Consider the following 57671-nt stretch of genomic DNA (forward strand, 5'->3'; position numbering starts at 1 on the left):
CAGGGCGGTGGAGGATGCGGAATTCTTCTCCGTCGGCCAATGCATCTTCCAGACAGGATAGATTAGCCGGGATGAGTTGGAGCGTGTTTTTGGTAATCCGGATATTCAGCAGGTTGTTGCGCAGGCTTAAATCCAGCAACCGTCTTTCCCATAACAGTTGTTTGGTGATTACGGTCTGGGTTTCATTGCCCGATAAATCATACGGATTGATACTTTGCGGAGTGGCATGAACGGCACTTTTTTGAATGTCGGTCTCCTTTTCTTCTACTTCCCATACCTGTCCATGCAAAATGCGTTGGGGGATGGGGCGGATGCCCGAATGTCTCGCTCTTTTCACATCTATGGCAAGAATGAAACTGTTTCCATCCGTCAACTTTCCGTTCGCTTTCTTCACAGCATCGTCGAAATCGGACGAATGGCCCATGTTCATGCAGGTCGTTTCAACTAAGGTAATGTCGTAGATTCCTTCGGCTGTCCGTTTGGTTAACAGGGAAACATCGTCAATGGTAGGATCCGGAAAAGTCTCCGGCACTAGCCAGGCTCCCGCAAAAGCATGCCCTTGAGTGATGATAATGAGTGCATTCAGACCGATTGCTTCCAGGCAGGAAGCATAGAGCAAGGCCATATCCAGACAGGTTCCCAGTTTTTGTGCCATTACGGAGTCGGCTAGCCGTACACGTTGCCCATATTCCTCGAAGCTGGCGGGGATGGTGCTGTATATAATCTGTTGTTCCGTGATAGCCGTGTAGATGGCGGCCATCTGTTTCCTTACCCGGTCCGGAGTGCGGCTTTGATATTCGTCGAGGGACGGATTATCAGTCCATTGTCCCAGGATGGAAGCGGCTCTCTTAATGATCGGCACAATAGCTGTATGATTGGGGGTGATGAAAGCGGCCAGCATTTCGGGCAATACATTGAGCCCTCCCCATTGGTCGTATGCCAGAATGTCGATAGGGTAGGTTTGGCAGAATACGGATTCTACTTCGGAAGTAATTTCAATTTTCAGATTGCCGGATAAACGTTCGGTCAGCTGTGTGAAATAGTTGGCGGACAAAGTGAGATTGAATGACGACAGGCATATCGATTCATTGGGCGGAATCTGTGCCACAGCTATTGGAGCGGCGTTTCCGAAAGTCGGTTCTGTCGTGATTTGTACCTGAATGTCCTTCAGCGGGGCAGGCGTTGTATTCTCAATAGAAAGCTGATGAATGATTGATGCACCGTTTTGTTGTATCGCAAAATTAATAAGCGGTAAATAGTCGCATTGCACCTTGACTTTGTCCAATCTCTCGTCCATGGCAAAAACTGTATAAATTAAAGATTGCAATATTACAAAAAATACGGATATAATTCTCTTTTCTTCTGCCATTCTTTTGTCAATCAAGAAAATATTCCTACCTTTGCGCCCGATTTATAGATAATATAATGTCTTATTTAATTAAAGTATTAAACAATTTATTTATTAATGGAAAACTTAAAGAACGTAGCTCCTATTGAAGATTTCAACTGGGATGCTTATGAAAATGGCGAAACAGTAACCAACGTTAGCCACGATGAACTGGAAAAAGCTTACGACGGTACGCTTAACAAAGTGAATGACCGTGAGGTTGTTGACGGAACCGTAATCGCAATGAACAAGCGTGAAGTAGTTGTGAACATCGGTTACAAATCAGACGGTATCATCCCATTGAATGAGTTCCGTTACAATCCGGATCTGAAGATCGGTGATACAGTAGAAGTATACATCGAAAATCAGGAAGACAAAAAAGGACAGCTCGTTCTGTCACACAGAAAAGCTCGCGCTACTCGTTCTTGGGATCGCGTTAACGCTGCTCTGGAAAATGAAGAAATTATCAAGGGTTACATCAAGTGCCGCACTAAGGGTGGTATGATTGTAGACGTATTCGGAATCGAAGCATTCTTGCCGGGTTCTCAGATCGACGTTAAACCGATCCGCGACTATGATGTATTCGTTGGCAAAACAATGGAATTCAAAGTGGTTAAAATCAACCAGGAATTCAAAAACGTTGTTGTATCTCACAAGGCTCTTATCGAAGCTGAACTGGAACAACAGAAGAAAGAAATTATCGGTAAACTTGAAAAAGGACAAGTTCTTGAAGGAACTGTTAAAAATATCACCTCTTACGGTGTATTCATCGACCTTGGCGGCGTAGACGGTTTGATCCACATCACTGACCTTTCTTGGGGACGTGTTAGCGATCCGAAAGAAGTGGTTGAACTGGATCAGAAGCTCAACGTTGTTATCCTTGACTTCGATGATGAAAAGAAACGTATCGCTCTTGGCTTGAAACAACTGACTCCGCACCCATGGGATGCTCTTGACACTGACTTGAAGGTTGGTGACAAGGTGAAAGGTAAAGTGGTCGTTATGGCTGACTACGGTGCATTCATCGAAATCGCTCCGGGCGTAGAAGGTTTGATCCATGTTTCAGAAATGTCTTGGAGCCAACACCTGCGTTCTGCACAAGATTTCATGAAGGTAGGCGACGAAGTAGAAGCTGTTGTGCTGACACTTGATCGTGAAGAACGTAAGATGTCTTTGGGTATCAAACAACTGAAACAAGATCCATGGGAAACTATCGAAGAAAAGTATCCTGTAGGTTCTAAGCATACTGCAAAAGTTCGTAACTTCACTAACTTCGGTGTATTCGTAGAAATCGAAGAAGGTGTTGACGGCTTGATCCACATCTCTGACCTTTCTTGGACTAAGAAAGTAAAACACCCATCAGAATTTACTCAGATTGGTGCTGACATCGAAGTTCAGGTATTGGAAATCGACAAAGAAAACCGTCGTTTGAGCCTTGGCCACAAACAACTCGAAGAAAATCCTTGGGATGTATTCGAAACTGTGTTCACTGTAGGTTCTGTACACGAAGGTACAATCATCGAAATGTTGGATAAGGGTGCTGTTGTAGCTCTTCCTTACGGTGTAGAAGGTTTCGCAACTCCGAAACACCTTGTAAAAGAAGACGGTTCACAAGCACAGTTGGATGAGAAACTTGAATTCAAAGTGATCGAGTTCAACAAAGATGCTAAGAGAATCATCCTGTCTCACAGCCGTATCTTCGAAGATGTAGCTAAGGCTGAAGAAAGAGCAGAAAAGAAAGCTGCTTCTGGTGCTAAGAAGTCATCTTCTAGCAACAAGAGAGAAGATTCTCCGATGATCCAGAACCAGGCTGCTTCAACTACGCTGGGCGATATCGACGCTCTTGCTGCATTGAAAGAACAGTTGGAAGGAAAGAAATAATCTGAATAGAATATTTTCCAATGAAAGGCGCTCCCGTTTGGGGGCGCTTTTTTTATTCACCACAGATTTAAGAAATGAAGATAAGAGGGAATTTAATTCAGACATAAGAACAAAAGAATAAAAAATAAAATAGCAGTTCAATAAGCAACAGAAATAATTTTCAAAGCGCTGCCTTTATGTTCTTTTGTTCTTATGTCTAAAAATAAATTATCAAAATCTGTATTAATCTGTGTAACCCTGGGGTGAAATATTTCCTTTTCCTTTGCAAGATTAAATGTGAAATGTCCTATCTTTGCATACCATGGAAAAATTTGAGTTACATATATTGGGATGCGGTTCTGCTTTGCCTACTACGCGACATTTTGCGACCTCTCAAGTCGTAAACTTGCGTGAAAAACTATTTATGATTGATTGTGGCGAGGGAGCACAGATGCAATTACGCCGCTCGCGACTGAAATTTTCCCGATTAAATCATATCTTCATCTCTCATCTACATGGTGACCATTGTTTCGGATTGTTGGGACTGATCTCTACATTCGGATTATTAGGGAGAACTGCTGATTTACATATTCATTCTCCAAGAGGACTGGAAGAGTTGTTTGCGCCGATGCTTGCTTTCTTTTGCAAGACTTTGACTTATAAGGTGTTCTTCCATGAATTCGAAACGAAAGAACCGATGCTCATTTACGATGACCGTTCGGTGACTGTAACCACAATCCCTTTAAAACATCGAATTCCCTGTTGTGGTTTCCTTTTTGAAGAGAAACAGCGTCCTAATCATATCATCAGGGACATGGTAGACTTTTATAAAGTCCCGGTCTATGAACTGAACCGCATCAAGAACGGAGCGGATTTTGTAACTCCCGAGGGAGAAGTAATACCCAATTTACGTTTAACCCGCCCTTCGGCTCCGGCGCGTAAATATGCTTATTGTTCCGATACAATCTATCGTCCGTCCCTTGCTGAACAAATTAAAAATGTAGATTTGCTTTTCCATGAGGCCACCTTTGCACAGACCGAGCAGGCACGCGCTAAGGAAACTTATCATACCACTGCTGCGCAAGCTGCGCAGCTTGCTTTGGATGCCAATGTGAGACAACTGGTGATCGGACATTTTTCCGCCCGTTATGAAGATGAATCTGTCTTACTTCATGAAGCGTCCGCCATTTTTCCACAAACCATTTTAGCGAAAGAAAATTTGTGTATTGACGTTGATGGAGGGACTGTCTATGAAAAGTAGTCGACTGCTTTGGGGAGTAATCATCCTGCTCTTCGGTTGCTTGGCAGCCTGTAAAAAAGAGAAACCTCAATCTCCGATACCGGATTCTTTGTCTTCCCTCCAGGAACTGTTCCATCCTGCTTATCAAATAAATGCAGACAGCATTCATCAGATGATTCGTATTTGCCTGAACGAAAATCCGGTAACTCCCTGGGATTCGGTTTTGCTGGCACATTATCAGGAAAAGGATGAATTCTTTTGGCTGAACGATTCTCTCATATCCGATAAACCTGCCGTACAGGTGGCAGACTCGATGTTATTCTGGTTAGGAAACATTTCACAACATGGAGTTAATCCGAATCTGTATCCTGTCGATAGCATCCGTGAGGAATTGCAACAGATACGAACCTTGAAACTGCGTGAAGGGAAAACGATGAACCGTCTGCTGGCAGACGTGGAGTATCAGTTAACAGCCGCCTATCTTTCGTATGTGTGTCAATTGAAATTCGGATTCTTGCCTCCGGAGCGCAGATGGAATGATTCGATCGACCACATTCCTTTGAAACAATGTGATGTGAAGTTTGCGATGGCTGCTCTCGACTCTTTGCGTGCAAATCCTAACGCCGCTTTTCGTAGGGCGCAACCCTCTTCTCCGCTTTATCATAAGATGCAGGAAGAGCTGGTTCGTGTGAATGGCTGGGGAGTGACAGATACTACGGATTATTATCGCGACCGCCTATTGGTAAACATGGAGCGGGCACGTTGGCAATATGCATTGGATAAAGGACAGAAATATGTGATAGCCAATGTGGCGGCATTTATGTTGCAGGCTGTCAACGAAGAAACAGACTCTATTCTGGAGATGCGTATTTGTGTAGGGACTGTGAAGAATAAAACTCCTCTATTGTCAAGCAGGATTTATTATATGGAACTGAATCCTTACTGGAATGTGCCTCAAAGCATAATTCGGAAAGAGATCATTCCTACTTACCGCAGAGATACGACGTATTTTACCCGTAACCGCATGAAGGTATACGATAAGAATGGATTTCAGGTAGATCCCCACAGTATTAAATGGGCGAAGTATGCAGGAAGTGGCGTACCTTATACGGTGAAGCAGGACAATAAAACAGGGAACTCCTTGGGACGTATCATCTTCCGTTTTCCCAATCCTCATTCCGTATATCTGCATGACACTCCGTCACGGTGGGCTTTTACACGGAATAATCGTGCGGTGAGCCACGGTTGTGTCCGTCTTCAAAAAGCACTCGACTTCGCGTTCTTCCTGTTGAAAGAGCCGGATGAATTGTTGGAAGACCGTATTCGTATTGCAATGGATATCAAGCCGGTGAGTGAAGAGGGAAAGAAGCTGCCCATCAGTGCGGCTTATCGTGAATTGAAACATTATAGTTTGGAACAATATATACCTTTATTTATAGATTATCAGACGGTTTATCTGTCTGCCGATAATAATTTGAGGTATTGTGAGGACATTTATAAATATGATCCGTCCTTACTAGAGGCGATGAATAACCTGAATTTGAAACCATAAATAAACATACAGATACGAGAGATTATGATTCCTTATAACGAACGCGAAGTTCTGAAACTCCTTCAGGAGGAGAGTACACAGCGGAAAGGATTTGAAATGATTGTGGGGCAGTATAGCGAGCAATTGTATTGGCAAATCCGCCGGATGGTACTGTCGCATGAGGATGCGAACGATCTCCTGCAAAACACTTTCATCAAGGCATGGACGAATATCGATTATTTCCGTGCCGAGGCGAAGCTGTCGACCTGGCTCTATCGCATCGCGCTGAATGAGTGTCTTACCTTTCTGAATAAGCAGCGTGCCATGACTACCGTGGATATTGACGATCCCGAAGCAGTAGTTGTGCAAAAGCTGGAAAGTGACGCCTACTTTTCGGGCGACAAGATACAGATGTGCTTGCAAAAAGCCTTGCAGACTTTGCCCGAAAAGCAGCGTATGGTGTTCAACCTGAAATACTATCAGGAAATGAAGTACGAAGAGATGTCGGAGATCTTCGGCACGTCGGTCGGTGCACTGAAAGCATCTTATCATCATGCGGTGAAGAAAATTGAGAAGTTTTTAGAAGAAATAGATTAAACCTTTTAAATGAGACACTGTCTAATGAAAAGAGAGGAGAAAAACGTATGAAAGAAGAAGATATTTTATTGAAGAAGCTTGGAAAGGAAAATTCCTTCAAAGTGCCCGATGGTTACTTTGAGAACCTGACTTCGGAGGTAATGAATAAACTTCCTGAAAAAGAGAAAGTTGCTTTTAAGGAAGAGCCTGTCAGCACATGGACAAGACTGAAACCATTGCTCTATATGGCAGCTATGTTTGTAGGGGCGGCCTTGATTATCCGGGTGGCGTCAACAGACCATAAACCTGCTACAGCAGATGATGTAGCGGTGACAGAAGTGGATACTGAAGTAGTCGTATCTGACGAAATGATTGATGTAGCAGTGGATCGTGCCATGCTGGATGATTATTCGTTATATGTTTATTTGAGTGACGCAAGTGTAGAATGATTTATAAAAACTGATTGAATACAGAAAATGAGAAAACTTATCGCATTGGTCGTTTTGTTATGTGGCTTTATGCCTGTTCTTTGGGCTGCTGATGGATGTGATCAGCATTTATCCCGGGAGGAGTTCAGGGCAAAACAAAAAGCTTTCATTATCGAACAGGCTGGATTGAATAAAGAAGAAGCAGCCAAGTTCTTTCCCGTTTATTTTGAACTCCAGGATAAAAAGAAGAAACTGAATGATGAGTCATGGGATTTGATGCGCAAAGGCAAGGATGATAAAACGACGGAAGCTCAATATGCAGAAATCAATGAGAAGGTAGCCAACAACCGTATTGCTGCCGACCAGCTTGATAAAACTTATTTGGGTAAGTTTAAAAAGATTCTTTCAAGCAAGAAGATTTTTCTCGTGCAACGTGCAGAGATGCGTTTTCACCGCGAAATGATAAAAGGTATGAATCGTAGCAAAGACAAGGGAGACGATTCAAAGAAGAAATAAAGAAAACAGAGCGTCCGATTCGTATGAACAGACGCTCTGTTTGAGTAAAATGGAGGCTCTATCCGCTGGGAATAGAGCCTCTGTTTTTTTTATGCCGGTAAGGAAGTTACAGTCCTTTTTTCTTTGCTTCATTCCAAATGGCATCCATCTCTTCGAGAGACATATCTTTCAGACTTTTTCCTTCCTTGATGGTGTGCTCTTCCAGATAATTGAAACGGCGGATAAACTTCTGGTTGGTAAGTTCCAGTGCATTATCGGGATTGATTTTATAAAGGCGTGCCGCATTGATGAGGCTGAACATCACGTCGCCGAATTCAGCTTCTGCCTTCTCTTTATCCATGTTGGCCACTTCCTCCTGAAACTCACCTATTTCTTCTTTCACTTTATCCCAAACCTGTTCCCGTTCTTCCCAGTCGAAGCCTACATTGCGAGCTTTGTCCTGAATACGGTAAGCCTTGATAAGCGAGGGCAGGGCAGCGGGCACACCGCTTAATACACTTTTGTTTCCATCTTTCTCTTTGAGTTTCAACTGTTCCCAATTCTCGGAAACTTGTCCGGCTGTCTCTGCTTTCACCTCTCCAAACACATGCGGATGGCGGAAAATCAGCTTATCGCACAACTTGTCGCAAACATCTTTGATGTCAAAATCTCCTGTTTCCGAGCCTATCTTAGCATAGAAAGCGACGTGCAATAATACGTCTCCCAACTCTTTGCAGATTTCTTTCTTGTCATCCCTCATCAGGGCATCGCAAAGTTCGTAAGTCTCTTCTATGGTGTTGGGACGCAGACTTTCATTCGTCTGTTTACGGTCCCAGGGACATTTAACACGCAGTTCGTCGAGAATGTCCAGGAAGCGTCCAAAGGCTTCCATCTGTTCTTGTCTGGTATGTGACATAAATCTATCTATTTAATTCATTTTTTTCCATTCCTGGTAAGAAATCAATAACCCTACTACTTCCGAGTAGTTCTGGCGGCCACTTTCTATTTTGTTTCCTTTCAGGTAAAGATCGTATATCCAATCCTGTACGGCTCCCACTACCGGGCTATACTTGGCAGCCCAATAGGCTTGATTATTCTTGGCTAATTCAATAATTTCCGGTCGGATGCGTTGAAAGAGTTTTGCATATTCTTCTTCTGAAAGTAATCTTTTTGCATTCCCCAGTACATGCCCCAGTACAGAGAAATATCCGGAGAAACGGATACCCATTGCCTGTGAACGGGTACAAACCTGATAGGCATAGAAATTGGCTTCCGCTTCGCTGGTGATACCTAACAAGTGGGCTAGTTCATGAGCATAAGTGGCAGGATAGTTGGCGGGAAGTAAATCTCCGTTAAGGGTGAATTCGCAGAAGAAAGGCCCCATGCTACCGGTTACTCCTACCATGGAAATGAACGGAGTAAACAACATGGTCTTTACTCTCGGATGATCGTGCGGAGGTCGGTTTACGCCCAGGCTATCACTTAACTGATTATAGATTCGTACGGTTTCTTCTTGTATCAAATCCTGGTTGATACTATTTACAGGGGTGTACGAACGATTTAATTGGGTGATATAGTCGTCAACGAACTCCTGAAAATTTTCGGGAGTGTAGGCTGTATATGGGATTTCGGTTCGTTGGTAAAAGTTCTTTTGAGAATAATTCAGCCCCCAAGCCAGATAGAACCATACATAAATCCACAACAGATATTCGCCGTCGCGCAATAAAACTTTCTTCCAAGGCAACTTTTTGCGGAGACGGGCATAAATAGGATAAATAATCACACCCGCGATACTAAGGAAGATAAATAAGTCTCCTATCGCAAAAGGAAATAAATTGGAAAAAAACGACAAAACGTAAGAGATAAAAGGATAGATTGTTTGCGAATAGATTGTTGCCAGAGCAGGAATCCATTGTGTTAGCCACACTAGGATTAAGATTGCTCCTAAGGCTAAATATCTTACATTTGGCTTCTTTTTCATCATTTGTTTAATATCAGTCAACAAAAATATGCATTAAATAGACGTCGCGCGAAAAAATACCTCTATATTTGCAAAAAATCTGTTAACAATGGCTTTATAACTTGTATAATAGGGAAAGTCATTCAACATAAACCGGATAAAAGATGGCTACATCAGAAGAAATTGAAAAGTATTGCCGGAATTGCGTATCACGTGATTTCGTGAATGGTAAAGGTCTTGTTTGTAAGCGCACCAGAGAACTTCCTGCTTTTGAAGAAGAATGTGAAAGTTTTGAGAAAGATGAAGAGCTGGAAAGATTAGCCCCTCCCAAGCCGGAAGACTTCCCGGTATCTATGACAGAAGAAGAAATGCTTGCCGAAGAGAATCTCTCCAAAGGAGTACTGTACGCAGTCGCTGCCTGTATTGTGGGTGCGGTGGCATGGGGACTGATATCTGTTTCTACGGGTCGTCAGATTGGATTTATGCCCATTGCTATCGGATTTATGGTTGGCTTTGCCATGCGGAAAGGGAAAGGAATACGTCCCATTTTCGGAATTATCGGTGCGGCATTATCCCTGATTAGTTGTGTCCTGGGTGATTTCTTTTCCATTATCGGGTATATTTCCCAGGATTATGATATGTCCTATTTCGACGTTCTGGTAAGTGTGGACTATGGAGAAATATTCTCTATTATGCTGGAAAATGTGATGTCAATGACTGCTTTATTCTACGGATTCGCTCTTTATGAGGGGTATAAATTCTCTTTCCGTGCACAGAAACACCCCGAGGGTGGTAAGATTTGAATTTAAATTATTAATTTTGCACCCGTTATTTTTAGAATATACATTATCATATATACATAAAACAATATGGAATTAGCAAGTAAGTACAATCCCGCTGACGTGGAGGGAAAATGGTACCAGTATTGGCTGGACCATCATTTATTCAGTTCGAAACCCGATGGCCGTGAACCTTACACCATCGTCATTCCGCCCCCGAACGTCACCGGTGTGTTGCACATGGGACACATGCTTAATAATACCATTCAGGATATTTTAGTTCGTCGTGCCCGTATGGAAGGCAAGAATGCCTGCTGGGTACCGGGAACTGACCATGCTTCTATTGCTACTGAAGCTAAAATAGTAAACAAACTTGCTGCTCAAGGCATCAAGAAAACCGACCTGACTCGTGACGAATTCCTGAAACATGCTTGGGATTGGACAGACGAACACGGAGGTATCATCCTGAAACAACTTCGTAAACTCGGTGCATCCTGCGACTGGGATCGTACTGCTTTCACTATGGACGAGAAACGCAGTGAAAGTGTACTGAAAGTTTTCGTAGACCTGTTCAATAAAGGATTGATCTACCGTGGTGTCCGTATGGTAAACTGGGACCCGAAGGCATTGACCGCTCTTTCTGACGAGGAAGTGATCTACAAAGAAGAGCACGGAAAACTATATTACCTCCGCTATAAAGTAGAAGGTGATCCGGAAGGACGCTATGCCGTAGTGGCAACTACCCGCCCTGAAACAATCATGGGTGACACAGCGATGTGTATCAACCCGAACGACCCGAAAAACGAATGGCTGAAAGGTAAGAAAGTGATCGTTCCGCTGGTAAACCGCGCCATCCCTGTGATTGAAGATGATTATGTAGACATCGAATTTGGTACAGGTTGCCTGAAAGTGACTCCTGCTCATGACGTAAACGACTATATGCTGGGTGAAAAGTACAACCTGCCTAGCATTGATATCTTCAACGATAACGGTACATTGAGCGAAGCTGCCGGTATGTATATCGGCATGGATCGTTTCGATGTTCGTATACAGATAGAGAAAGACCTCGAAGCTGCCGGACTGCTGGACAAGACAGAAGCCTATACAAATAAGGTAGGTTACTCGGAACGTACCAACGTAGTGATCGAACCGAAACTATCTATGCAATGGTTCCTCAAGATGCAGCATTTTGCAGACATGGCATTGCCTCCGGTAATGAACGATGAACTGAAGTTCTATCCTGCAAAATACAAGAATACCTACCGTCACTGGATGGAGAACATCAAAGACTGGTGTATCAGTCGTCAGTTGTGGTGGGGACATCGCATTCCTGCTTACTTCCTCCCGGAGGGCGGTTATGTGGTAGCTGCTACAGCAGAAGAAGCATTGGCAAAAGCGAAAGAGAAAACCGGCAATGCCGCCTTGACAATCGAAGATCTCCGTCAGGACGAAGATTGTCTGGATACCTGGTTCTCTTCCTGGTTGTGGCCTATCTCTTTGTTCGACGGAATCAACAATCCGGGTAACGAAGAAATCAACTATTACTATCCGACCAGCGACCTTGTGACAGGACCGGATATTATCTTCTTCTGGGTAGCCCGTATGATTATGGCAGGCTACGAGTACGAAGGACAGATGCCGTTTAAGAACGTTTACTTCACAGGGATCGTTCGTGATAAACTGGGACGTAAAATGTCCAAGTCACTCGGTAATTCTCCCGATCCGTTGGAGTTGATCGAGAAATACGGAGCCGATGGAGTACGTATGGGTATGATGCTTTCTGCTCCTGCCGGAAACGATATTCTTTTCGATGACGCACTTTGCGAACAGGGACGTAACTTCTGCAACAAGATATGGAATGCTTTCCGTCTGATTAAGGGCTGGACAAATGCCAAAGGCACTATTGAAATTCCTACCGATGCACATCTGGCAGTTCAGTGGTTTGACCAAAGACTGGATGCGGCAGCTGTTGAAGTGGCCGATCTCTTCTCCAAATATCGTTTGAGCGAAGCGTTGATGCTGGTTTACAAACTATTCTGGGATGAATTCTCTTCCTGGCTGTTAGAAATAGTGAAACCGGCTTATGGACAGCCTGTCAATGGCTTTGTTTATGATATGGTTCTTAGTTCTTTCGAGCGTCTGCTTGAATTGCTGCATCCTTTTATGCCATTTATCACAGAAGAATTGTGGCAACAACTGCGTGAGCGTGAACCGGGTGAAAGTCTGATGGTTACTCAACTGTTTGAACCGGTCGGAGCAAATGAACAATTCCTGGCAGAGTTTGAAGTAGCTAAGGAAATCATCAGTAATGTCCGTAGCATCCGTTTACAGAAGAACATTGCTCTGAAAGAAGAACTCGAATTGCAGGTTGTAGGCACTCATCCGGTAGAGAAATTGAATCCGGTGATTATCAAGATGTGTAACCTGTCTTCCGTAACAGTGGTAGAAAGCAAATCAGAAGGTGCTTCTTCTTTCATGATAGGAACGACCGAATTTGCCGTGCCATTGGGTAATATGATTGACGTGGAAGCCGAAATCGCCCGTATGGAAGCCGAATTGAAGCATAAAGAAGGATTCTTGCAGGGAGTGATGAAGAAACTTAGCAACGAGAAATTCGTCAATAATGCTCCGGCTGCCGTTCTTGAACTGGAACGTAAGAAGCAAGCCGATGCAGAGAGCATCATTAATTCTTTGAAAGAAAGTATTGCGGCTTTGAAGAAATCATAATCCTTTGATACTTAATTTTATATAATAAAGGGCATCTCAATTCGTTTTGGGATGCCTTTTTTTTGCACTAAAGAAATTAATACTATCTTTGCTTCCGCTATTTATAGAATACCACAAATGAAACAATCGTTACGGATCATTCCATTCCTCTTTGGATTATTCCTTTTTATTGAAGGATTCTTATCACCTGCGTCAGCCCGAACCGAAAATACAAATAAAGAAGTACTGGTTTTAAACTCGATTAATTTCAATCTGCCTTGGGCTAAAAACTTTTATTGGTGTCTTCATGATGCTCTTCAGAAACAAGGAATTTCTGTGAAGGCGGAATCGCTTTCCGTACCTGCTCTGGTGAATGAGATGGAGGCGAATGCCGTAGTCACCCATTTGCGTCAGAAGTATCCGGAACCTCCCACTGCTATCGTGATGATTGGAGATCCGGGATGGATTGTTTGCCGCGAATTATTTGATGATGTATGGAAAGAAGTTCCGGTAATCGTGACAAATGCCCGCGACCATTTACCTGCTTCTCTTGAGGTCTTATTATCTCATGCCCCGTTGACGGAAGCCAATACAGTTTCCGGCGATGAATGGAGGCGGGGATATAATATAACTATCTTGAAGCAATATTATTATGTAAAGGAGACAATCGATTTAATTTATAAACTGATACCTGATATGGAACGTCTGGCGTTTATCTCCGACGATAGGTATATCAGTGAAGAAACTCGCGGAGATGTAAAGGAAGCTGTAGAAGAGAACTTCCCGGACTTGAATCTGGATTTACTTTCCACCACTCAATTATCTACAGAAATGTTGTTGGATACTTTACGTTGTTATAAACCGAATACGGGAATCATTTATTATTCTTGGTTTGAGTCGCATAACAAAAATGATAATAACTATCTTTTTGATCATATTCAGGAAGTGATTGTCAATTTTACTCCATCTCCATTGTTTTTACTTTCTCCCGAAGACTTGTCGAATAATACTTTTGCAGGAGGATATTACGTTTCGACGGAATCGTTCTGTAAATCTTTGCTGGAAATACTTGGTCGTGTCTTGGATGGAGAACAGGCACGTGATATTCCCGGTGGGGCGGGAGGAGAAGGAAGTGCCAATCTCTGCTATCAAGTGTTGAAATCCTACAATATACCTTCTTCCCGCTATCCAGACGATGCGGTTTATGTCAATGAGCCCAAGACTTTTTTTCAACAGTATTACATTCAAATACTTTCCTGTTCATTCTTTTTGTTGATTTTGATTGTTGCTATCATATATTATATCAGCATTCTTCGGAAAGCATATAGTCGCCTGCATGAAGCAATGGAAAAAGCGGAACAGGCCAATCAATTGAAATCCGCCTTTCTGGCTAATATGAGTCATGAGATACGTACCCCCTTGAATGCCATTGTAGGATTCTCCAATATGCTTCCTCATGTAGAAAACCGTGAAGAAATGTCCGAATATGTAGAACTCATTGGAACAAATACGGATTTGTTGCTCCAGTTGATTAATGATATTCTGGATTTGTCGAAGATTGAAGCCGGTACATTCGATTTCTATCCTGCCTTGATTGATGTGAACCAGACGCTTGAAGAAATCGAGCAAAGTATGCAGCTACGTCTTCGGCACAATAATGTGACTTTCACATTTGCGGAGAGACTGTCCCAATGTACATTGTATACGGATAAGAACCGTTTGATTCAGCTGCTTGCCAATTTTGCAGTTAACGCCATCAAATTTACAGAGGTGGGTACTATCCGTATGGGATATCGTTTGCTTGATCCTGAAACGATTTATTTTTATGTGTCGGATACAGGCTGTGGAATGTCTTCTGAACAGTGTATTCATGTCTTCGAACGGTTTGTGAAGTACAATTCCTTTGTGCAAGGTACCGGACTGGGACTTTCTATCTGCCATACGATTGTAGACCGCTTGGGAGGGAAAATAGGAGTGGAGTCGAAAGAGAACAAAGGATCTACTTTCTGGTTTACCTTACCTTATCGGCAGAATTAATGCTTTACTTCTTTCCAATCTATCAGTAGATAAGTTGCTATACTCTTATTGCAAACTTCCTTTCCCTTATTGGATAAGTTGTCTTTGACCAAGAAGAAACTATAAACGCAAGTTTTGATTGTATAATTGCAAGTTGCATTTATATAACCGGAACTTGCAGTTGTATAAATGAAGCTTGCAATTATAGTTTTCTCGTAGCCAAAAAGAAGTTTGGCAGCAGGGGAATGCAAGTTTGCCTCTAATACAACGGAAGTTATCTATTAGTACTTTAATAGACAGATAGTAATAGATAAGAAAATAGATGGTTGGTTTGTTTTAAGGAAATAGAATCGGTAGTAATAACGGCAGATAATCCTTTAAATCTACGCGTAGTTGCTTTAATGCTTGTTGAATACGGTAATCTACTGTTTTGGGAGATATTCCCAGAATTTCCGCTATTTCTTTATAACTCATATCCCGAAACCTATGCATCACAAAAGCTTCCCGATAACTTTCCGGCAATGTGGCGATGGCATCCTTGATGCGTTGTGTCAACTCTTCAACTTGATAAAGATCCGTATCTTGCAGCATCTCCTGCATCTCTTCATAAAATCGAGTGTCGGCACGTTGGGTGGCATCAATATGTGCAAGCTTGTTCAGAGCTTTGCGGTATATCATTTTAAAGAGGTATGAACTAAGTGAAGTTTCGATAATCAGATTTTCTCTGTTTTCCCAAATCCATAAAAGAGAGTCCTGCACAATTTCTTCCGCATCTTCCAGATCTACAAAACGATGACCATAAGCACACAGTGTCGGATAATACCTCCGAAACAGTGCGTCGAATGCCTTTTGGTCTCCCTGTTGTATGGCAGATAGTAAATAATTGTTTTCTAACAGGTGAATTTCTTTCATGTATTAGTTTGATATTTCACTGCAAATATAGCTTTTTTATAAGAAAACAAAGATTTTATGAAAAAAAATGAGATTTGGTTTAGGAAACCCACAAGTCTCCCTTGTCTTATAGTAAAAGGCAATAAAATAAGAATATGGATAAAACTGATTATAATAGAATAGAAGAACTGCTTCCCCGTTATTGTGAGGGACTGGCAACAGAAGAAGAGCGTCTGCAAGTTGAGGCGTGGATGGATGAATCGGAAGAAAACCGACGGATAGCCAAACAGATACATACTCTCTATCTTGCCACAGATACTGTTCATATCATGACGAAAGCCGACACAGAGAAAGCATTGACAAAGGTGAAAAGTAGAATGTCGGGTAACAGACAAAGGAAAACGATGTGGTGGGAATGGACACAACGTGCGGCAGCAGTGCTGTTCATTCCACTTCTCGTTACTCTGATGGTACAACATTGGGGAGGAAGCGAACAGGAGTTGGCACAAATGATGGAAGTGAAAACAAATCCCGGAATGATGACTTCTCTGACATTGCCCGATGGCACATTGGTTTTCCTGAATTCCGAATCTACCTTAAGTTATCCCTCACGCTTCGATAGCGACACGAGAAATGTAACATTGCAGGGAGAGGCTTATTTTGAAGTAGCCAAGAACCCGGAAAAGAAGTTTATAGTTTCTACTTCCCACCAATCACAGATCGAAGTACTGGGAACTCATTTTAATGTAGAGGCTTATGAAAAAGAAGACCGGATTGCAGCAACATTGGTTGAAGGAAAAATAGGTTTTATTTATTCATCTGACAATGTCTCGAAAAAGGTACTGATGGATCCCGGACAAAAACTGGTCTATGATACAAGAGACAGTAAAGTGCAGCTTTATGCCACCTCCGGTGAGTCGGAAATAGCTTGGAAAGAGGGAAAGATTATATTTAGAAATACTCCTCTCGAAGAGGGATTGCGAATGTTGGAGAAGCGGTATAATGTGGAATTCATTATTAAAAACGACCGTTTGAAAGGAGACTCATTTACTGGTACGTTTACTAATCAACGCCTTGAACGTATTTTGGAATATTTCCAGCTTTCTTCTCAAATCCGTTGGCGTTATCTTGATTCGCCGGATATAAAAGATGAAAAGAGTAAAATAGAAATATATTGATTGATTAACCTTAAAACAAAAATGCAATGAACGGCAGACCCCCTTAAACAAAAACATACGGGAGGATATTGGCGTATCTTCCCGTATGGAAATCGGTAAATCTTTTTGATGCTTGTTTGGCGACAAGCTTAGATAAACTTTTTATTAACTTTAAGTCATTACAAAATTATGCAAAATTATTTTAGCATCCAATTTTTATGGGTGGTAAAGTCACTTTGGCTAACCTCAAAAAAAATCCCATTATCTATGAGACTATTGGTTTTGTTCTTAGTATGTTCTATTGGGCTGACCTATGCAGCCGATAGTTACGCTCAAAAGGCTTTAATCAGTATTGATGTACGTAATCAGCGGGTGGAGGACGTTTTGAAAGAGATTGAAGCGCAGTCAGATTTTGACTTCTTTTTCAATAATAAACATGTCGATTTGAATCGTCGCGTATCAATTTCCGCTGATAAAAGTAATATTTTTAGTGTGCTTAAGGAAGTATTTGCCGGTACGAATGTAATATATTCAGTGCTGGACAAAAAGATTATACTATCTGTTAAGGCACAGTTACCACAACAAGACAAGAAAGTGATTGTGTCTGGTACTGTATTAGATGTACAAGGTGATCCGATTATTGGTGCTAGTGTGTCGGAGAAAGATGTGCTAGAAAACGGTACAATAACAGACATGAATGGTTTTTTCAAACTCTCCGTTTCTTCATCTAAAGCACGATTGCAAATTTCTTATCTTGGTTATCAGACGCAAATAGCACGTGTTTCTGTGGGTAAACAGATCGCTATTGTTTTGGAGGAAGATACTAAAACGTTGGATGAAGTAGTTGTTATCGGTTATGGTGCGCAGAAAAAAGTAAATCTGACAGGGTCGGTAGCGTATATTAAGTTGGATGATCAGATGAATAGCCGTCCTATTGCTAGCGTTTCTGCAGTATTGAATGGATTGAGTGCAGGTGTAGGTGTGACGCAGTCCAGTGGTCAGCCTGGAACAGGGGCTACCATTCGTATTCGTGGTACGGGTACTCTGAATAATAGTAATCCGTTAGTATTAGTGGATGGAGTAGAGTGGGATATGGATGCTGTTAATCCCAATGATATTGAAAGTATCAGTATATTGAAAGATGCTTCTTCTACCGCTATTTACGGCTCACAGGGGGCTAATGGTGTTATACTTATTACGACAAAAAAAGGTTCTGGTAAACCACGCTTTAATTATAATGGTTACGTTTCTGTTCAGAAAGCTATTAATAAATTGAAGTTGGTGTCTGATTATGCTGATTATATGGATTTGGTAAACGAGACTGCAACTAACATTGGTAATGTACCTATTTATTCTCAACCTAATATTGATTTATGGAGAGCAGCTAAACAAGATCCGATGGGATTAAATGATTACGGAGTTCCTAATTACATAGCTTATCCTAATACGGAATGGTTTGATGTGTTATTTGATACCGGACTTTCACAAAGTCATCATATTTCGATGGCAGGCTCTTCTGATAAGATGAACTATTCGCTTGCATTGGGATTTTTAGATAATCCTGGAATTATGAATCATTGGGGGATTAATTCCGGGCAGAAAAAAGTGACAATACAGTCTCGTGTGGAAGGTAAAGTCGGAAATTGGCTTACTGTAGGAGCCAATGTGTATGGTAATAAAGAAAATGTAGGTGTTGCCGGTGTTGCTGGTGCTTTTCAATATTTAACGATAAGTGTTCCAGGTATTTATCCGGGAGAACCTGGTAAATATGGTATACCGGCATCAGCGGAAGAGTCGACAACTGCAAACAATGTGTTAACTTATCTTGACCGTCGTGGTAAGGATGAAAGATTCAATGCAACATTATCTGGCTATTTTATTGCTGATGTTTTGAAAGGACTGCAAGTAGAAGGTAGATATAATTACCAGATTTATCGTCAGGACGTGCATAAATGGGGAAGTTCTTCTGGAGTGAGATGGGATTATGTAAAAGATGAGGTACGTGAAGAGGCTTCTTTGAATCGTGCGACGATTTATAATTATGCATTGAAGTCGAAACGGGTGAATATGGATTTGCTCATTCGTTATAATACAACTTTGTGGAAGTATCATGATCTTGGCCTTTTAGCAGGTTATTCTGGCTCCCTTTATGATTCGGATTCTTTTGATGCAACCAAAGAGGGGATGAGTTCATGGTATTTGATTTATATGAATTCTGCAACAAAAATGAATTCAATAAATGGTTCGGCTACTAACTGGCGTATGCAATCATATTTTGGACGTCTCAATTATGCTTATCGAGGAAAATATTTGTTCGAAGCGAATGTTCGTTATGATGGTTCTTCCCGTTTTTCTCCTGATTCACGTTGGGGAGCATTTCCTTCTTTCTCTCTTGGATGGCGTCTCTCGGAAGAATATTTTATGGCCGGAACAAAAGATTATTTGTCAAATTTAAAATTAAGGCTCTCATATGGAAAGTCTGGAAATAATCGAACTTCAGATTATGCATGGCAGGGTACTTATGGTACAGCACCTGTTGTAATTGACGGTAAACAAACCATGGGGTTAGCGGTTTCAAAAATAGGAAACAACTATCTTGAATGGGAGTCTACCAAAGCTTTGAATGTAGGATTAGACTTTGGTTTCTTTGACAACCGATTGACCGGTGAGGTGGAGTATTATAATAAAAATACGACAGGTATTTTGTTTACTCCTTCCATTTATATGACGATGGGCTTTAAAACAGCAGCTACTGAGAATATAGCGGAAGTAAATAATAAAGGATTGGAAGTATCAATAAAGTGGAATAGTCATATACATGATTTCTGTTATAGTTTGGGAGGAAACTTTTCTTACAATAAGAATAGAGTTGAGAAATACAAAGGTGCATTGCAAAAGTATTGGGGAGAAGATGGACAATATGTAAATAACTTTGCAGAAGTTTCAGAAAATGGGTTTGGTGGTAGAATTGCTGAAGGGTATATGTTAGGTGAAACTTACATATATAAAGTATACCGTGGTAACGGAAATTATGATGGCAGTGGCATTTTAGACCTTAATGCCGGTCCGAAGGATGGTGTTATACGCACAGAGCAGGATATGGCGTGGGTAAAGATGATGATGGAATCCGGATATAAGTTTGCTGGAAATACGCAAGTCGCTAAGAACCAGTTGTGGTATGGTGACTTGATCTATCAGGATACAAATGGTGATGGTAATTATGGTGATTCTAACGATCAAGATTTTTCGGGACATTCTAATATGCCCAAATATTATTTTGGCTTTAATCTTTCCTTGTCATATAAAAATTTCGATTTCTCTGCTTTATTATCTGGAGCTGCCGGCTTCCATTTGATTTGGGTCACACAACCTGCTTTTACTACAGGCTATAACTCTTATCAGTTTATTGCTGATGATCACTATTTTTACGATCCGGAAAAGCCGACAAGTCCCAAAACCAATCTTACTGCAACTTATCCTCGTTTGGGTAATAAAAATGGAGTATCCAGTGACTTTTGGGAATACAGTGGTAATTATCTAAAGTTGAAAAATATACAGATTGGATATACTTTGCCACAGTATATCACAAGGAAGGTTAAGATTGAAAAGGTACGTCTGTATGCCAGTGCAGATAATCTAAAGACATGGACGAAATTTCCCGGAATGGATCCGGAAATTGGGACTAGCATTACCTATCCTTTGATGAAACAATGTGCGTTTGGTTTACAATTAACTTTTTAATAGCTATATATGAAACAAATTATATTTATATCATTGTTGTGTGTGTGTGCAATCTCATGTATTGATTTGGATACAAAATCTACGGCAGCCATAGGTAGTGCACAAATGTGGACTACAGAGGATTTGGCAGATGCAGGAGTTGCGGGTATCTATAAGGTTTTCTACCCTAATTCGGCGGTTACCACTGTTCCGGGAAAGATAGAAGCTATAGGACGTTTTAGGGTTGAAGCTGTCTCGTTTACAAGTAATGCACAGCATGAACCCTATCTGAAAAATATGTCTCCATCGGCAAGTGATGAATTCTTTGCTAACGAATGGAAAGCTGCTTATGAAGGCATTTATCGATGTAATGATGCAATAGCTAATTTACACAAAGCAACTATGTCGGAGGCTAAATATAAGCGCTTGGTGGCAGAATGTAAATTTTTGCGTGCTTATTTTTACTATTGGTTAAATGCTCTCTTTCAGGGAGTACCAATATATCTAGAACCGTTTGTGACAACTGAATGTACGAAAACACAAAACACAGTGGATGAAGTGTGGCAGGCTGTATTAGATGACTTGGATGATTGCATTGCAGAAGAAAATTTGCCCAATAATACATTAAAAGAAAACTATGGGCGTCCTTCTAAGGGATCGGCTTATGCATTACGTGGTATTGTGTATATTTGGAAAAAAGATTACAAGAAGGCGATAGCGGATTTTGAGCAGGTAGGAAAATGTGGTTATGGATTATGGGAAGGAGAATATATAGATTTCTTTAAGAAAGAAAATGAACGTGATAAAGAAATGATATTCCCTATTCAGTTTGATGCAGTTGTAGGATATAGTGATTGTATACAGGCTATATTTGGTTGCCGTTCTACCTTACAGTCAGTGACTTTTATACAGCCGAATGCTGATTTTGTGGATTCCTATCAGAATGCCGATGGCTCTCCTTTCAAATGGACTGATATTTTCCCCGATTGGGATAAATTGACGCCTGCGCAAAGGGAGATATTTTTTGTCCGAGATGGAATGAATACAAATATGAATACTGATTTCCAAAATGCGAAAAAATCCATTATCGGACGAGTGTCGCAAGCCATTTGGGATAAATATTATTTGAATGAGGGGAATGAAGCTAGAATTCTTACGGCATACTCTACCCGTGATCCACGCTTGATGCAGACTATTTTTGCTCCTTCTACCACTACACTTTGTTATGCTAATACAGGAGGTAAACAATCTGCTAAAACAGTTCGTTGGCCTTTTCTGATTGCTGGAAATGGAGATGCTGCTGGTGACCACTGGCCTGATGCACGTTACTATTGTAATTACACTTATCGAAAGTTTGTGGTGACGGATGACAGTAACCTTAACCGTATCATTTGTGATGAAGATTGGCCTTTGATTCGTTATACGAATATCTGGTTATTATATGCGGAGGCGTTAAATGAAGACGGACGTTTAGGGGATGCAATCAGTGTAGTGAATAGAATTCGTGAACGTGCTCATATGCCGTTACTTACTAATGGTGGTAGTGGTTACAATGCAGTAATGGGGAAAGAAGATATGCGCAAGCGTATTCAGTACGAACGTCGGGTTGAGTTGTGTGCTGAAGGCATAAACTTTCTCGACGAAGTGCGGTGGGGAACTTATAAAGAGACGAAGTTTCAAGGAAAAGAATCCAACAGTTTCAAAAATATGTGGGGAACTGTTGGTCATGGTATGTGGTATTGGAATGATTATCTGTGGCCTTGGCCGGTTCCCATGGCAGAGGTGCAGCGTAATCCGAATCTTGTTCCTACTCCGGGATGGCTTTATTAAAGAATGAATAATATGAAATTTAATTAATAAAATGAAGATAATCATGCATTTAAATAATATAATTATTTTACTGTTTTGTTTGGCGATCAATTGTTTTGCTTGTTCGGATGAGGAGGTAAAGTCTATAACCTCTGATTTCCCAAATCGGGAAGAAATGCCCCATCCGTGTTTGTTGCTAAAAGAGGGGGAAGAGGAAAAGATAAAACAAAATCTACAAAATTCACTCGAATTGAAAAGAGTGAGTGAGAAAGTTTTTATTCAAGCTAATAAATGTGTAAATACTCCTCCTTCTGAATATGTATTGACGGGTACACGTTTACTTTATGTATCTCGCCAGGTATTGCAGAATCTTTATTCTTTGTCTTATGCTTATAGGATGAGTAAGATGGATCTTTATCTGAATAGAGCTATTTCAGAACTGAATGCAGTATGTGCATTCAAGGACTGGCATCCGTCGCATTATTTGGATGTAGGTGAGATGACAATGGGCGTAGCTATCGCTTATGATTGGCTTTACCAATATTTGCCGGAAGAGACTCGGTTACTTGTTGAAAAGAGTATTGAAGAAAAAGCTTTTGATACGGCTTTGGATAAAGAGTATGATAATTTTTACAATGGATCTGGTAATTGGAATCAAGTATGTAATGCCGGATTGGTATTTGGGGCACTGGCTATTTACGATAAAGCTCCTGAAAAAGCCCAAAAGATTATAGATAAATGTTATGCGACTATTCCTCGTGCTTTGGAGGCTTACAAACCTGACGGCACCTATGGAGAAGGTTTCATGTATTGGGATTATGGAACAAGTTTTCAGGCTATGCTTAATTGTGCATTAGAAACTGTCGGTATGACGACTTTTGCAGATGCGAACGCTTTTGAGAAATCAGCAGAATATTATTTCCATATGGTAGGACCTTCCAGGAAGTGTTTTAATTATTCAGACTGTTCGGAAAAGGTGAGTACCAGTACGGCTATGTTTTATTTTGCCGCTAAAAAACAGGATCCTTCTTTGCTTTATTGGGAAATGGAACATATTAAAAATAATCTGGAAACCAATCGATTGCTTCCTTCTGTCTTGGTATATACAAAGGATTTGGATATATCTTCTATCCCTATCACTGTTAAAAAAACTTATTTTGGTGTCGGTCTGACTCCCGTATATTTGACTCGTTCGGCTTGGGGGGACAATAATGCAGCTTTTTTTGGTGTAAAAGGAGGGAAACCGGATACTAGTCATGGGCACATGGATATAGGTTCTTTTGTATACGAAGTAAATGGTGTGCGATGGAGTGTTGATCTTGGGAATGCCAATTATGAGAGTGTAGAGGCTAAAACAAAAGATTTCTGGACGATGACTCAAAATTCGAATCGTTGGAGATTGGGGCGTTATGCAACTACGAGCCATAGTACTTTCTTTATAAATAATAGTCCTCAAAAAGTGGATGGTGCTGCTGTCTTTACAGAGACATTTGATGAAAAAGGTCAGCGGGGAGCTGAATTGGATTTAAAAGACACTTATAGCTATAATGCTGTGAGCGGTAGTAAGTTTTCATTAAATAAGTTCAAACGTAGAATTTATTTGTCTGATGATCGGAGTCTGACAATTGTGGATACTTTAAGAGCTGATGAAGGGTCAGCTTCTGCACAATGGCGGATGATTACAAATGCAGCTGTTACAATGGATAAAGACAAGAAAGAGTTTCTACTGACACAGGATACTAAACAATTGCGTGTTTGGGTGGAGTATGTCGGACTAAATCCCGAAGCGAAAAGTACTACGATTAATGCTAATACTAGTTTGGGGGAAAATGCGATAACGCCTGCTGCTACTGCCATTATATATCAGATAAGTATTCCAAAGAAAGATGTAGTGCTGAAAGTACATTTAGAACCCAAACAATAGTATCATGAAACACTTGTTGATTATTTTATTATTTTTTCTGATTGCGGGAAGCTGTCAGAAGCGTCAGGAAGAAGAGTCTATGAAACAATTGATAGACAGAGTTATGCCTGTTGCTGTAGAACAATACAAAGGTATGGCTCAATTACTTCCAGAGGGGCAATTTCCTCGGTCCATAAGTGAGGATGGTAGACTAAAAACATCTAATAAATATTGGTGGTGTAGTGGATTTTATCCTGGAACTCTTTGGTATTTGTATGAGTATTCCGGTGATGAGGATATTTATCATTTGGCTGAAAAGTATACAGAAATGCTAGATTCCATTAAATATGTGACGAGTGATCATGATGTAGGATTCCAGTTGTTTTGCAGTTATGGTAATGGTTATCGTATTACCCGTTGTCCGGAATATAAGGAAGTATTAGTTCAGGGAGCAAAATCTTTAGCTACTCGTTTTCATCCTGTGATTGGGTGTATACAAAGCTGGGATTTTGATGATCCGGAATGGAGATTTCCTGTTATTATAGATAATATGTTAAACTTGGAACTCTTGATATGGGTGGCTGAACAAACCAACAATGATTCATTATATCATATCGCATGTAGTCATGCCAATGTCACTAAGAATAATCATTTTAGGAAGAATTTCAGTTGTTATCATTTAGTAGATTATGATCCTGCTGATGGGAGTACCCGGAAGAAGCAGACTGTTCAGGGGGTTAGTGATGAATCTTCATGGGCGCGTGGACAAGCATGGGCACTCTATGGATATAGCATGATGTATCGTTATACAAAAGATGATAATTATTTGAATCAGGCCAGAAACATTGCAAACTTTATAATGAATCATCCTGCTATGCCTCAAGATGGTATACCATATTGGGATTTTGATTCTTCTGCAATTCCGGATGATTATCGCGATGCTTCGGCTGCTGCTATTATGGCTTCAGGATTAATAGATTTGAGTAAATATGTATCTGAAAAGGAGAAAAACAGATATATAAATTTTGCTCAGAAACAATTGAGGACACTGTCGTCTGAAGAATACTTAGCAAGAGGTGGAACCAATCATTGTTTTTTGTTAAAACATAGCGTTGGTAGTTTACCGGGAAAATCAGAGGTTGATGTTCCACAAACTTATGCTGATTATTATTTTATTGAAGCTTTATTGAAGTATAAAAAAGAAGTATTGGACGAATAAGTTATATTTATGATACATTGAAACAGTCAATCGAAAGCATATATACAATCATTAAATCAATGTAAGATACTGATACAGGCTTTTGCAGTCATAAATTCCGGTCTATTTGGAAATAGCTAGTCGTTTCTTCTTGATTAATAATGGTGTATTCCCCAACAAATATAGCCGGGTGTGAAATACAACTCGGCTATATTTGTCTTGAAACTTTTCTATAAGGAATATCTAATTTCATTGCTAATAGGAAAATTCTTATATTTGCTGCAACTAATACTTAAACACCATAGTTGCAAATGGAATTTACAGAAGAGCAAATACTGTTGAGAGCTTTGTCACGAGGAGATGAGAAAGCTTTTGAGGTTTTGTTTATGCGTTATTTCCCGAGAGTGAAACGTTTTATATCCGGTTTGCTTCAGGATGATATAACGGCAGAGGATTTTGCACAAGATATTCTCCTCAAACTATGGCAGAAGCGTGAGGAGATGGCAAAAATCGAAAATCTGAATGCCTACCTTTATCGGACTTCCCGGAATGCTGTGTATCAGCATTTACGACATATACTTTTGGTGAATGAATATGGAGAAAAGCAACAGGAGAATCTTTCCCGTCAGCAGAATGAGGGTGCGGGAAACATCGAAGAAAATATGTTTGCCGAAGAATTACTGTTGTTGATACAGCATACGGTAGAGCAAATGCCCGCCCAACGAAAAAGAATTTATGAGATGAGCCGTAAAGAAGGCAAAAACAATGATGAGATAGCGCAACTGCTTGCAATAAACAAACGGACTGTAGAAAACCATCTCACACAAGCATTGGCTGATATCCGCAAGATGCTGAAGCACTTTTATCTTTTCTAAATAAAACCACTTCCTATTGACAAAAACTCTTCTTTTATTCTCCTTTCTCAAAAAAAGTAGAAAAAATAGCTTTTAGACTGTGTGTGTATTCTATCTCGTGCATCTTATTAATAAACGGATAAAATCATGAAGAAGAAAAGCATATCAGAACTAATACATTTTTTTGTTCGCCATCCCCTGCAAAACTCCTTGCAGATGAAGTTTTGGCGTTGGCTGGTTTCTCCTGCTGATGCAGAAGATAAAGAAGAAGCTATACAGGAAGAGTGGATGAATATCATCGCTGAACCTGATGAGGCTACCCGGCGTTCATGGTATGAGGTCCGGCGTAAAGCGGGACTTGCAAATCCGATAATAAAACCGCATTGGGAAATCAAACCACTTCTTCGCATTGCTTCTATGATATTAATCCCCTTATTTTCAGTGCTATTATCGTGGTATTATATAAATGATTATACTGATTCTTGCAAATTGGTAGAATATATTGTTCCCATGGGTGAACGGGGAGAATTGACTTTGCCGGATGGGACAAAGGTACAGATCAATTCGGAGAGCAGTATCATTTACCCGAAAAGCTTTCGAGGCGATACACGTACTGTTTATCTTTCCGGAGAGGCGAATTTTGATGTCCATAAGGATAAGAAACATCCGTTTATTGTCAAGACATCTTTGTTATCAGTTCGTGCTTTAGGTACGAAGTTTAATATACAGGCATATTCGGAAGACAGGAAAACGACTACAACTCTTGAAAATGGAAAAGTGCAAATCAATAACCTGCTGGCACCAGACAGCTGTTTTATTCTTACTCCCGGTGAACAACTTGAATACAATCACCTGACTAAGAATTATGAAAAACGAAAAATAGATGTGATGATGGCTTCCGGTTGGACACGTGGTGAATTGAATTTTGTCGATTGCCATCTGGAGGATATTCTGAACACATTGGGACGACATTATAATGTAGAAATAAAGGCAGAACCGCATTTATACACAAATGATTTATATACCATTAAGCTTAGAAAGGGCGAACCTCTTCAAGCAGCAATTCATATTGTAACAATGACCGTCGGAGGTATGGAAAGCAAGGTCACAGACAATAAGGTTGTGATACTGACAGCTGCTTCACCGGCGAATAAGAGTAAGAAAGGAGGTACCCATCCATAAAAAGGTTGGACAAAACTGATCCTTTTGTCCAACCCGAAATAAATACCGTTATCATTTAAAATTTTAGGAAATAGTGAACCTTAAATGTAGTATTCATTTAATATACAAAAGTATGAATTTTAATTCTTATTTTACTATAAAACATACCAGTAATTTGCGTATTTTATTGTTAACCTTATTCTTTATAGTCCCTTTGGGTACTATCTATGGGCAGAATCAGTTGATTACTATTGCCGGAAAAAACATAACTTTGTTGAAAGCTTTTGATGCTATTGAAAGTCAGACTCAATTAAGCATTACTTATAGTCGGACTAAAATAGATGTGAATCGGACATTGAGTGTTGATTTTAAGAAACAAAAACTCTCTATTGTTTTGGATAAGTTGCTCGCGGGAACGGGGTTTACTTACAAGATAGAAAAAGGGTATATCGTTCTGGTTCCCGTACCGGTAAAACAAGAGCAAACGGAAGCAACTTCGAAAAAGATACAAGGAGTGATTGTAGATACGAATGGAGATCCGGTGATTGGTGCCAGTATTCAGGAGAAAGGAGTGGTCGGGAAAGGTACAGTTTCTGATTTGGATGGAAAATTTAACCTGTCAGTTGCGTCAAATGCTGTATTACTGATTTCATATATCGGTTTTCAGTCTCTTGAAGTAAAGGTGGGAAATCGGACAAGCTTGTCTTTGGTATTAAAAGAAGATCATCAGTTGCTGGATGAAGTAGTCGTTATCGGTTATGGAACAATGGAGAAACGTGCTGTGACCAGCTCCATTACTTCCATATCTTCAAAAGATTTAGTGACTGGATTGGGAGGCTCTACCATTGCGACTGCTCTGAAAGGAAAAATCTCCGGTATGAATGTTTCCGAAACTTCCAGTCCGAATGCCTCTGCTAGTTTCCAGCTTCGTGGGGTAGCTTCCATCAATGCTTCTTCTTCCCCTTTGATTGTGATAGACGGAATTCCTGGTGGTGATTTGCGTTCTATCAGTCAGGAAGATATTCAATCCATTGATGTTTTGAAGGATGCCTCTGCAGGTGCTATTTACGGAACAAGGGCAGCTGGTGGTGTCATTCTCGTGACTACCAAGAAAGCGAAAGAAGGTCCTATCACATTATCATATACAGGCGAGCTGTCCACCGAACAAGTTTCCAGAAGACCACAGGTCCTGGATCGCGATGCTTTCGCGAGGTTCGGTGTAGGAACAGATTTGGGAGCGTCTACCGATTGGTACGGTGAACTTTTAAATGAGGGAGCACTTTCCCAGCGCCATGTTGTCACCCTTTCGGGAGGGGGACATACAGCCAGAATATATGCCACTATTATGGCACAGGATCAGAAAGGTATTGCGATAGGCGATAATCGTAAAGACTATTCGGGGCGTATCAATGCAAACTTTAATCTTCTCAATGACTTGCTGGAAATAGGCTTACATACAGAATATCGTGAAGCACATCGGGATCAGCGGAGCAGTAGTTCCTGTTTCGACATGGCATTGAAGATGAATCCAACGGAACATGTTTATGATAGTACTAGTGAAACAGGCTATAATGTATTGGTTGGTGGTAGTGAATATTACAATCCATTAGCGGAAGTTATGCTCAAGCAGACGGATAATGTTGATAAATGGCTCAAGGCGGATGCTACGGTAAAGCTCAATCTGCCTGCCGGATTTTCGGCACAAGCCACTCTCGGCTGGGAAGATCGCCAGTATCAACAGACGCATTATGTATCCGCATTACACAGAACGTCTTTGAATGGAAGTTATAAAGGAAAGGGATTTCACGGATATAGTAAAACAGTCAATGTTTCTTTTGAACCTACCATTAATTTCATGCGTGTTTTTGCAGATGACCATACAGTCAGTGCGGTGGCCGGATATAGCTATTGGGAAAACAATTCTGAAAATTTTGATATGTCTAACTACGATTTCCCTGTGGATGGAGTAGGAGCTTGGGATATGGGAACAGGCAGCTGGCTTTCTGATGGAAAAGCAGCTATGTCTTCTCACAAATATCCTCGTGAACGTCTTATCTCCTTCTTTGGTCGGGCGAATTATAGCTATAAAGATCGCTATATGGTTACCGGAAGTGTTCGTCATGAGGGATCTTCCAAATTTGGAAAGAATCATCGCTGGGGAACATTCTGGGCTGTATCAGGTGGATGGCGTATATCCAATGAAGCCTTTCTGCATGATGTCAGTTTTCTTGATGACCTCAAAGTACGTGTCGGTTATGGTGTGACGGGAAATAACAATTTCTCTGCAGGAGCATCCACAGCCATGTACTCCTCCAATTCAATGTGGCCTTATAACGGTACATGGATCACTTCTTATGGACCGGCTCGTAATGTCAATAATGACTTGCATTGGGAAAAGAAAGCAGAGCTTAACATCGGTTTGGATTATGCGTTTCTGAATAACCGGCTTTTTGGAAAGTTCGATATATATAAAAGAAGAGTTTCCGGAATGTTATACAATATCAGTGTACCCAATCCTCCCGCCGTTTACGAGAAAACGACCATGAATTATGGTAATCTTGAGAATACCGGATGGGAGTTTGAGATTGGCGGAGTGCCTGTTAAAACGAAAGACTTTAACTGGACAACTACCATGCGTCTATCCCATTCTTCTTCCAAAATTACCTCTTTGTGGGGGAATAATACTTACCAGGATCGTGTAGGATTCCCGTCACCGGGAACGAACGGATCAGCCGGAAGAATTGAAGCAGGAACAAAGATCGGAAGCTATTATATCTGGAAATATGCCGGTATCACGGATAATGGAAGATGGCTTCTGTATGATAAGAACGACAATGTGATTCTTAGCGATAAGAAGACCTATGATGACAAGCGGTACATCGGTAATGCTATTCCTGCATTGATGGTATCATGGGATCATACCTTCACTTACAAGAACCTCTCTTTAGGTATCAACCTGCGTAGCTGGATCGATTTCGACGTGTTTAATACCATAAATATGTACTATGGACTTTCTGAAGTAGCAGGCCAGAACGTTCTTCGCAATGCGTACATTGACAACCGGCACATCAAAGAAGTAAAGCAGCTTTGCGATTACTGGCTTGAGGACGGCACTTTCTTAAAGATAGACGCCATTAGTCTGGGATATTCTCTTAACATGAAAAAGTGGCAGAAATATATAGATAAGATTGATCTTTACCTGACCGTCCGGAATGTGGCATGTTTCACGAAATATTCAGGACTTAATCCGGAAGTGAATGTCAACGGACTGGACCCTGGTTATGAATGGTTTAATAATATTTATCCTGAAACTCGTAGATATACCGTTGGTATGAAAATCCAATTCTAATATTAAAGTACCTATAAACTAATAAAATGATATGAGACGAAATATTTTAATCATTATCTCCTTCCTCACCCTTCTGGTGTCATCCGGTTGTACAAATCTGGATGAGAAGTGGTATTCCGAAGTCACTCCGGACACTTATTTCACGTCTAAGGAAACTGTTTATTCTTTCTTGGTACGCTCTTTCACACATTGGCGTTGGTTTCACGGATTCGACCGTGCCACTCTTCAAGAATGTACAACAGATGAGATGTGTGTCACACAAAAAGGAATACATTACAATGATGTCAGATATTCCCAACTGCAGCATCACGACTGGACACCTCTTCACCCCAACAACGAAGAAACCTGGCGTGGGGTAGGCATGGGAGTGGCAATGGCTTTAGCTTGTAAGGAAGACTTATCCGGTGTGGATTATGTATCACTGGGCATGACGGAAGAATTGAAAGCAGATCATCAGATGCAACTTCAGACATTGGTTGCCTATTTTTATCTGCGGGGACTTGATTTCTATGGGGGTATGCCTATTTACCGGCGCTCTACTACCGAGGAAGTTCCACGTTCCACTGCACGCGAAACCTTTAATTATGTGGAAGAACTGTTGCTTGCCGCTATTCCCAAATTAGAGAAAAAAAGAGCAGATATGCTGGAAGAAGGCTATTTACGTCAAGGAACTGCCGCCGCCCTTCTTGCTCAGTTATATTTTAATGCGGAAGTCTACATGGGAGAGAACCGTTTTGCTGAATGTGCGCAGGTCTGCCAGGATCTATTAGATGGCAAATACGGTTATTACGAATTGGAGGAAGACTGGTTCGGTCCTTTCACTTTCGACAATAATAAATCTAAGGAAGTAATGTGGTCTGTTCAGTCGCAATATGCAAAAGGCACTTTGTTTCAATGGCAGTTCGAACGCTATAATCATTATAATGCAAAGAACTATTTTGATCTAAGCGGCTATTCCTCTACTAATGGTATGCATCTTCAGCCGTCTCTTAAACCCAATGGGGATCCCTATACGGATAAGCTCGGGCGACCCTTTGCCAAATTCAACAATAAAGATCTTCGTAAAAAATTGTACTTGTATAAAGGGAATGGAAAATACGAAGGAATGTTCCTTTATGGAAAATTACAGCGTACATCAAGAAGTGGTACAGAGGTGAAGTGTACGGGACTGTACGAATATCCGGGTGAGGTTCTTGAATTTGTCGATCAGGTGGCACAATTCAAGAAAGTGAAAGATGGAGAATATTCTTCAGTGAATGAGCTTCCCTCCAATATAAGTACTGGGGAAGAGAATTCCGGAATACGTTTGTGCAAACTACCGGTTCCCGACAATATCGACAAAACCATTGCTTTTAATCCGGATTATCCGGTTATTCGTTTTGCTGAAATCTATTATATGCTTGCTGAATGTAAATATAGAAGCGGCTATAAAAAAGAAGCAGCCAATCTTTTCAATGAAGTGCGTAAACGCAATTTCGAGAATAAAGCCGATCCTGATCCGGTGACCGAAACGAATATCGACAAGTACCGGATTCTTGATGAGTGGATGGTCGAGTTTCTGGGTGAACAGCGTCGTCGTACCGATCTTCGTCGTTGGGGGTTGTATACAACAGGTTCTTGGTGGGATCATAAACCTACTAACGACGATCATTATGAGCTTTTTCCTATTCCGGAAAAGTCAATTTCTGTCAGCAATGTCTTGAAGCAAAATCCGGGATACGGAGGCGGCAATGAAATGACTAAAGAAGAAGCCGGTATCTATAGTGTGAAACAAATCGATTAATCAACTATTAAAGAATAATATAATGAATAGCAAGATATTTTTTTTAGGAGCCATCATGTTGCTGCCTACATTCGCAAGTTGCCAACAAGAAAAGCCTTTTCCTGATGATGCAGTAGATAAAGTGTATGAATACCTTCCGGAGTGGCAGGCAGGTTATTTGGATATTCATCAGATTAGTACCGGAAGAGGTAATGCAGCCTATCTTATTTTTCCGGATGGGACTACCATGTTATTGGATGCAGGAGATTTAGGAGTACATTCAGGCACACAGGAAATTATGAAAGCAGTGCCTAATGATTCTAAGCGGCCTGCCGAATGGATTGCTCAATATATAAAACATTTCTCATTGCCATTAAAAAATAACGGAGCACTTGATTATGCCTTGCTCACTCACTTTGATACGGACCATATCGGACAGAATGGAAAACTGGCAATCGAAAAAGTAGGACTGGATTACAAACTTACCGGAATCACTCATGTTGGTAATCTTCTCAATATTTCCACTTTGATAGATCGTGGTTATCCTACTTATGATTATCCGACAGCAGCTAAAGTCTCTGGTGCTCATATCTCAAACTATAAATTATATGTTGCCGCTCGTGACAGGGAAGGTAAAAAGAATGAGGGATTTGTAATAGGAAGCAATAGTCAGATCAAACTCTTGAAAGATCCGGGCTCTTATCCTACATTCGAAGTACGTAATATCGTGGGTAATGGTAAAATTTGGACAGGTAGCGGAACAACAGCCAAAGAGCTTGTGCCTTCTACAGCCTCTTCAAGTGAACAGTTGAACGAAAACCGTTGCAGTTGTGGAATTCGTATCACATACGGTAATTTTGATTATTTCTCCGCAGGAGATATTCTAGGCGTAGAAAAAGCACCGGAATGGTTTGATATAGAAACGCCGGTAGCCAGATTGCTCGGTGAGACGGATGTGGTTGTTGCCAATCATCACGCTTATTCTGATGCTATGTGCGATACCTACATTTCCCAAGTGAAACCACAAGTCTATGTAATTCCCGTATGGGATTACTATCACCCTCAACCGGCAACGTTGAGCCGGATGCTGTCTCAAACTCTTTATCCTGGTGAACGGTCGGTTTTTGCTGCCGGTATGGTAGACAGTAACAGGAGCAGACTGGGTGAAGACGGCTTGAAGATAAAGCCTGCCGGACATGTTGTTACGCGTGTTTATCCGGGTGGAGAGAAGTTTCAGATCTTTGTATTAAATGATCGGAATGAAGCTTATGAGATACTATATAAAACAGGTGAGATTAAATCTAATAATTGATGAACATGAAAATTAAAGATTCAATAGTCTGGACAGCTTTTCTGGCTGTGATGGCAATCATAATGTTTCCGTCATGCTCTGACGAACATGAAGCCGGTATATTGGAAATAACAAATAATGAGATTATTCTTCAGGCGGAAGGTGATCCGGTTCAGGTGGAGGTGAAGTCCAATACCGAGTGGCGAATTGATTTTGTAGAATCAACCTGGTTCTCTACGGATATACGTGGAGCCCAGTCATCAAGAACTTATTTCACTGTGACTTATGATGAGAATATCAGTGATTCCGAACGTTTCTGTGATATTCGTGTGTTTACGAAAGATGGTAAGACTGCGGATGTAATCAAGATAAAACAATTATCCCGTTATCCATTTATTGTTCCTGCCAGTGATAAGATGGAGCTGTTTACTAAAGGAGGTGAATATGAAATGGAAATCTCTACCAATGTGCCCGAAACGGATATCGTTATTACGCCAACGGTGAACTGGGTGCAGGAGTATAGGATAAGTGATGGAAAGCTTTATTTTAATACGGAAACAAATTCGCAATCACCCCGTACAGGAAGTATTGTGTTGAGTTATGACGATCAGTACCAGCGTAAGGTCACGGCTACCATTAATCTCTCGCAAGCATATTCTGAATATGCGAATGCGGAACTTGTCAGTTATCCAACCGTACATGGTTATGCTGTCGGTGGAATTACTAACAATGTATATGTTGAAGGAACCATCGTAGCCAATGGCACTTCGAAGAACTTCCCGAGCAATCGCTATGTCATTCAGAATGAGGCAGGAGAGACAGTTGTGTTTGAGTCCGAATCTTTAATTACGTTTGCACAATTTGCCAAAGTGTCATTGTGTCTGAAAGATGGAATGATAAGAGAAGAATCAGAGGGTAGCTTTACTTATAGACTGATTAGCGGTATCACTGCTGCCCACGTAATCAGCTCGGAACTTTCTACCTTCACAATTCCTGAAAGAACGATTGCTGAACTTACGGATAATATGGTATTTAGTCTTGTGACCCTGAAAGATGTCGAGATTGCATCTCCGGTAGGTGCATTCACTAATTTCAAGACTACTGACCCGGGAGCTGCCGATCGTAAGATTAATAAAAACTATTGGGTAGAAAAGTTCCCTGCATATTACAGATACTATCCGACCTGTATAAGAGATAAAAACGGTTCTAATACATATATGCTTACTGCGTTTGAAGCTCCTTATGCTCACGAAACACTTCCTAAAGGTTCGGGAAGCATAACAGGAATGGTGGCGAAAGTGAAACTTACAAATTTCGACATCTCTGAAAGCCGGTTATGTATTCTTCCGCTTAACAGAGAAGATATTAACATCAGTGATATAAACGAGATCACTGATGTGCTTGTAGAATGGGATTGTAATGTACCCGATTGGAAAGAAATAGGCTCTTCTACTTTTACGGATTACCATCCTACGGGTGGCGAGGCATCGCAGGCGAATGCTCTTCTTAGCAAAGACGGAAATAAATATTTCCAGCAAACCTATGCAGACTACATTCTGGGATTCCAGGATGATTTCAGAGGAGATGTTAACCTTAACACGACCGATGGATACTATGGTCGTATGCGAGGCGGTGCTTTTAATAGTAAACCGTGGTCTACAAGTTCATATTTCTACGTAGACAAAATATCGACAGTAGGTATTTCTACATCCTTGTCTCTTCAGGTTGAAATGAATGCAAGTTGGGGAGGTGGCCCTGTTGCAGTGGTTGAATATGCTTATTCGATGAATGGTGAATGGATTAAAGTAGATAATTCAGAGTTTACCATTCTGGGACAGTTTGATAGAACGGCTGCAGGTGGACAGACGGAGAAGAACATTCCTGGTTATAAAGTCTATGACTTTAAGTTGCCGGATGCCTTATTGAACCGTGATAATATTTGCATCAGATTGCGACCGGTCAGACTCCCGGCAGGGGTATCCAGCTTCATGCCGCTTAGACTTGCTAATATCTCAATCAAATACAACAAATAATCAATAGGGAATATATATAAAATAATCGGAAGCAATAAAGGACATATCCTGATTGCTTCCGATTATCTTTTTATATGTGGATCTTGAACGATCTCTATTCAAAAAGAACGATATCTTATTTCTCCAACAATTCTTCTTTATTTTTCCAACAAATCCTTTAAGAAGTCGTCCAACTCCTTATCCAACCCTTTCAGCAATTCATCATTCACCAGTATGGTATCGTCGTCAATCAACAGCAATTCTGCTACGGTTTCTTTCTCTTCATCTACCAAAACGAAAGAATAAGGTTTCAGAATAGTCACTTTGTCGAAATCTCCGGCATCCTTCATTCTGCAAAGAATGTTGCGAAGAGAAGGTTCCACGTTTTCAAGGAAATCATCCCCTTCATAAGTAGCCCATTCTTCGATCATGATGTTTGCCAGTTCTTCATCATCATCGTTGTAAATATTAAGTTGTCCCGATGCCTGATCCGGTTGGAGATGGATATCGGTTACAACTGTTTGTTCACAGCTACATACATATTTAGCGACTGCCTTTTGGATAGCCGATTCGATAATAGATAATGATTGTTGGCTCAATTTCATGGGTTCCTTCTTTTTATAAGTTCAAAGGTATAAAAAAAATAAGATTTGATACACAATTTCCTTAAAAATCATCATTAAATCGGCTCATTTGCAATTTTAACTTGGGTAATTGAGCATTTCTCTCCTTTAGTTCAGCTAAATACAAAGTAGTAAGATAATAATTCGGCACATCATCAATGGTAGCTTGAGAGCTATCTGTGATGTTCTTTTTATCTATTTTTTTAGCTAGTTGTTGTGCCTTTTCTGCCCATTCTTCTGCTTTAGCCAAACTATCTTTCATTTCGTAGTAAACAGCAATGTTGAGAGCTGCCCGCATTTTTTTCTTTTGGTTCTTGGTACCTTCGAAAGCCTGACGCCAAAGTTCGTATGCGTCGTCCCATGAATTTTCGCGTACATAAATGGCAGCGTCACGCATAGGAACCGAACCACCAGTATAAAGATACCGTGTTCCTTTTTTCCAAATAGGGACAATATTTTTCACCGGAACCGTTCCTGCGAATGCTGCCGCTTCTTCCAGCATCTGCTTGTCGGGAATCATGCGAGTGGCGGCTTCTATGGCTGTACCTCCAAACTCTTCCCAAAAAATGCTATCATTAGGATGGAGCGTAGTCATCGGTCTGCTGCGTTCGGGAAGATAAACTTTCACCGTGGGATAAACTTTCACGTCTACTGCTCCTTGAAAGCAGTTGAACTCATCCAGATAACGGACAGTCTTTGTTGCTTTGAGTTGCAGGTTTTCCAGTGCAATAATAAAGTCCACTCCCAGGTTAGAAGTCAGTTGACGCACTTCCTCCTGGCTCAATGTACTTTCGCGGGCCAGTTTATCATTGGCGCGTAAGGCAGAATCACAGATAACCACCTCATCGAAGTAGTTCTGCTGTGCTATTTCTTCTGCCAGTGATTCAGTGGCTGTCTTAGGATCTCCATTGGCATAAGCTGTTGCACGACTTATCAATGGTGTACCTTCTTTAATTTTTTCAGTCTCTGTTATCAGTTTATTATCCGGGGCGTCGCTGGTGTTATTCACAATAGCTACTTTCCGGAGTTGCGGAGGAAAGCTCAAGTCGGCAGGTTGCAGATAATCAATGGGGATCTGTTCCAGACTCTGACAGCTACCCAGAGTCAGCAGGAATAAAACGATGAAAACCAGTGAATAAGATTTTGCCATAGTTTTGTTCTATTTAGTAATTTGAACAAAAGTACAACTTTGGAAGAATAAAAGAAAGTCTCAAACAGTTTTTAACCGTTTGAGACTTTCTTTTATAAGTTGAATATAGAGAGACTATGCCATAAAGCACATTACCCTACAATTTCCAACCTTTAATTTTTAATTATTAATTAATCAAAGGTTCTTTCCGTGGCAGTTTTTATACTTTTTCCCGCTTCCGCATGGACAAGGATCGTTACGACCTACTGTCTTCTCTGCACGAATCGGTTCACGTTTCTGCTGTTCACGAGTATCCTGACTTGCAGCAGCCTGCTGGTTCGGATCACTCAAATTTTCTTTGTTTTCGCGATACTTGCTCATATCCTGGCGTTGTTCAGGAGCAGCCTGACGCACTTCTACACGGCGTGCAGCTGATTCATCCGGAGCTTCCTGTACAGGAATTTGTCCACGCATCAAAATAGATATAGTCTGGTTATTGATCTTGTTCACCATAGCGTCAAACAAAGTCACAGATTCCAGTTTATAAATCAATAGCGGGTCTTTCTGCTCGTAGCTTGCATTCTGTACGGAATGTTTCAGTTCGTCCAGTTCGCGCAAGTTTTCTTTCCATGCTTCGTCGATTACGTGGAGCAAGATTGATTTCTCGAACGACTTCACCACTTCTTTAGATTCCGATTCGTAAGCCGCTTTCAGGTTACAAGAGATATTATACATCCGTTTACCGTCTGTAATAGGAATCAGGATGTTTTCGTACATGTGTCCCTGGTTTTCATATACCTGTTTGATAACCGGGTTAGCGATCTGTGCCAGACGTTCAGTTTTGCGTTTGAAGTTATCCATCGCAATGTTGAAAGTCTTTTCGGCCAACTTTTCTTTTTTCTCGTTACGGAATTCTTCTTCAGTGAACGGAGTTTCCATTGCTAATGTCTGAAGCAGTTCCATTTGGCAGCCTTCATAATCATTGTTTTCGATAGCATTGGCACAACGGTCCCAGATCATGTTCACGATGTCCATACCGATACGTTCACCCATCAAAGCGTGGCGACGTTTGGTGTAAACCACTGTACGTTGCTTGTTCATTACGTCGTCATATTCCAACAGACGTTTACGAATACCGAAGTTGTTTTCTTCCACTTTCTTCTGTGCACGTTCGATGGAGTTGGAAATCATCTTGTGTTCGATCATTTCGCCTTCCTGGAAACCGAGCTTGTCCATTACACTGGCAATACGGTCAGAAGAGAACAGACGCATCAAATCGTCTTCCAGTGATACGAAGAATACAGAAGAACCCGGGTCACCCTGACGTCCTGCACGACCACGCAACTGGCGGTCTACACGACGGGATTCGTGACGTTCCGTACCGATAATTGCCAAACCGCCCGCAGCCTTCACTTCCGGACTTAACTTGATGTCGGTACCACGACCAGCCATATTGGTAGCAATGGTTACTGTTCCGCTTAAACCGGCGGTAGCAACGATGTCCGCTTCTTTCTGGTGCAGTTTGGCGTTCAATACCTTGTGCTCAATCTTACGCATGGTAAGCATCTTGCTCAACATTTCGGAGATTTCTACCGAAGTAGTACCCACCAATACCGGACGTCCTGCTTGAACCAATTTTTCGATTTCCTCGATAACAGCTTTATACTTTTCGCGTTTCGTCTTGTAAACGCGGTCGTTCATATCCTTTCTTGCAATCGGACGGTTGGTCGGGATCACGACTACGTCCAATTTGTAGATATCCCAAAGTTCGCCTGCTTCCGTTTCAGCAGTACCGGTCATACCGGACAGTTTGTGATACATACGGAAGTAGTTTTGCAAAGTAATTGTTGCAAAGGTCTGCGTAGCAGCTTCCACTTTCACACGTTCCTTGGCTTCGATAGCCTGGTGCAATCCGTCAGAGTAGCGGCGACCTTCCATGATACGGCCTGTCTGCTCGTCTACGATCTTCACCTGTCCGTCGATCACTACATATTCATCATCTTTCTCGAACATGGTGTAAGCCTTCAACAGCTGGTTGATGGTGTGTACACGTTCCGATTTGATGGCATAGTTTGTCAGAAGTTCATCTTTCTTTTCAAGCAGTTGTTCGTTGGTCAGATTCAGGTTTTCCAATTCCGAAAGTTGTCCGGCGATGTCCGGAAGCACGAATAATGTCGGGTCTTCAGAGTTACCGGTAATCAGGTCTACACCCTTATCTGTCAGGTCTACGCTATTCAGTTTTTCGTCAATTACGAAGTACAGCGGATCAGTCACTTCATGCATACGCTTGTTGTTCTGTTCCATGTAGATCTCTTCCGTCTTGAGCATACCTGCCTTGATACCCTGTTCACTAAGGAACTTAATCAAAGCCTTGTTTTTCGGCAATGCCTTGTGGCTGCGGTATAAAGCGAGGAATCCTTCTTCCACCTCTTTCTTATCGTTGGATGCGATCAGTTTTTTTGCTTCGGAAAGATATTTGGTAGCCAGTACCTTTTGTGCCTCTACCAGACGTTCCACTAGCGGACGGAGTTGCTCGAACAACTGGTCATCGCCTTTGGGTACAGGACCGGAGATAATCAACGGAGTACGTGCGTCGTCAATTAATACCGAGTCGACCTCATCGACGATGGCATAATTGTGCTGACGTTGTACAAGGTCTTTCGGGCTGATAGCCATGTTGTCACGCAGGTAGTCGAAACCGAATTCATTGTTTGTACCAAAAGTGATATCTGCCAGATATGCCTGACGACGTGCGTCGGAGTTCGGCTGATGACGGTCGATACAATCTACGCTCAAACCGTGGAACATATAAAGAGGACCCATCCATTCGGAGTCACGTTTGGCGAGGTAATCATTCACGGTAACTACGTGTACGCCGTTTCCGGTCAATGCGTTGAGGAATACCGGGAGTGTAGCTACCAATGTTTTACCTTCACCGGTTGCCATTTCCGCAATCTTACCTTTATGCAGAACGACACCACCAAAGAGCTGTACATCGTAGTGAACCATGTTCCACAATGTGTCGTTACCACCGGCTACCCAGTGATTCTGATAGATGGCCTTGTCGCCTTCGATGCGTACGAAATCTTTTGTAGCAGCCAGTTGACGGTCGAAGTCGGTAGCCGTTACGACGATTTCTTCATTTTCTGTAAAACGTTTGGCAGTAGCCTTTACGATAGAAAAAGCAACAGGCAGTACTTCGTCCAGTGCTTTTTCATATTTTTCCAGAATTTCTTTTTCTGTCTTATCGATTTGTGCGAAGACTTCTTCGCGGTCTTCCAGTTCGAGAGTTTCAATGCTTGCCTTCAACTCTTCCACCTTCGCACGTTCAGCAGTAGCCGATTCATGGATATATTTTTTGAGTTCTTCCGTTTTGGCACGGAGGGCGTCGTTGTCTAGTTTTTCAATCTCCGGGTAAGCAGCTTTGATCTTTTCCACCCAGGGCTTGATTTCTTTCATGTCTCGTGTGGATTTGTTTCCGAAAACCGAGCTTAAAAATTCATTAAATCCCATGTTATATTATTTAGTTTATTATTTATCTTTTTCTTATTGCAGGCCACATTCATCCGGATAGATTTTCTCATTCCGCACACAGATTCAAGAAAGAAATCTGTGTGAATCGATCGATTATGTGACGAATAATCTCCGCAAAGTTACATTAAAATGCTGATTTATTTATGTTTTGCTCCCTGTTTTTGTGAGTAAATTTTTACCGCAGGTCGGTAATAGGAGCAGAAGTACAGGCGTTGGGAGCCCGGATACGCATAAAATGTGCCAGTGTAGGCGCAATATGGTCAATGGTTACAGGTGTCTGGATAATGGCCGGTTTCACGGAATGTCCCATGAAAATCAGCGGTGAGGGAATATAGGAATGACGTACCACTTTATTGTCTCCGCCGTTCTCGTTGACGATAGTCCATCCGGGGAGGACGTCGATTACGAGGTCACCCGAACGTTTGCGGTGGTAGCCGTTACGTATTTTGTAGATTTCCGGAGTCCATGAACCCAATAATAGCCGGTTAGCCGAATAGGCTTCGTTCACTCCGCTGAACTGCATCAGGAATTCTGCTGACTTTTGTTGGATCTCTGCCAGATTCAGTTCTTTCTTTTCCAATAACTTATGATTCAGGTAAATCTGTTGGTTATGGTGAGCTTCCACATACTTTCCTTCGCCATACGTAGCCATCAGGTACATATTCAATAGAGCCGCACAACGGTTGAGATAAAACTCTCCGCCGGGAACCTTGTACAATCCCGAATCAGGCGATTCGCTGTCTATATATCCGGTGGAAGTGACGAAAATAAGCACATTTTGCAGTCCTACTTTCTTATCAAGAACTTCGAGCAGGTCGGCAATGCTGCGGTCAAGACGCACGTAGGTGTCTTGTATTTCCATGGCACATTCCTGTACGGATTTGTGCGCATAGTTCCCAGCATAGTAAGTGAGTGCCAATAAGTCAGTAATGTCATCCATGCCGATGGAGCTTTTGTTCAATGCTTCTTCGGCAAGCGCATTCACTTCATCATTCACAAAAGGGCTGGCGATGAAGCGGCGGTATTTATTACTGCGGTCATCATCAAATTTATATTTGAAGAGCATATCCCGCCAATCTGGCAGGAAAGTGTACATGCCCCGGGGAAATATGGGTTCCCATGTCATACCGGCAATACGGAAATCGATCGCTTGACGGTCGTTATATTGGCTTGCCCACCACGGAAACTCTCCATAATAGGTGGTTCCACTCCATTTTCCGGTGTTGGGATTGAGCCAGAAAGCAGCGTTTCCGGCATGTCCGGCTGCAAAAAGTGCGGCATCGCAATCAGGTGCAATGGCATATACGAGTCCTTTGCCTTGTGTCGCTATTTTCAGCTCGTCGGCAATGGTTGAAGTCAGTAGTTTGGTGGGGGCGACAGTCTGGTCGGTGTAATACCCCATAAATGCCGTGTCGTCTGTGCTGTTGACGGGGCGAAGGGTAGAGGCATCCATCCAGCGTTGAGAAATAATTCCGTTCATGGAAGGCGTCGTACCGCTATAAATAGCCGCTATGGCAGAAGCGCGATCTATACCGCAGAAGGTATATTCGGCGTTATGGAACACTCTTCCCTCTTTCCAAAGACGTTTGAAGCCTTTCTCGCCGTAGAGTGACGAAAATGCTTCCAGATAGTCCGTACGTAATTGGTCAATCGTCAGCCCTACCACTAATTTAGGGGCGGCAGGCAGTGACTGGGCTTGTAGCCCGGTGAAAGTCAGTACGGTGATGAGGGAAGTTAGTAGTCCTTTCATTATTTCTTTTTAGATGTCACAATCAGATTGCTCGCTGAACGTATCAGCAAAACGAGTGCCAAAGGTACAACAGCAAAGTCAAATCTTTGCGGAATTACAGGAAAAAGCACTATAAAAAGTGTTAAAACTGCCAGATTCAGGGTTAAATACCAACATTTCTTCCCTTTTCGGACACAATATATAATGTATGGCAAGAAAAGAAGTTGTCCCGGATGGAATACCAATAATAGGAAATTGGAGCTGACTGCCGGGTGTTGGGAGAAGAGCGCGAGAAATGCAAGGACACATCCCACAATACCTGCTATCCCAAAAAGGAAGAGGTCGATTCCCCATAATCCGGTTCTCCGGCGGATTCCATAGATGGTGGCGGCGGTTGTCAATATAAATAAGAGTAAGGTGCATTGAAGCGGAGTAGGCATCCAGCCGCTTTCATCCGGTTCGGGAGTGGCATCGACTACCAGCTCGTTGGCCGTTATGAGTGGACGCTGGATAGAATCGCTTTTAATTTGTGCACCGTCGAAAGCATCCATCAGGTAGAAAGGGGCAAACATCATCTGACGTTGTGTGATGGGCTGGTCGGCTTCACTTCCGATACAGAGATCAATGCCGAAACGTGCCCATGGATGTCCTTTGCAATACTGATGTACAATGTCGCGGAAAGTGAGGGAGCCATCCTGTGGTTCTGCGGGATAAATCACTTTTCCTGCAATGCTTTCTTCTATCTTGTCCCGGGGGCGGGTAGCACAATTGTCGTAAAAGAAATTATAACGGTATACCCGGTTTTCCGGACGATAATTTTCTTGTAATAACCGGATTAGTTCTGTCTTTTCTTCATCGGTCAGATTCAGCGTTTGCTGCCATACGCTGCGTCCGAAAAATGCGTATTCAGCTGCAAAACGTTCATAATCCGTTGCTCCCAGTTGGTAGTCTGTTTCTCCGAGCGAGAAGCGGAAGATGAAGTTGGGAGTGTTGAAACTGAACAGTCCGTAGTTGAATACAATGTCAATCCCTTGTGAAGGATTTTCGTAACGGATGGCAGTGTGTCCGAATAGGGAATATATTTCCTCTCCGGGGGCACAAGTCAACAGGCTCAAACGGATGGAGTCGTTGTTGTTGGCAGATGCTTGTCCGGTGGGCAGAAGCAACAGGAAGAAGGAGAGGATGATGTATGAGAAAAACCGTTTCATTAGCTGGTTCGTTTTATTTCGGTGGCAAATATAGAAAGAATAGTTGGATTCGGGAAAACGGAGCCTCTATTTTATCAGAACAGAGGCTCTAATTGGGGTAAACAGAGGCTCTGTTTAGGTGAAATAGAGCCTCTGTTCGGGCGTCAAATCTTTGCGAAATACCGGACACCCTAGTGGACACCCCTGATGGTTGTGTAATGGGCTGTTACTTATGCGGTTATAACGCCTGGAAAAAAGAGGGCGGACACCCTAACGAGCATATATAAATAATAAATATTAATAATCTATATAAATATAGTTCGCTCAACACACTTTTTCTGTGTTCTGTGAATGGAAAAATAAAGATAATTCTCTCTCGATGCTTCAATTTCTCTTTTTTTGCCTTACCTTTGCGCTCGCTAAAGATGAAAATGCATTGAATTTAATTATCGACATAGGAAATACGATGGCAAAGGTGGCTCTCTTCAATGGCGGAGAGATGGTGGAGGTATTAACCGAATCCAATCAGTCGCTGGATTGTTTGAAAGCACTTTGTTCCAAGTATCCGGTTGAGCAGGGGATTGTGGCTACTGTCATAGATTTAAGCGAACGGATACTAGCCGATTTGGCAGCTTTGCCGTTCCCATTGTTGTGGCTCAATCATCAGACTCCGCTTCCGGTTGTCAATCTGTACGAAACTCCTGAAACATTGGGGTACGATCGTATGGCTGCCGCAGTTGGTGCTAATGAGCAATTCCCTCATCGGGATGTGTTGGTTATTGATGCCGGAACTTGCATCACTTATGAATTTATCGACTCAAAAGGTCAGTATCATGGTGGTAATATTTCTCCCGGTATGCAGATGCGTTTTAAAGCACTTCATCAGTTTACGGGGCGTTTGCCTCTGGTGGACACCAATGGGCGCAAACTCCCGATGGGACGGGACACCGAAACGGCTATACGTGCCGGAGTGATGAAAGGGATGGAATACGAAATTTCAGGTTATATTGAGTCTATGAAGCATAAATATCCTGAACTTTTGGTTTTTTTAACGGGCGGAGATGAATTTTCTTTTGATAGCAGCGTAAAAAGTATCATCTTTGCAGATAGATTTTTAGTGTTGAAAGGATTAAATAGAATTTTAAACTATAATAATGGTAGGATTTAAACACACACTTTGTGCGCTTTTGCTCACGATGGTTACCGGAATGGCAATCGCTCAAAATAATACAAACTCTCCTTATACACGATATGGCTATGGCGACTTGTCCGATCAGAGTTTCGGTAACAGCAAGGCGATGGGGGGAATTGCTTTTGGACTTCGGGATGGAGCACAGATCAATCCACTGAATCCTGCTTCGTATACAGCCATTGACTCATTGACATTCCTCTTTGAAGGAGGTGTCAGTCTGCAAAACATGAACATTAGCGGTGGCGGTGTGAAACTGAACGCTAAAAATTCCAGCTTTGACTATCTGGCTATGCAATTTCGTTTGCATCCAAAGGTAGCGATGAGTATCGGATTATTGCCGTTCTCTAATGTGGGATATAGTGTATCGGAAAGTCATGAAGCTACAGAATCTTCTCCGTATAGTACGAAAACTCTTACGGGTGAGGGTGGCTTACATCAGTTATATGTTGGTGCAGGCGTAAAAGTCTTGAAAAATTTGTCAGTTGGTGTGAATGCTTCTTATTTTTGGGGAGATATAACTCGCTCGCTGACGCAGCTTTATCCGAATAACACTTCTGCATATTCTTATATTAGACAGAATGTTGTGTCGGTGTCGGATTATAAGTTGGATTTTGGATTGCAATATACGCAAGAGCTTAGTAAGAAACATTCAGTCACTGTCGGTGCTGTATATTCTCCAAAGCATAAATTGAATAACGATTATACAGTAACGACGCAGGCCAGCTCGACTGTTAGCACGAATTGGGATGCTACGTTCGAAGTGCCTAATACATTTGGTCTCGGATTTACATATAACTATGATAAACGCTTGACTGTTGGTGCAGACTATAGTTTGCAACAATGGTCGAAAACAAAATTTGGTATAAATACATCGGATGACGCTGTGCGTGAGGATTTTAATGAAACATATACGTATTGCGATCGTCATAAAATATCAGTGGGTGCGGAATACATTCCTAATTTGATGGGACGTTCCTATTTATCCCATATTAAATACCGTCTGGGAGCTTATTATACGACTCCGTATTATAAGATCGGCGGCAAAGAGGCTACCCGTGAATATGGCGTAACTGCCGGTTTCGGTCTGCCTGTGCCTCGTTCCCGTTCCATTCTTAGCATCAGCGGACAATTTGTCCGTATCAGTGGACAGGAATCGGCTTTTGTAAATGAAAACATCTTCCGCGTGAGCATCGGATTGACGTTCAACGAACGTTGGTTCTTCAAACGCAGAGTGGAGTAATGAGATGAATGTAAGAAAGAATAGACGACTATATAATAACAACTAAAATTTAGATACAATGAAAATTAAAACGCTTGTGGCTATGTTGCTTCTTTCGGCAGGAGCAACCACTGTGGTAGCACAGGATGCGTCTAACTGTAACTCGAACAGTAGTATCTCGCATGAAGCTGTGCGTGCTGGTAATTTTAAAGATGCGTATACTCCTTGGAAAGCTGTGTTGGAAAACTGTCCGACGCTTCGTTTCTATACCTTTACTGACGGATATAAGATTCTGAAAGGCTTGATGGGACAAATCAAGGATCGGAATAATGCAGATTATCAGAAATATTTTAATGAACTGATGAATACGCATGACTTGCGTATTAAATACACAGATGAGTTTCTAGCTAAAGGTACAAAAGTGTCTTCTGCCGACGAAGCTCTGGGTATCAAAGCAGTAGATTATATCGCTTTTGCTCCGAAGATTGATGTGAACCAGGCTTATCAATGGTTGAGTCAGTCTGTAAATGCAGTGAAAGGCGAATCGGCAGGTGCGACTATCTTCTATTTCCTGCAAATGTCTTTGGATAAACTGAAAACGGATCCGAATCATAAAGAACAGTTCATTCAGGACTATCTGGCTGCTTCTGAATATGTAGACGCTGCTATTGCTGCTGAAGCCAGCGAAGCAAAGAAGAAACCTTTGCTGGGTATCAAGGATAACTTAGTGGCTTTGTTTGTAAACAGTGGAACAGCTGATTGCGAATCACTGCAAAACATCTATGGACCGAAAGTAGAAGCTAACCAAACTGACTTGGCTTACTTGAAGAAAGTTATAGACATCATGAAAATGATGAAATGTACTGAAAGCGAAGCTTATTTGCAAGCATCTTACTATGCTTACAAGATGGAACCGACAGCAGAAGCTGCTACCGGATGTGCTTATCAGGCATTTAAGAAAGGTGATATTGACGGTGCTGTGAAATTCTTTGACGAAGCAGTGAACCTGGAAACAGACAATGTGAAGAAAGCTGAAAAAGCATACGCTGCCGCAGCAGTATTGGCTTCTGCCAAAAAGCTGTCTCAAGCAAGAGCATATTGCCAGAAAGCAATTGGTTTTAACGAAAACTACGGTGCTCCATACATCCTGATTGCTAATCTTTATGCAATGAGTCCCAACTGGAGCGACGAACCTGCTTTGAACAAATGTACTTACTTTGCAGTGATTGACAAACTGCAACGTGCAAAACAAGTGGATCCGAGCGTAGCTGAAGAAGCTAACAAATTGATCGGTAGATATTCTGGTCATACTCCGCAAGCTAAAGACCTATTTATGTTAGGTTACAAGCAAGGCGACCGCATCACTATCGGCGGTTGGATAGGAGAGACTACAACGATTAGATAAATGTATGTTGCGAAAACGAAGAAACCGTTTATTGCATAAAAGCATGAGCATAACAATTACCTCCGGGGTGATTGTTATGCTTCTTTTATTATCTTCCTGTGGCGGAAAGAAGAAAGCTATGGGTGAGGCTATCACGGAACGTGATTCCCTTCCGATGATGACAACATTGGGAGTCACCACCCTTATCTCCGATTCCGGAGTGACACGCTACAGAGTGAATACGGAAGAATGGTCGGTGTACGACCGTAAGAAACCATCCTATTGGGCCTTTGAGAAGGGCGTATATCTGGAACAGTTCGACTCTATCTTTCATATAGAAGCCAGTATCAAAGCGGATACTGCCTACTATTATGACAAAGAAAGGCTTTGGAAGCTGATAGGGAACGTAGATATACAGAACCGGAAAGGAGAGCGTTTTAATACGGAACTGCTGTACTGGAACGAAGCTACCCAAAAGGTATATTCCGACAAGTTTATACGTATTCAACAACCGGACAGAATTATTACAGGGCATGGATTCGACTCGAACCAGCAAATGACCATATATACCATCCATAATATCGAAGGTATTTTCTATGTGGATGAGGAAGCAGGTGGTCCGCCCCAACCGGAAACAAAAGCGCTGCCGGATTCAGTGCGAAAAGATTCTGTGAAATAAACTATGAATATTTATATCTCTCTAATTATCACCATGGTCTTCTCCGCTTTCTTTTCAGGAGTGGAGATTGCCTTTGTGTCGGTAGACAAACTGCGTTTTGAGATGGAACGCAAGGGGGGAATTACGTCCCGCATCCTTTCTATCTTCTTCAAGAACCCGAATGAATTTATCTCTACCATGCTGGTGGGGAATAATATCGCACTAGTCATCTATGGTATTCTGATGGCACAGATTATTGGCGATAATCTGCTGGCGGGATTCATTGACAATCATTTCCTGATGGTGTTGGCGCAGACCGTTATTTCTACCCTGATTATTCTGGTGACCGGAGAGTTTTTGCCGAAAACAATCTTCAAAATCAATCCCAATCTGGTCTTGAATGTTTTTGCCATTCCGCTTATTGTTTGTTATGTGGTTCTCTATCCCATCTCCAAATTAGCCTCCGGCTTGTCTTGTATCTTCCTTCGCCTCTTTGGAATGAAGGTTAATAAGGATGCGTCCGATAGAGCTTTTGGAAAAGTAGACCTGGACTATTTCGTACAAAGCAGCATTGATAATGCCGAAAATGAAGAAGAGCTGGACACGGAAGTGAAAATCTTCCAGAACGCCCTCGACTTCTCGAACATAAAAATCCGCGACTGCATCGTTCCCCGTACCGAAGTGGTGGCTGTTGATCTGACTACCTCGCTGGACGAGCTGAAAAGCCGCTTCATAGAATCCGGAATCTCCAAGATAATCGTGTATGACGGGAATATCGACAATGTAGTCGGTTATATCCATTCGTCGGAAATGTTCCGTGCCCCGAAAAACTGGCATGAGAATGTGAAACAAGTGCCGATTGTGCCCGAAACGATGTCCGCTCATAAACTGATGAAACTCTTCATGCAGCAAAAGAAAACGATTGCCGTAGTGGTGGATGAATTTGGCGGTACGTCCGGCATCGTGTCTCTGGAAGACCTCGTTGAAGAAATCTTTGGAGATATAGAAGACGAACATGATAACACTTCCTATATCAGCAAGCAGATCGACGAACGCGAGTATGTGTTGTCCGCCCGCCTGGAAATAGAAAAAGTCAATGAGACGTACGGACTCGACTTGCCCGAGTCGGATGATTATCTGACAGTAGGAGGGTTGATCCTGAACCAATATCAGAGCTTCCCGAAGTTGCATGAAGTGGTCCGGGTAGGACGTTATCAATTCAAGATAATTAAGGTCACAGCGACAAAAATAGAACTCGTGCGATTAAAAGTCTTGGAATAATGACGATAATCAAGAAATTTTTAGCCAATAAATAGATGCATATTAGCATTTTTTGTATCTTCGTGCGCTAAAACGACAAAAGAAAGAAATAATAATAAACATAAATCGTATTAATCAAAATGGCAACGTTACAAAACATTAGGTCGAAAGGACCTCTATTGGTGATTGTTATCGGCTTGGCGCTGTTTGCTTTCATTGCGGGTGACGCATGGAAGGTGATGCAGCCGCATCAGGCACATGACGTAGGTGAGGTGAACGGAGACGCTCTTTCCGCTCAAGAGTATCAGAATTTGGTAGAAGAATATACCGAAGTGGTGAAACTCATGCGTGGGGTGACCGCCTTGAATGACGAACAAACCAATCAGGTGCGCGATGAAGTATGGCGTTCCTACGTAAACAATAAACTGATCGAAAAAGAAGCAAAAGCACTGGGACTGACTGTTTCTGCTGCTGAAATCCAGGACATCCTGAAAGCAGGCGTTCATCCTTTGTTGAGACAAACTCCTTTCCAGAATCCGCAAACAGGAAACTTCGACAAGGATATGTTGAACAAGTTCCTCGTGGAATATGCCAAGATGAGCGAATCACAAATGCCGGCACAGTATGCTGAACAATACAATAACATGTATAAATACTGGTCTTTCATTCAGAAAACTCTGATCGAGAGCCGTCTGGCAGAAAAGTATCAGGCATTGGTGTCTAAAGCTCTTCTTTCCAATCCGGTGGAAGCACAGGACGCTTTCGACGCAAGAGTGAACCAGTACAACGTGTTGATGGCTGGTATTCCTTACTCTTCTGTAGTGGACTCTACAATCGTAGTGAAAGAATCGGAACTGAAAGACTTGTATAACAAGAAGAAAGAACAATTCAAGCAATATCAGGAAACTCGTGACATCAAGTACATTGATGTACAAGTGACTGCAAGTGCTGAAGACAGAGCTGCTATCCAGAAAGAAGTGGACGAAGCTACTGAACAGTTGGCTACTACTACGGAAGATTATACTTCTTTCATCCGCTCGACTGGCTCGGAAGCTCCTTATGTAGGCTTGTTCTATAACAAAACAGCTTTCCCGTCAGATGTAGTTGCCCGTTTGGACTCTGCTTCGGTAGGTACTATTTATGGCCCTTACTATAACGGTGCCGACAATACAATCAACTCTTTCAAAATTGTAGCTAAAGCTGCTGCTGCCGACTCTGTCGAATTCCGTCAGATTCAGGTATACGCAGAAGATGCTGTGAAGACAAAGACATTGGCTGACAGTATCTACAACGCGATCAAAGGTGGCGCTAACTTTGCTGATCTGGCAAAGAAATATGGTCAGACTGGTGATGCAAACTGGCTAACTTCTGCACAGTACGAAGGTGCACAGATAGACGGTGATAACCTGAAATTCATCTCTGCTATCAACAATACAGGTGTGAACGAATTGGTAAACTTGCCGATGGGACAAGCAAACGTAATTCTTCAGGTAACGAACAAGAAATCTGTAAAAGACAAATATAAAGTAGCTGTTATCAAACGTGAAGTAGAGTTCAGCAAAGAAACTTACAACCGTGCTTATAATGATTTCAGCCAGTTTATCGCAGCTAATCCGAGTGTAGAAAAGATGGTAGCTAACGCTGAAGAAGCCGGTTACAGATTGCTCGACAGAATGGATTTGAGCAGCTCTGAACACAATATCGGTGGTGTAAGAGGTACAAAAGAAGCGTTGAGATGGGCGTTTGATAAAGCAAAACCGGGTGATGTTTCCGGCTTGTACGAATGTGGCGAAAGCGATCACATGATGGTAGTAGGTCTGGTAGGCATTAAGCCGGAGGGATATCGTCCGTTGAAAGCAGTACAGGATCAGTTGAGAGCTGAAATCGTAAAAGATAAGAAAGCTGAAAAGATTATGGCTGACATGAAAGCTGCCAATGCAACTTCATTCAACCAGTACAAAGAGATGACTAATGCAGTCAGCGACTCTTTGAAGATGGTTACTTTTGCAGCTCCTGCATACGTATCAGCATTGCGCAGCAGCGAACCGCTGGTAGGTGCTTATGCTTCTGCAGCTGAAGTAAATCAGTTGAGCGCTCCTATCAAAGGTAATGCCGGAGTATTTGTATTGCAGGTATACGGCAAGGACAAACTGAACGAAACATTCGACGCAAAAGCAGAAGAAGCTACGCTGACTAACATGCACGCACGTTTTGCCAGCCGTCTGATGAATGATTTGTATCTGAAAGCAAACGTAAAAGATACACGCTTCTTGTTCTTCTAAACAAGTAGCAAGTAATAGATAGTAGGCACGGATTACACGGAATTACGCGGTTTAAACTTATGAGGGAACCGCGAAACCCGTGTAATCCGTGCCTTTTTTGTGCTCGTTTTTTTTGTTTATGGTCTTTGTTATCTGATTAAATTTCCATATCTTGCCAATCTTTATCAATTGGCTTTGCGAAATACTTCATTAACTAATACAAATCTATATTATGACTAAACAACTAGCCCAGTATTCAGTTCCCGCTGAAAATTCACGTGTTATCCGTGTATTCCTTTCGTCAACGTTCAGAGACATGGAGATGGAACGTTCTGCATTAGTCAAACTCTTTAAGGGTTTGCAAGTGAAGGCTGCCAGCCGTGGTGCCACCATTTCATTGGTTGATTTGCGTTGGGGAATCACAGAAGAAGATGCAAAAAGCGGCAAGGTTGTTGAAATATGCCTGAAAGAGATCGTTAACTCCCGGCCTTTCTTCATTGGTATGGTAGGCGACCGCTATGGATGGTGTCCCAGTTATGAAGATTTATCTCAAACTCTGAATGACAGCTTGGAATATCGTTGGATAGAAGATGACTTGAATCACCATTTGAGTGTGACGGAAATTGAAATGCAGTTTGGTGTACTGCGCAATCCCAATCCGTTACATGCCTATTTTTATATAAAACAGTCGGCAGATGATGAACTGTCTTGCCCTGAAGAGGAGGCTCTTAAACTGAAACGTCTGAAAGAGAGTATTTTGCAGCAGGATCGTTATCCTGTGCAGGAGTATGATTCGCCCGATCAGTTGTGTAACCTTGTGGAAGCTGCTTTCACGGAATTGCTTGAACGGGAGTTTCCGGATGTACTGACCGTTGAAGATAATCAAGCATTGCAAGAACAACTGACGCGCAATGACCTCTTATTCAATTATCACCCAATACCTGAAGCAGATCAGGCGTTTGCTGATTTTTTGGCGGCAGATGAACAGCGGTGTCTGGTGGTAACGGGCGGTTGCGGTCTTGGCAAGAGTGCTTTGTTGGCTCATTGGAGCGATTTGGTGAACAATGATATGCCGATGATTCCTATCTATCATCGCTTGGATAGTACTACATTGTCTTCTTATCCGGAAACGTTGGCGAGAATGTTAGCTTCCAAATGCCAGAACGCACTCAAGCATCAATCTTTGGGTGAAGAAAATTTGTTCGCAGCGGAAGTATCAAAAGAACTGGACTCGACCCAAAGCACTGCCAAATCCATCATGGACGCCGTGAAAAACTCGGTTTTGATGGGAAATGCTGGCTTGAACACTTTTTCAGGGAACACACTTCGAAACCTCAAGGAGATTGAAGAAGATTTGAATTCTATCCAAAAGTTCAGTCAGTTGTGGAGTGCGTTGGGTGCATCAAGATATCCTATCATTCTGCTGATTGATGACATTAGTTATCTGAATCCGACTGAAGCATCCCTGTTTTCTTTATTTGCATCTATTCCCCCGAACGTGAAAGTCGTGTTGAGCTTTTCTGCGTCATCCACTGCCTACCTGCCCTTTGTTCAGAATGGCTACGCCCATTTCCAGTTGAATGGTTTTTCACAGGCGGATGCCAAGTCGTTCTCAAAGCAATATTTGTCTACTTACTCCAAGGCTTTGTCTGCACAACAGGAAGATATTCTTGCTTCGTGGGTGCTGGCTAAACAACCGCGCTGTTTAAGTGTATTGCTCAACGAGCTGGTTTCGTTCGGTCAGTACGATGCTCTCAATGAATATATGAGTGGATATTGCCGGCTCAATGAGGTTGGGCAATTCTATGACAGTGTGCTACGGCGTTTGTCGGCTGATTATGGTTTCGAAGAGATTGGAAGAACGCTTCTGATGCTTTCACTTACTTTAGAAGGATTTACCGAAGATGAAGTGAAGAGCATGGCAGACATTAATCAGATACTTTGGTCGCAGTTGAGAGTGGAAATGAGCAGCTGGCTTACCAACAAAGGAGGACGATATTGCATTGGTGACACACAAATGGTAGAGGCAATCGAACGCTATTTCGCTCAAGATGACGAATGTATAGATGATAGTCGCCATGAAATTATTTCCGCTTTGCTGGATGAGGAAGAGGTCCTTTCCCATCCGTTGACTTTTGCCGATTATAACTATCGCATGAAACAGTTCTGCTACCATGATTCGTATCGCTATAAAGTGGAGATTACCTATCAATGCTATAAGATGCAAGAATGGGATATATTGAAGGATTGGATTTGTGATGTGGAGATTTTCGAGATTTTGTATCGCACGAATCGTTCTCTGTTGGAAGATAGCTGGAAGGCGATCATGAACGACAATCCTGAAGTTACGCCTGAAGTCTATGCCGAATTGGACTTTGATGAGATCGATTCTTTTTTAATTCCTGTCATTGCTAATGATATGGCTACTTTCTTGAGCAGTTCTTTCCATCTGACGAAGGCGGCAGCTGCTGTGAGTGAGAAGAGTATGGAAGGTGCTGCCATGCCACTCATTGCCAAGTCGGTATTGAAGATGAATGAGGGATGCCGCTATGCCCGTAATGAAGAGTACGAAACGGCATGCGACTGTTTCTTGAAAGCATTGGTGATGCAGGAAAACATTGTACCTACTCCGGAACTGGAGATTGCCAACACCTGCCGAAATCTAGCTCTGGCATATTACTACAATGAGCAATACAATGAAGCAGTGATCTATCTGAATAGGGCGCTTGATTATCATGCGGCTTCTGCTGACGAGAAGAGTCAGGCAGAAGTCATTGAACTTTCCGAATATCTGGCTTATTGTGATTACTATAAGGATGAGGAAGAGAGTGCTGCCGAGAAATTCCGGAAAGTAGCTGAAATGCATGAGTCGTTGAATGGCAGACTGTCCGGTGGAGTGGCTAAATGTTTGCGTATGCAGGGTAAATGTCTTTATTATATCAAACGATACGATGAAGCATGGATGCTGATGAATCAGGCGTTGGACATTGCTATACAGATAGATAGTAAAAAACAGATCGTCGCTTGTCATAAACAGTTGTATTATCTGTGCAGGGAATTCAAACGGATGATGAATGAACGTGGCGATGAGCAGGCATCTACTTTATTCTTCCGTGAGTCTCTTCTGCATGAAATGTATTTCAGCGAAAAACCGCGTCTGGCGGAACTGACTGTCCGCTACGAGGCATTGAGATGTGATATTATGCAGCAGTATTACATGAATAAAGACTATGATAACGTGATTCGTATTGCAACGTCTTTGGATTTTCACGATGATACTGACCCTAATGCTTCCTGTCTGGTATATTATTACAAAGCACAGGCTTATGTGAAGTTGGAGAATTATCCAATGGCGAAAGAGGCTTTCTTCAGAGAGTTCGAACTGCGAAAGAAGTATTTGGGATGGGAGGAAGAAGATACGATTCTGGCTTGTCAGAACTTAGGGGTTTTGCACAGCTTTTGTAATGAACGGGAAGAGGCGCTGGCTTGTTTCCGTGAGGCGTACGGTCATGAAGTGAAAAAGAATGGCGAGGATTCTGAAATGGCGCAAAAGCTACTTCAATATATCAGCGTGGTTGAATCATAACGGAGGCATACTTCCCTTTTTTGTTAACTTTTACATTCCTGCTATACGGAAATCGACTTTATTTCCTTACATTTGCAGATATAAACTATCAACAGAAAGAAGAATGTCTAAATATCCCCTTTTAGGAATGACTCTTGTAGAGCTTCAATCATTGACAAAAAGACTGGGTATGCCCGGCTTTGCTGCCAAGCAGATTGCATCCTGGCTTTACGAAAAGAAGGTAGCCTCGATTGATGATATGACTAATTTGTCATTGAAACACCGGGAGTTGCTCAAGCAGAACTATGAGGTGGGAGCGGAAGCTCCGGTAGATGAAATGCGCTCTGTAGATGGTACGGTGAAGTATCTTTATAAAGTGGGTGAGAACCATTTTGTAGAGTCGGTTTATATACCGGATGATGACCGGGCAACGTTGTGCGTGTCGTCACAAGTAGGTTGCAAGATGAACTGTAAGTTCTGTATGACCGGTAAACAGGGGTATACGGCTAACCTGACCGCCAGCCAGATCATAAACCAGATTCATTCGCTGCCGGAACGGGACAAACTGACTAATGTCGTAATGATGGGAATGGGCGAGCCGCTCGATAACCTGGATGAGGTATTGAAGGCATTGGAACTACTGACCGCTACCTACGGTTACGCATGGAGTCCGAAGCGTATCACGCTTTCTACAGTCGGGCTACGGAAAGGATTGCAGCGTTTTATTGAAGAAAATGACTGCCACCTTGCCATCAGCCTTCACTCTCCGCTGACCGTTCAGCGTGCTGAATTAATGCCGGCGGAAAAGGCGTTTTCAATCACCGAAATGGTGGAACTGTTAAAAAACTATGATTTTAGTAAACAACGTCGACTTTCGTTTGAATATATTGTTTTTAAAGGGCTCAATGATTCGCAGGTCTATGCCAAAGAGTTGCTGAAACTTCTTCGCGGGCTGGATTGCAGGGTGAATCTGATTCGTTTTCATGCCATACCGGGGGTAGACCTCGAGGGGGCGGATATGGATACGATGACCCGTTTTCGTGATTATCTGACGTCACACGGACTTTTCACCACTATCCGTTCATCCAGGGGCGAAGATATTTTTGCCGCTTGCGGTATGCTGTCGACAGCGAAACAGGAGAAAAATAATGAAAGTTAATATATAAAACCGAACATCATGAAAAAGTACTCTTTTATTTTATGCATCGCTTTGGTAGCCTTTGTCGTTGCATCTTGTGGTCTGAAAGGAAATCACACCTCTAGTGGTCGTGCTTACGAGCTTTTGGTTGTAGTAGATCACGGTGTTTGGGATCGTGCTGCCGGAAGGGCTTTACATGATGCGCTCGATGCTGATATGCCCGGTTTGCCGCAGTCGGAACCTTCTTTCCGGATTATGTATACTTCGCCGAAAGATTATGATTCTACGCTGAAGTTGATACGTAACATTATTATTGTAGATATACAGGATATATATACGAAAGCCTCGTTCAAATATGCGAAGGACGTGTATGCCAATCCGCAGATGATATTGACTATCCAGGCTCCGAACGAAGAAGAGTTCGAGAAGTTTGTGGAAGAGAACAAAAAGACGATTGTCGACTTCTTTACCCGTGCGGAAATGAACCGTCAGATTACGTTTCTAGAAGGGAAACACAGTAATTTCATTTCGCAGAAAGTGGACAGTTTGTTCGGATGCGACATCTGGGTGGATGCCGAACTGGCTAATTCAAAGACCGGGGATGATTTCTTCTGGGCTTCTACCAACACAGGTACTGCCGACCGTAACTTTGTGATGTACTCTTATCCGTACACTGACAAGGATACGTTTACCAAAGAATATTTTGT

38 protein-coding genes (2 of these 38 cut by a window edge) are annotated in these 57671 nt (G+C 42.0%); 29 read left to right on the forward strand and 9 right to left on the reverse strand.

Features of this window, described 5'->3' with window-relative positions; translation table 11 throughout:
• Positions 1-1369, reverse strand: the start of a protein-coding gene (locus DWZ47_RS14840) for a DUF3320 domain-containing protein (protein WP_117513672.1). Its footprint begins 4589 nt before the window's first position; only the first 1369 of its 5958 coding nucleotides appear in the window; it begins with the start codon at positions 1367-1369; its stop codon lies off the left edge, out of view.
• A gap of 96 nt (positions 1370-1465) precedes the next feature.
• Here DWZ47_RS14840 and rpsA point away from each other — a divergent pair, with 96 nt between their 5' ends.
• From rpsA to DWZ47_RS14870, 6 genes are all read left to right on the forward strand, one after another.
• Entirely contained in the window at positions 1466-3268 is a 1803-nt protein-coding gene (gene rpsA, locus DWZ47_RS14845; protein ID WP_004301842.1) for a 30S ribosomal protein S1, read from the forward strand.
• A gap of 301 nt (positions 3269-3569) precedes the next feature.
• The gene (locus tag DWZ47_RS14850; RefSeq protein ID WP_008775508.1) at positions 3570-4508 is read left to right on the forward strand and encodes a ribonuclease Z; all 939 of its coding nucleotides are present in this window, start codon (positions 3570-3572) and stop codon (positions 4506-4508) included.
• Entirely contained in the window at positions 4498-6039 is a 1542-nt protein-coding gene (locus tag DWZ47_RS14855) for a L,D-transpeptidase family protein (RefSeq protein ID WP_233525056.1), read from the forward strand. The genes DWZ47_RS14850 and DWZ47_RS14855 overlap by 11 nt, the downstream gene beginning before the upstream one ends.
• 24 nt (positions 6040-6063) lie before the next feature.
• The gene (locus tag DWZ47_RS14860) at positions 6064-6615 is read left to right on the forward strand and encodes an RNA polymerase sigma factor (protein ID WP_004304634.1); all 552 of its coding nucleotides are present in this window, start codon (positions 6064-6066) and stop codon (positions 6613-6615) included.
• A gap of 47 nt (positions 6616-6662) precedes the next feature.
• A complete protein-coding gene (locus tag DWZ47_RS14865) occupies positions 6663-7043 on the forward strand; it encodes a hypothetical protein (protein WP_032852890.1) in 381 nt (126 codons plus the stop codon).
• Between the two features lie 27 nt (positions 7044-7070).
• On the forward strand, positions 7071-7538 hold the full coding sequence (locus DWZ47_RS14870) for a hypothetical protein (RefSeq protein ID WP_004301847.1): 468 nt from the start codon (positions 7071-7073) through the stop codon (positions 7536-7538).
• 106 nt (positions 7539-7644) lie between these two features.
• Here DWZ47_RS14870 and mazG read toward each other — a convergent pair whose 3' ends face one another.
• Both mazG and DWZ47_RS14880 read right to left on the reverse strand, forming a co-directional pair.
• On the reverse strand, positions 7645-8433 hold the full coding sequence (gene mazG, locus DWZ47_RS14875; RefSeq protein WP_008775510.1) for a nucleoside triphosphate pyrophosphohydrolase: 789 nt from the start codon (positions 8431-8433) through the stop codon (positions 7645-7647).
• Positions 8434-8445: 12 nt separating this feature from the next.
• On the reverse strand, positions 8446-9501 hold the full coding sequence (locus DWZ47_RS14880) for a DUF3810 domain-containing protein (protein ID WP_117513676.1): 1056 nt from the start codon (positions 9499-9501) through the stop codon (positions 8446-8448).
• 140 nt (positions 9502-9641) lie between these two features.
• Here DWZ47_RS14880 and DWZ47_RS14890 point away from each other — a divergent pair, with 140 nt between their 5' ends.
• The 3 genes from DWZ47_RS14890 to DWZ47_RS14900 all read left to right on the forward strand — a co-directional run bounded on the left by DWZ47_RS14890 (position 9642) and on the right by DWZ47_RS14900 (position 14999).
• On the forward strand, positions 9642-10280 hold the full coding sequence (locus DWZ47_RS14890; RefSeq protein WP_004309825.1) for a hypothetical protein: 639 nt from the start codon (positions 9642-9644) through the stop codon (positions 10278-10280).
• 66 nt (positions 10281-10346) lie between these two features.
• Positions 10347-12983 carry a valine--tRNA ligase gene (locus tag DWZ47_RS14895; protein ID WP_117513678.1) on the forward strand — a complete coding sequence of 879 codons (2637 nt, stop codon included), beginning with the start codon at positions 10347-10349 and terminating at the stop codon, positions 12981-12983.
• A 117-nt stretch (positions 12984-13100) separates the two neighbouring features.
• Complete coding sequence (locus DWZ47_RS14900; protein ID WP_117513703.1) at positions 13101-14999, forward strand: sensor histidine kinase; 1899 nt, start codon at positions 13101-13103, stop codon at positions 14997-14999.
• A gap of 315 nt (positions 15000-15314) precedes the next feature.
• Here the strand turns inward: DWZ47_RS14900 and DWZ47_RS14910 are convergent, their stop codons facing one another.
• Complete coding sequence (locus tag DWZ47_RS14910) at positions 15315-15890, reverse strand: RNA polymerase sigma-70 factor (RefSeq protein WP_032843150.1); 576 nt, start codon at positions 15888-15890, stop codon at positions 15315-15317.
• A 134-nt stretch (positions 15891-16024) separates the two neighbouring features.
• Between DWZ47_RS14910 and DWZ47_RS14915 the strand changes: the two genes are divergently transcribed.
• From DWZ47_RS14915 to DWZ47_RS14965, 11 genes are all read left to right on the forward strand, one after another.
• On the forward strand, positions 16025-17047 hold the full coding sequence (locus tag DWZ47_RS14915) for a FecR domain-containing protein (protein ID WP_117513682.1): 1023 nt from the start codon (positions 16025-16027) through the stop codon (positions 17045-17047).
• Between the two features lie 246 nt (positions 17048-17293).
• Positions 17294-20767: a TonB-dependent receptor gene (locus tag DWZ47_RS14920; protein WP_233525057.1), complete on the forward strand. Its 3474-nt coding sequence runs from the start codon at positions 17294-17296 to the stop codon at positions 20765-20767.
• A 9-nt stretch (positions 20768-20776) separates the two neighbouring features.
• Positions 20777-22576: a RagB/SusD family nutrient uptake outer membrane protein gene (locus DWZ47_RS14925; RefSeq protein ID WP_004320858.1), complete on the forward strand. Its 1800-nt coding sequence runs from the start codon at positions 20777-20779 to the stop codon at positions 22574-22576.
• 238 nt (positions 22577-22814) lie between these two features.
• Positions 22815-24479, forward strand: a complete 1665-nt coding sequence (locus DWZ47_RS14930) for a heparinase II/III family protein (RefSeq protein ID WP_233525058.1) — start codon at positions 22815-22817, stop codon at positions 24477-24479.
• Between the two features lie 4 nt (positions 24480-24483).
• Complete coding sequence (locus tag DWZ47_RS14935; RefSeq protein ID WP_004304645.1) at positions 24484-25677, forward strand: glycoside hydrolase family 88 protein; 1194 nt, start codon at positions 24484-24486, stop codon at positions 25675-25677.
• A 290-nt stretch (positions 25678-25967) separates the two neighbouring features.
• Complete coding sequence (locus DWZ47_RS14940; RefSeq protein WP_004304646.1) at positions 25968-26531, forward strand: RNA polymerase sigma-70 factor; 564 nt, start codon at positions 25968-25970, stop codon at positions 26529-26531.
• Positions 26532-26657: 126 nt separating this feature from the next.
• On the forward strand, positions 26658-27692 hold the full coding sequence (locus DWZ47_RS14945; RefSeq protein ID WP_004309818.1) for a FecR family protein: 1035 nt from the start codon (positions 26658-26660) through the stop codon (positions 27690-27692).
• Between the two features lie 112 nt (positions 27693-27804).
• Complete coding sequence (locus DWZ47_RS14950) at positions 27805-31020, forward strand: SusC/RagA family TonB-linked outer membrane protein (protein ID WP_032855968.1); 3216 nt, start codon at positions 27805-27807, stop codon at positions 31018-31020.
• A gap of 31 nt (positions 31021-31051) precedes the next feature.
• The gene (locus tag DWZ47_RS14955) at positions 31052-32803 is read left to right on the forward strand and encodes a RagB/SusD family nutrient uptake outer membrane protein (RefSeq protein ID WP_004309816.1); all 1752 of its coding nucleotides are present in this window, start codon (positions 31052-31054) and stop codon (positions 32801-32803) included.
• Positions 32804-32825: 22 nt separating this feature from the next.
• Positions 32826-34094 carry a ComEC/Rec2 family competence protein gene (locus DWZ47_RS14960; protein WP_004304648.1) on the forward strand — a complete coding sequence of 423 codons (1269 nt, stop codon included), beginning with the start codon at positions 32826-32828 and terminating at the stop codon, positions 34092-34094.
• On the forward strand, positions 34094-36106 hold the full coding sequence (locus tag DWZ47_RS14965; RefSeq protein ID WP_004304649.1) for a DUF5689 domain-containing protein: 2013 nt from the start codon (positions 34094-34096) through the stop codon (positions 36104-36106). The genes DWZ47_RS14960 and DWZ47_RS14965 overlap by 1 nt, the downstream gene beginning before the upstream one ends.
• A 137-nt stretch (positions 36107-36243) precedes the next feature.
• Here DWZ47_RS14965 and DWZ47_RS14970 read toward each other — a convergent pair whose 3' ends face one another.
• The 5 genes from DWZ47_RS14970 to DWZ47_RS14990 form a co-directional block, all read right to left on the reverse strand.
• Positions 36244-36690, reverse strand: coding sequence for a hypothetical protein (locus DWZ47_RS14970; protein ID WP_004301870.1), 447 nt, complete (start codon positions 36688-36690; stop codon positions 36244-36246).
• Between the two features lie 61 nt (positions 36691-36751).
• Positions 36752-37858, reverse strand: coding sequence for a DUF6340 family protein (locus tag DWZ47_RS14975; protein WP_117513686.1), 1107 nt, complete (start codon positions 37856-37858; stop codon positions 36752-36754).
• 174 nt (positions 37859-38032) lie between these two features.
• Positions 38033-41350: a preprotein translocase subunit SecA gene (gene secA / locus DWZ47_RS14980; protein WP_004301872.1), complete on the reverse strand. Its 3318-nt coding sequence runs from the start codon at positions 41348-41350 to the stop codon at positions 38033-38035.
• Between the two features lie 196 nt (positions 41351-41546).
• Entirely contained in the window at positions 41547-43121 is a 1575-nt protein-coding gene (locus DWZ47_RS14985) for an alkaline phosphatase family protein (RefSeq protein WP_004301873.1), read from the reverse strand.
• Entirely contained in the window at positions 43121-44308 is a 1188-nt protein-coding gene (locus DWZ47_RS14990; RefSeq protein WP_004301874.1) for a DUF4105 domain-containing protein, read from the reverse strand. The genes DWZ47_RS14985 and DWZ47_RS14990 overlap by 1 nt, the downstream gene beginning before the upstream one ends.
• A 358-nt stretch (positions 44309-44666) precedes the next feature.
• Between DWZ47_RS14990 and DWZ47_RS14995 the strand changes: the two genes are divergently transcribed.
• The 9 genes from DWZ47_RS14995 to DWZ47_RS15035 form a co-directional block, all read left to right on the forward strand.
• Complete coding sequence (locus DWZ47_RS14995) at positions 44667-45455, forward strand: type III pantothenate kinase (RefSeq protein ID WP_004301876.1); 789 nt, start codon at positions 44667-44669, stop codon at positions 45453-45455.
• The gene (locus DWZ47_RS15000) at positions 45442-46719 is read left to right on the forward strand and encodes an OmpP1/FadL family transporter (protein ID WP_117513688.1); all 1278 of its coding nucleotides are present in this window, start codon (positions 45442-45444) and stop codon (positions 46717-46719) included. The genes DWZ47_RS14995 and DWZ47_RS15000 overlap by 14 nt, the downstream gene beginning before the upstream one ends.
• A 58-nt stretch (positions 46720-46777) precedes the next feature.
• Positions 46778-48103, forward strand: coding sequence for a hypothetical protein (locus DWZ47_RS15005; protein WP_004301878.1), 1326 nt, complete (start codon positions 46778-46780; stop codon positions 48101-48103).
• Between the two features lie 43 nt (positions 48104-48146).
• Complete coding sequence (gene lptC / locus DWZ47_RS15010; protein WP_004301879.1) at positions 48147-48761, forward strand: LPS export ABC transporter periplasmic protein LptC; 615 nt, start codon at positions 48147-48149, stop codon at positions 48759-48761.
• A gap of 3 nt (positions 48762-48764) precedes the next feature.
• Positions 48765-50021, forward strand: a complete 1257-nt coding sequence (locus tag DWZ47_RS15015; protein ID WP_004314044.1) for a hemolysin family protein — start codon at positions 48765-48767, stop codon at positions 50019-50021.
• A gap of 119 nt (positions 50022-50140) precedes the next feature.
• Positions 50141-52282 (forward strand): peptidylprolyl isomerase, encoded by a 2142-nt coding sequence (locus tag DWZ47_RS15020; protein WP_117513690.1) that lies wholly within the window; start codon positions 50141-50143, stop codon positions 52280-52282.
• A gap of 211 nt (positions 52283-52493) precedes the next feature.
• Positions 52494-55847: a DUF4062 domain-containing protein gene (locus DWZ47_RS15025; RefSeq protein ID WP_117513692.1), complete on the forward strand. Its 3354-nt coding sequence runs from the start codon at positions 52494-52496 to the stop codon at positions 55845-55847.
• 103 nt (positions 55848-55950) lie between these two features.
• Positions 55951-56985: a 23S rRNA (adenine(2503)-C(2))-methyltransferase RlmN gene (gene rlmN / locus DWZ47_RS15030; RefSeq protein WP_004309803.1), complete on the forward strand. Its 1035-nt coding sequence runs from the start codon at positions 55951-55953 to the stop codon at positions 56983-56985.
• 18 nt (positions 56986-57003) lie between these two features.
• Positions 57004-57671, forward strand: partial view of a DUF4837 family protein gene (locus tag DWZ47_RS15035; RefSeq protein ID WP_004309802.1) — the 5' portion only. It continues 373 nt past the right edge of the window; the window shows 668 of its 1041 coding nt (coding positions 1-668); it begins with the start codon at positions 57004-57006; its stop codon lies off the right edge, out of view.

It is taken from the genome of Bacteroides sp. AF32-8BH (assembly GCF_003435205.1).
GTDB classification, from domain to species: domain Bacteria; phylum Bacteroidota; class Bacteroidia; order Bacteroidales; family Bacteroidaceae; genus Bacteroides; species Bacteroides ovatus.

Bases quoted from the DNA above. Each gene is read 5' to 3' on its own strand.
- rpsA (WP_004301842.1), top strand. From the start codon at position 1,466: ATGGAAAACTTAAAGAACGTAGCTCCTATTGAAGATTTCAACTGGGAT.
- DWZ47_RS14970 (WP_004301870.1), bottom strand. From the start codon at position 36,690: ATGAAATTGAGCCAACAATCATTATCTATTATCGAATCGGCTATCCAA.
- DWZ47_RS14890 (WP_004309825.1), top strand. From the start codon at position 9,642: ATGGCTACATCAGAAGAAATTGAAAAGTATTGCCGGAATTGCGTATCA.
- DWZ47_RS14915 (WP_117513682.1), top strand. From the start codon at position 16,025: ATGGATAAAACTGATTATAATAGAATAGAAGAACTGCTTCCCCGTTAT.
- DWZ47_RS14865 (WP_032852890.1), top strand. From the start codon at position 6,663: ATGAAAGAAGAAGATATTTTATTGAAGAAGCTTGGAAAGGAAAATTCC.
- DWZ47_RS14945 (WP_004309818.1), top strand. From the start codon at position 26,658: ATGAAGAAGAAAAGCATATCAGAACTAATACATTTTTTTGTTCGCCAT.
- lptC (WP_004301879.1), top strand. From the start codon at position 48,147: ATGAGCATAACAATTACCTCCGGGGTGATTGTTATGCTTCTTTTATTA.
- DWZ47_RS14910 (WP_032843150.1), bottom strand. From the start codon at position 15,890: ATGAAAGAAATTCACCTGTTAGAAAACAATTATTTACTATCTGCCATA.
- DWZ47_RS15000 (WP_117513688.1), top strand. From the start codon at position 45,442: ATGGTAGGATTTAAACACACACTTTGTGCGCTTTTGCTCACGATGGTT.
- DWZ47_RS14920 (WP_233525057.1), top strand. From the start codon at position 17,294: ATGAGACTATTGGTTTTGTTCTTAGTATGTTCTATTGGGCTGACCTAT.
- DWZ47_RS14900 (WP_117513703.1), top strand. From the start codon at position 13,101: ATGAAACAATCGTTACGGATCATTCCATTCCTCTTTGGATTATTCCTT.
- DWZ47_RS14925 (WP_004320858.1), top strand. From the start codon at position 20,777: ATGAAACAAATTATATTTATATCATTGTTGTGTGTGTGTGCAATCTCA.
- DWZ47_RS14955 (WP_004309816.1), top strand. From the start codon at position 31,052: ATGAGACGAAATATTTTAATCATTATCTCCTTCCTCACCCTTCTGGTG.
- DWZ47_RS14935 (WP_004304645.1), top strand. From the start codon at position 24,484: ATGAAACACTTGTTGATTATTTTATTATTTTTTCTGATTGCGGGAAGC.
- DWZ47_RS15015 (WP_004314044.1), top strand. From the start codon at position 48,765: ATGAATATTTATATCTCTCTAATTATCACCATGGTCTTCTCCGCTTTC.
- DWZ47_RS14850 (WP_008775508.1), top strand. From the start codon at position 3,570: ATGGAAAAATTTGAGTTACATATATTGGGATGCGGTTCTGCTTTGCCT.
- DWZ47_RS14995 (WP_004301876.1), top strand. From the start codon at position 44,667: ATGCTTCAATTTCTCTTTTTTTGCCTTACCTTTGCGCTCGCTAAAGAT.
- DWZ47_RS15020 (WP_117513690.1), top strand. From the start codon at position 50,141: ATGGCAACGTTACAAAACATTAGGTCGAAAGGACCTCTATTGGTGATT.
- DWZ47_RS14860 (WP_004304634.1), top strand. From the start codon at position 6,064: ATGATTCCTTATAACGAACGCGAAGTTCTGAAACTCCTTCAGGAGGAG.
- DWZ47_RS14950 (WP_032855968.1), top strand. From the start codon at position 27,805: ATGAATTTTAATTCTTATTTTACTATAAAACATACCAGTAATTTGCGT.
- DWZ47_RS14975 (WP_117513686.1), bottom strand. From the start codon at position 37,858: ATGGCAAAATCTTATTCACTGGTTTTCATCGTTTTATTCCTGCTGACT.
- DWZ47_RS14960 (WP_004304648.1), top strand. From the start codon at position 32,826: ATGAATAGCAAGATATTTTTTTTAGGAGCCATCATGTTGCTGCCTACA.
- DWZ47_RS14880 (WP_117513676.1), bottom strand. From the start codon at position 9,501: ATGATGAAAAAGAAGCCAAATGTAAGATATTTAGCCTTAGGAGCAATC.
- DWZ47_RS14870 (WP_004301847.1), top strand. From the start codon at position 7,071: ATGAGAAAACTTATCGCATTGGTCGTTTTGTTATGTGGCTTTATGCCT.
- DWZ47_RS15005 (WP_004301878.1), top strand. From the start codon at position 46,778: ATGAAAATTAAAACGCTTGTGGCTATGTTGCTTCTTTCGGCAGGAGCA.
- DWZ47_RS14990 (WP_004301874.1), bottom strand. From the start codon at position 44,308: ATGAAACGGTTTTTCTCATACATCATCCTCTCCTTCTTCCTGTTGCTT.
- secA (WP_004301872.1), bottom strand. From the start codon at position 41,350: ATGGGATTTAATGAATTTTTAAGCTCGGTTTTCGGAAACAAATCCACA.
- DWZ47_RS14985 (WP_004301873.1), bottom strand. From the start codon at position 43,121: ATGAAAGGACTACTAACTTCCCTCATCACCGTACTGACTTTCACCGGG.
- DWZ47_RS14895 (WP_117513678.1), top strand. From the start codon at position 10,347: ATGGAATTAGCAAGTAAGTACAATCCCGCTGACGTGGAGGGAAAATGG.
- DWZ47_RS14940 (WP_004304646.1), top strand. From the start codon at position 25,968: ATGGAATTTACAGAAGAGCAAATACTGTTGAGAGCTTTGTCACGAGGA.
- DWZ47_RS14965 (WP_004304649.1), top strand. From the start codon at position 34,094: ATGAACATGAAAATTAAAGATTCAATAGTCTGGACAGCTTTTCTGGCT.
- DWZ47_RS15025 (WP_117513692.1), top strand. From the start codon at position 52,494: ATGACTAAACAACTAGCCCAGTATTCAGTTCCCGCTGAAAATTCACGT.
- rlmN (WP_004309803.1), top strand. From the start codon at position 55,951: ATGTCTAAATATCCCCTTTTAGGAATGACTCTTGTAGAGCTTCAATCA.
- mazG (WP_008775510.1), bottom strand. From the start codon at position 8,433: ATGTCACATACCAGACAAGAACAGATGGAAGCCTTTGGACGCTTCCTG.
- DWZ47_RS14855 (WP_233525056.1), top strand. From the start codon at position 4,498: ATGAAAAGTAGTCGACTGCTTTGGGGAGTAATCATCCTGCTCTTCGGT.